General features: G+C 60.1%; 42 protein-coding genes and 2 pseudogenes (2 of these 44 cut by a window edge). 30 read left to right on the top strand and 14 right to left on the bottom strand.

What is annotated here, in order from left to right:
* The 3 genes from waaC to glnE form a co-directional block, all read right to left on the bottom strand.
* Positions 1–937: the 5' portion of a lipopolysaccharide heptosyltransferase I gene (gene waaC, locus CKW38_RS18185; protein WP_007915685.1), read on the bottom strand. It extends 125 nt beyond the left edge of the window; 937 of the gene's 1062 nt are visible here — the first part of the coding sequence; its start codon is at positions 935–937; its stop codon lies beyond the left edge, outside the window.
* Position 938: 1 nt separating this feature from the next.
* Complete coding sequence (gene waaF, locus CKW38_RS18180; protein WP_042704930.1) at positions 939–1973, bottom strand: lipopolysaccharide heptosyltransferase II; 1035 nt, start codon at positions 1971–1973, stop codon at positions 939–941.
* 310 nt (positions 1974–2283) lie between these two features.
* A complete protein-coding gene (gene glnE / locus CKW38_RS18175) occupies positions 2284–5223 on the bottom strand; it encodes a bifunctional [glutamate--ammonia ligase]-adenylyl-L-tyrosine phosphorylase/[glutamate--ammonia-ligase] adenylyltransferase (protein WP_095113468.1) in 2940 nt (979 codons plus the stop codon).
* Between the two features lie 384 nt (positions 5224–5607).
* On the opposite strand from glnE, the gene aceE reads away from it, so the two are divergent.
* The 5 genes from aceE (at position 5608) to msrA (ending at position 15696) form a co-directional block, all read left to right on the top strand.
* Entirely contained in the window at positions 5608–8253 is a 2646-nt protein-coding gene (gene aceE / locus CKW38_RS18170) for a pyruvate dehydrogenase (acetyl-transferring), homodimeric type (protein ID WP_007915682.1), read from the top strand.
* Positions 8254–8264: 11 nt separating this feature from the next.
* A complete protein-coding gene (aceF, locus tag CKW38_RS18165; protein WP_095113467.1) occupies positions 8265–10235 on the top strand; it encodes a dihydrolipoyllysine-residue acetyltransferase in 1971 nt (656 codons plus the stop codon).
* 276 nt (positions 10236–10511) lie between these two features.
* On the top strand, positions 10512–11909 hold the full coding sequence (locus CKW38_RS18160; RefSeq protein WP_095113466.1) for an alkaline phosphatase D family protein: 1398 nt from the start codon (positions 10512–10514) through the stop codon (positions 11907–11909).
* Positions 11910–12152: 243 nt separating this feature from the next.
* Positions 12153–14849, top strand: a complete 2697-nt coding sequence (locus CKW38_RS18155; protein WP_007915678.1) for a bifunctional diguanylate cyclase/phosphodiesterase — start codon at positions 12153–12155, stop codon at positions 14847–14849.
* Between the two features lie 181 nt (positions 14850–15030).
* On the top strand, positions 15031–15696 hold the full coding sequence (msrA, locus tag CKW38_RS18150) for a peptide-methionine (S)-S-oxide reductase MsrA (protein WP_007915676.1): 666 nt from the start codon (positions 15031–15033) through the stop codon (positions 15694–15696).
* Between the two features lie 163 nt (positions 15697–15859).
* Here the strand turns inward: msrA and CKW38_RS18145 are convergent, their stop codons facing one another.
* Positions 15860–16699, bottom strand: coding sequence for a 23S rRNA (adenine(2030)-N(6))-methyltransferase RlmJ (locus CKW38_RS18145; RefSeq protein WP_007915674.1), 840 nt, complete (start codon positions 16697–16699; stop codon positions 15860–15862).
* A 607-nt stretch (positions 16700–17306) separates the two neighbouring features.
* Here CKW38_RS18145 and CKW38_RS18140 point away from each other — a divergent pair.
* Positions 17307–17720 (top strand): hypothetical protein, encoded by a 414-nt coding sequence (locus CKW38_RS18140; RefSeq protein ID WP_095113465.1) that lies wholly within the window; start codon positions 17307–17309, stop codon positions 17718–17720.
* 108 nt (positions 17721–17828) lie between these two features.
* On the opposite strand, the gene CKW38_RS18135 is transcribed toward CKW38_RS18140, so the two are convergent.
* The 4 genes from CKW38_RS18135 to putP form a co-directional block, all read right to left on the bottom strand.
* Positions 17829–18149, bottom strand: a complete 321-nt coding sequence (locus tag CKW38_RS18135; RefSeq protein WP_095113464.1) for a hypothetical protein — start codon at positions 18147–18149, stop codon at positions 17829–17831.
* 329 nt (positions 18150–18478) lie between these two features.
* A complete protein-coding gene (locus tag CKW38_RS18130) occupies positions 18479–19192 on the bottom strand; it encodes a DUF4123 domain-containing protein (protein ID WP_095113463.1) in 714 nt (237 codons plus the stop codon).
* Positions 19182–21197 carry a type VI secretion system tip protein VgrG gene (locus CKW38_RS18125; protein ID WP_095113462.1) on the bottom strand — a complete coding sequence of 672 codons (2016 nt, stop codon included), beginning with the start codon at positions 21195–21197 and terminating at the stop codon, positions 19182–19184. The genes CKW38_RS18130 and CKW38_RS18125 overlap by 11 nt, the downstream gene beginning before the upstream one ends.
* 352 nt (positions 21198–21549) lie before the next feature.
* A complete protein-coding gene (putP, locus tag CKW38_RS18120) occupies positions 21550–23034 on the bottom strand; it encodes a sodium/proline symporter PutP (protein ID WP_095113461.1) in 1485 nt (494 codons plus the stop codon).
* 458 nt (positions 23035–23492) lie between these two features.
* Between putP and putA the strand changes: the two genes are divergently transcribed.
* Both putA and CKW38_RS18110 read left to right on the top strand, forming a co-directional pair.
* A complete protein-coding gene (gene putA, locus CKW38_RS18115) occupies positions 23493–27446 on the top strand; it encodes a trifunctional transcriptional regulator/proline dehydrogenase/L-glutamate gamma-semialdehyde dehydrogenase (protein WP_095113460.1) in 3954 nt (1317 codons plus the stop codon).
* A 299-nt stretch (positions 27447–27745) separates the two neighbouring features.
* Complete coding sequence (locus CKW38_RS18110) at positions 27746–29548, top strand: acyl-CoA dehydrogenase (protein WP_095113459.1); 1803 nt, start codon at positions 27746–27748, stop codon at positions 29546–29548.
* Between the two features lie 216 nt (positions 29549–29764).
* Here the strand turns inward: CKW38_RS18110 and CKW38_RS30700 are convergent, their stop codons facing one another.
* On the bottom strand, positions 29765–30496 hold the full coding sequence (locus tag CKW38_RS30700; protein ID WP_371857970.1) for a methyl-accepting chemotaxis protein: 732 nt from the start codon (positions 30494–30496) through the stop codon (positions 29765–29767).
* Between the two features lie 135 nt (positions 30497–30631).
* Positions 30632–31657 (bottom strand): annotated as a pseudogene (locus CKW38_RS30695) (cache domain-containing protein); the annotation flags it as partial.
* Between the two features lie 255 nt (positions 31658–31912).
* Between CKW38_RS30695 and CKW38_RS18100 the strand changes: the two are divergent.
* On the top strand, positions 31913–32302 hold the full coding sequence (locus CKW38_RS18100; RefSeq protein WP_095113457.1) for a hypothetical protein: 390 nt from the start codon (positions 31913–31915) through the stop codon (positions 32300–32302).
* Between the two features lie 75 nt (positions 32303–32377).
* Here the strand turns inward: CKW38_RS18100 and CKW38_RS18095 are convergent, their stop codons facing one another.
* Both CKW38_RS18095 and CKW38_RS18090 read right to left on the bottom strand, forming a co-directional pair.
* Positions 32378–32680: a cell division protein ZapA gene (locus CKW38_RS18095; RefSeq protein ID WP_016987569.1), complete on the bottom strand. Its 303-nt coding sequence runs from the start codon at positions 32678–32680 to the stop codon at positions 32378–32380.
* Positions 32677–32907, bottom strand: coding sequence for a hypothetical protein (locus CKW38_RS18090; protein WP_007909525.1), 231 nt, complete (start codon positions 32905–32907; stop codon positions 32677–32679). The genes CKW38_RS18095 and CKW38_RS18090 overlap by 4 nt, the downstream gene beginning before the upstream one ends.
* 210 nt (positions 32908–33117) lie before the next feature.
* On the opposite strand from CKW38_RS18090, the pseudogene CKW38_RS30690 reads away from it, so the two are divergent.
* The 5 genes and pseudogenes from CKW38_RS30690 to selO all read left to right on the top strand — a co-directional run.
* Positions 33118–33909: pseudogene (locus CKW38_RS30690) on the top strand (MCP four helix bundle domain-containing protein); the annotation flags it as partial.
* A 30-nt stretch (positions 33910–33939) separates the two neighbouring features.
* Entirely contained in the window at positions 33940–34812 is an 873-nt protein-coding gene (locus tag CKW38_RS30685; RefSeq protein ID WP_371042268.1) for a methyl-accepting chemotaxis protein, read from the top strand.
* A gap of 543 nt (positions 34813–35355) precedes the next feature.
* A complete protein-coding gene (locus CKW38_RS18080; protein ID WP_007909521.1) occupies positions 35356–37098 on the top strand; it encodes a potassium/proton antiporter in 1743 nt (580 codons plus the stop codon).
* Positions 37099–37132: 34 nt separating this feature from the next.
* Entirely contained in the window at positions 37133–40486 is a 3354-nt protein-coding gene (gene mscK, locus CKW38_RS18075) for a mechanosensitive channel MscK (protein WP_095113455.1), read from the top strand.
* 48 nt (positions 40487–40534) lie between these two features.
* A complete protein-coding gene (gene selO / locus CKW38_RS18070; RefSeq protein WP_095113454.1) occupies positions 40535–41995 on the top strand; it encodes a protein adenylyltransferase SelO in 1461 nt (486 codons plus the stop codon).
* 7 nt (positions 41996–42002) lie between these two features.
* Here the strand turns inward: selO and CKW38_RS18065 are convergent, their stop codons facing one another.
* Positions 42003–42395: a type II toxin-antitoxin system HigA family antitoxin gene (locus tag CKW38_RS18065; RefSeq protein WP_176472349.1), complete on the bottom strand. Its 393-nt coding sequence runs from the start codon at positions 42393–42395 to the stop codon at positions 42003–42005.
* 317 nt (positions 42396–42712) lie between these two features.
* Between CKW38_RS18065 and trxC the strand changes: the two genes are divergently transcribed.
* Positions 42713–43147 (top strand): thioredoxin TrxC, encoded by a 435-nt coding sequence (trxC, locus tag CKW38_RS18060; protein WP_095113452.1) that lies wholly within the window; start codon positions 42713–42715, stop codon positions 43145–43147.
* A 127-nt stretch (positions 43148–43274) separates the two neighbouring features.
* Here trxC and CKW38_RS18055 read toward each other — a convergent pair whose 3' ends face one another.
* Positions 43275–44045 carry a ParA family protein gene (locus CKW38_RS18055; protein ID WP_095113451.1) on the bottom strand — a complete coding sequence of 257 codons (771 nt, stop codon included), beginning with the start codon at positions 44043–44045 and terminating at the stop codon, positions 43275–43277.
* A gap of 356 nt (positions 44046–44401) precedes the next feature.
* Here CKW38_RS18055 and CKW38_RS18050 point away from each other — a divergent pair, with 356 nt between their 5' ends.
* The 15 genes in view from CKW38_RS18050 to CKW38_RS17980 are tightly spaced (at most 59 nt apart) and all read left to right on the top strand, a layout consistent with a single transcriptional unit that may run on beyond the window.
* Positions 44402–45127 carry a beta-ketoacyl synthase chain length factor gene (locus CKW38_RS18050; RefSeq protein ID WP_007909510.1) on the top strand — a complete coding sequence of 242 codons (726 nt, stop codon included), beginning with the start codon at positions 44402–44404 and terminating at the stop codon, positions 45125–45127.
* A complete protein-coding gene (locus CKW38_RS18045) occupies positions 45103–45912 on the top strand; it encodes a 1-acyl-sn-glycerol-3-phosphate acyltransferase (RefSeq protein WP_007909508.1) in 810 nt (269 codons plus the stop codon). Before CKW38_RS18050 ends, CKW38_RS18045 begins: the two co-directional genes overlap by 25 nt.
* The gene (locus tag CKW38_RS18040; protein WP_007909506.1) at positions 45893–46153 is read left to right on the top strand and encodes a phosphopantetheine-binding protein; all 261 of its coding nucleotides are present in this window, start codon (positions 45893–45895) and stop codon (positions 46151–46153) included. The genes CKW38_RS18045 and CKW38_RS18040 overlap by 20 nt, the downstream gene beginning before the upstream one ends.
* A 9-nt stretch (positions 46154–46162) precedes the next feature.
* Positions 46163–46417: an acyl carrier protein gene (locus CKW38_RS18035; RefSeq protein ID WP_007909503.1), complete on the top strand. Its 255-nt coding sequence runs from the start codon at positions 46163–46165 to the stop codon at positions 46415–46417.
* On the top strand, positions 46414–46959 hold the full coding sequence (locus CKW38_RS18030; RefSeq protein ID WP_007909501.1) for a hypothetical protein: 546 nt from the start codon (positions 46414–46416) through the stop codon (positions 46957–46959). The genes CKW38_RS18035 and CKW38_RS18030 overlap by 4 nt, the downstream gene beginning before the upstream one ends.
* Positions 46956–48635 carry an acyl-CoA synthetase family protein gene (locus tag CKW38_RS18025; RefSeq protein ID WP_095113450.1) on the top strand — a complete coding sequence of 560 codons (1680 nt, stop codon included), beginning with the start codon at positions 46956–46958 and terminating at the stop codon, positions 48633–48635. Before CKW38_RS18030 ends, CKW38_RS18025 begins: the two co-directional genes overlap by 4 nt.
* Positions 48636–48694: 59 nt before the next feature.
* Complete coding sequence (locus CKW38_RS18020) at positions 48695–49429, top strand: glycosyltransferase family 2 protein (protein ID WP_007909487.1); 735 nt, start codon at positions 48695–48697, stop codon at positions 49427–49429.
* Positions 49426–50373: a glycosyl transferase gene (locus tag CKW38_RS18015; protein WP_095113449.1), complete on the top strand. Its 948-nt coding sequence runs from the start codon at positions 49426–49428 to the stop codon at positions 50371–50373. Before CKW38_RS18020 ends, CKW38_RS18015 begins: the two co-directional genes overlap by 4 nt.
* Positions 50354–51898, top strand: a complete 1545-nt coding sequence (gene hutH, locus CKW38_RS18010) for a histidine ammonia-lyase (RefSeq protein WP_077570462.1) — start codon at positions 50354–50356, stop codon at positions 51896–51898. Before CKW38_RS18015 ends, hutH begins: the two co-directional genes overlap by 20 nt.
* Entirely contained in the window at positions 51891–52316 is a 426-nt protein-coding gene (locus CKW38_RS18005) for a thioesterase family protein (RefSeq protein ID WP_007909482.1), read from the top strand. Before hutH ends, CKW38_RS18005 begins: the two co-directional genes overlap by 8 nt.
* On the top strand, positions 52313–52915 hold the full coding sequence (locus CKW38_RS18000; RefSeq protein ID WP_095113448.1) for an outer membrane lipoprotein carrier protein LolA: 603 nt from the start codon (positions 52313–52315) through the stop codon (positions 52913–52915). The genes CKW38_RS18005 and CKW38_RS18000 overlap by 4 nt, the downstream gene beginning before the upstream one ends.
* Positions 52899–55238 carry an MMPL family transporter gene (locus CKW38_RS17995; RefSeq protein WP_007909478.1) on the top strand — a complete coding sequence of 780 codons (2340 nt, stop codon included), beginning with the start codon at positions 52899–52901 and terminating at the stop codon, positions 55236–55238. The genes CKW38_RS18000 and CKW38_RS17995 overlap by 17 nt, the downstream gene beginning before the upstream one ends.
* Positions 55235–56398, top strand: a complete 1164-nt coding sequence (locus CKW38_RS17990) for a sodium:proton antiporter (RefSeq protein ID WP_095113447.1) — start codon at positions 55235–55237, stop codon at positions 56396–56398. Before CKW38_RS17995 ends, CKW38_RS17990 begins: the two co-directional genes overlap by 4 nt.
* Entirely contained in the window at positions 56385–57632 is a 1248-nt protein-coding gene (locus tag CKW38_RS17985) for an NAD(P)/FAD-dependent oxidoreductase (protein WP_095113446.1), read from the top strand. The genes CKW38_RS17990 and CKW38_RS17985 overlap by 14 nt, the downstream gene beginning before the upstream one ends.
* A protein-coding gene (locus CKW38_RS17980; protein ID WP_095113445.1) for a class I SAM-dependent methyltransferase crosses the window boundary here: on the top strand, positions 57629–57671 show its 5' end (the start). 683 nt of this gene lie beyond the right edge of the window; only the first 43 of its 726 coding nucleotides appear in the window; its start codon is at positions 57629–57631; its stop codon lies beyond the right edge, outside the window. Before CKW38_RS17985 ends, CKW38_RS17980 begins: the two co-directional genes overlap by 4 nt.

Genomic DNA, 57671 nt, shown 5'->3' with positions numbered 1-57671 from the left:
GTTGATAGGTACATTTCTTTTGCAGGCAAGGTGCGCACGGGAAGTCGCTGGCCAGGTGAATCTGCAATTTTCCGTAGGCGCCGGTCAGGCCCGGGTTGGTCGGGCCGAACAGCGAAATGGTCGGCACGTCCAGTGCGGCGGCCAAATGGCCAAGACCGGTGTCCACCGCCACGCAAGCCTGCGCGCCGGCAAGGACTTTGCCGACGCCGGCCAGATTGAGTTTCGGCAGCACTTCAGCGTGTTTGAAGCCTGCGGCAATCCGCTCGGCGCGAGCCTTTTCCTGCGGGCTACCCCACGGCAGTTTGACGCCGACGCCGAGGTAACCGACGCGCTCAGTCAGTTCACGCCAATAACTTTCCGGCCAGTGCTTGGTGTCCCAAGTGGTGCCATGCAGGAACACCACGAAGGCGTTTTTTCGCGGCAACTCGACCAGACGTTCGACGTTGAGGCCGTAGTCGCCGAGGCCTTTTGGCAGGTCGTAACCGAGGGCGATGGCGAACAACTGCCGCACCCGCTCGACGGCGTGCTGACCACGGGCGACGGCCAATTTGCGATCATAGAAACGCGAGGCCATCGGTTCACGGGCCGAACCTTTATCGAGTCCGGCTACCGGGGCTTTGACGTAACGGGTCAGCCAGGCGCTTTTCAGCAGGCCTTGGGCGTCGATGACCAAATCGTATTTATTGGCGCGCACGCTTTGCTTGAAGCGTTTCCACTCGCCGCTGGTAATGGTTTTCCAGATGTTTTTGCGCCAGCGGCGGATCGCCACCGGAATCACTTTGTCGACGGCCGGGTGCCAGGTGGGTATCTCGGCAAAGCCTTCTTCCACAACCCAGTCGAATTTGATCCCGGGGATCGCCCTGGCGGCGTCGGTCAGCGCCGGCAACGCATGAATCACGTCGCCCAGCGATGAAGTCTTGATCAGCAGTACCCGCAACTTAATGAACCTCGACCACTGAGCCCTGCAATTTCTGCAAGGCATCGTTGACCGCGTCCGGCATCAGCTGGCGCAGGCAGTTGTAATGACCGAAGCGGCAGGTGCGGTCGAAGCACGGGCTGCAATCGAGGCCCAGACGCACCACTTCGACGTGTTCGGCCAGCGGCGGGGTAAAGCCCGGCGAAGTCGAGCCGTAGACCGCCACCAATGGGCGGTTCAGCGCAGCGGCAACGTGCATCAGGCCGGAATCGTTGGAGACCACCGCATCGGCGCAGGACAGCAGGTCGATGGCTTCGGCGAGCGAGGTTCCGCCACTGAGGTTGACTGATTCTTCACGCAGGCCCGGGATCAAGCGTGCGCGGATATCTTCACCGACGGCGTGATCGTTTTTCGAACCGAACAGCCACACCTGCCAGCCTTCGCGAATGCGCGCTTCGGCGACTTTGGCGTAATGCTCGGACGGCCAGCGCTTGGACTCGCCGAACTCGGCACCGGGGCACAGCGCCAACACCGGGCGATCAAGGGTCAGGCCAAACTTGGCCAGCGCCGCTTCACGGGTCACCGGATCGATTTGCAGACTTGGGCGCGGATACGGCTTCGGCAGCTCGGCGTTCGGCTCATAGGCCAACGCCATGAACCGCTCGATCATCAGCGGATAGCGTGCTTTATCAAGGGTGCGTACGTCGTTGAGCAGGCCGTAACGGAACTCGCCGCGCCAGCCCGTGCGTTTCGGGATGCCGGCGAAAAACGGCACCAGCGCCGATTTCAGCGAGTTGGGCAGCAGGATCGCCTGATCGTACTGGCCACGCAGAGACTTGCCGATGCGCCGACGCGTCGCCAATTCCAGCGCGCCGTGGCCGAGCGGGAAGCTCAAGGCCTTGCGCACTTCAGGCATGCGCTCAAGGATCGGCCGGCTCCACTCGGGGGCCAGCACGTCGATTTCGCATTGCGGGTGGCGCTGCTTGAGACACTGAAACAGTGTCTGCGCCATCACCATGTCACCGACCCAACTGGGCCCAACGATCAGAATATTCATGTGGTTTCCATAAACGAACCGGGGAGGCATTTACGCCTCCCCGCCTCGAGAATCACTGAGGGAGCGGCACTGCTTGCGATGGGTCATTACCTTCAACATGACTGTCGACTGTCACTCCGCTATCGCGAGCAGGCTCGCTCCCACATGGTTTTGCCTCTGTTCACACATCTGCGACTCACCGCAGATTCATTGTAGGAGTGAGCCTGCTCGCGATGGGGTCGTTACATTCAACATTGTTGTCGTCTGATACTCCGCTATCGCGAGCAGGCTCACTCCCACAGGGTTTTGCATTCATTCTTACATCTGCGTTTCAGCTTAGCCCCATCTCTTTCCATATCCGCAAAACCTGCCGCCGTTCTTCGACAAACTGGTCTCCGGCAATCACCCCCGGGTCCTTCTGCAAGGCCTGCCGGTGGGCGGCGGAGCGGTAGGCTTTATAGGCCTCGCGCAACAGGCTGGCATCTTCGGCAGGCATCAGCCCTTCGTGTTCCAGCTCTTCCAGAATGCGGATGTTATCGGTCCAGCGCAGCAGTGGCGGGTGGCTGTGCGACCACGCCAGGGCCGCGTATTGCACCATAAATTCAATATCGACGATACCACCGGCGTCCTGCTTGAGGTCGAACGGCGCCGTGGCGTCGAAGGCATTTGCTGCGGTACCGGCTGCGGTGCTCTTGGTGCCAAGGTTATCGCGCATCTTCGCGCGCATCTCGCTGACTTCCTGTTGCAGCTTGGCCAGATCACGCGCCTTGCCCAGCACCTGGGCGCGAACTTTCTCGAACGCCTGACCGACATCCTGACTACCGACCAACACCCGCGCCCGCACCAGGGCCTGATGTTCCCAGGTCCAGGCTTCATTTTCCTGATAGCGGGCAAACGCACCCAACGAACTGACCAACAGCCCCGAAGCACCGGATGGGCGCAGACGCATGTCCACTTCGTAGAGCTGACCGGAGTTGGTCTGCGCCGTCAGCAAGTGAATGATCCGCTGCCCCAGGCGCGTGAAAAACTGCGCGCCATCAATCGACTTCGGCCCGTCGGTTTCCGCCTGTGGATCGCCGTTGTGGATAAACACCAGGTCCAGGTCCGAACCATGGCCCAATTCCAGACCGCCGACTTTGCCGTAACCGACAATGATGAAACCTGGATCGCACAAGGTGCCGTCGGTGCGCAGCGGCGTGCCGTACTTGGCCACCGTCTGGCGCCAGGCCAGGGCCAGCACTTGTTCAAGAATCGCTTCGGCCAGCCAGGTCAGGTAATCGCTGACTTTCATCAGCGGCAGGCTGCCGGCAATTTCCGAGGCGGCGACGCGCAAGCGGTGCGCCAGTTTGAAATGGCGCAGGGCTTCCATTTGTTGTTCGAGGTCATCTTCGGGAATCCGCGTCAACCGCTCGCGCAACTCGGCGGCCAGTTCCGGCGCCAAGGGCGGCTTGAACAAACGACCTTCGTTAAGCAATTCATCCAGCAGCAGCGGGAAGCGGGTGATCTGCTCGGCGATCCACGGGCTCGCTGCACACAGTGTCAGCAAGCGTCGCAGGGCGCCGGGGTTTTCCGTCAGCAAGACCAGATAAGCCGAACGCCGGGCAACTGCTTCCACCAGCGGCAGCACGCGTTCAAGCACCAAATCCGGGTTGGCATGCTCGACAGCCTGCGCCAACAGACGCGGAATAAAGGCGTCGAGACGCTCACGCCCCAACCGCTGCATCGCCCGCAGTTGCGGACTGCTGCGCAATCCGGCCAGCGCCTTCAGAGCTTTGCTGGCATCGGCAAAACCGCCCTCCTCCAACTGCCGGCACGCGGCCTCTTCGTCCTGCGCCTCTTCCCACAGCGGCAGCCATTCACCACCGACCACCACTTCACTTGCGGCGCCTTCATCCTCGTCGGGATCGGCAATCACCTGAGCGAAGTGCCAAGCGACGCGACCGCGCCAGAACATCAGTTTTTCGTGGAAAGCATCCCAGTCGGCGAAACCGAGCATGAAGGCAATGCGTGCCTGATCCTGCGCGCCATCCGGCAGCATCTGGGTCTGGCGGTCGGCGATCGCTTGAATGGCGTGTTCGGTGTACCGGAGAAATTCGTAGCCTTCGCGCAACTCGCTGATCACTGCCGGCGGCAAATAACCCTGCCCTTCCAGCGTACTCAGCACCTTTAATAGAGGACGCTGTTGCAGGCTCAGGTCGCGGCCACCATGGATCAACTGAAAGGCCTGAGCGATAAACTCGACCTCACGAATCCCACCGGAGCCCAGCTTGATGTTGTCGGCCATGCCCTTGCGCCGCACTTCCTGCTGGATCAACTGCTTCATGGTGCGCAGCGCTTCGATCGCCGAAAAATCGAGGTAACGTCGATAAACGAACGGTCGCAACATGTCGAGCAACTGCGCGCCCGCGACCTGATCGCCGGCCACCACCCGCGCCTTGATCATCGCGTAGCGTTCCCAGTCGCGGCCCTGATCCTGGTAATACTGCTCAAGCGCATTGAAGCTCAGCACCAGCGCGCCGGACGAGCCGTACGGGCGCAGGCGCATGTCGACACGAAACACAAAGCCATCGACGGTCATCGGGTCCAGCGCCTTGATCAAGCGCTGGCCGAGACGAATAAAGAATTCCTGATTATCCAGCGAGCGCTTCACGCCCACCGTTTCGCCGCCCTCGGGGTAGGCGAAGATCAGATCGATATCTGAAGACAGGTTCAGCTCGACGGCGCCGAGCTTGCCCATGCCGAGAATGACCATTTGCTGCGGCTCACCGCTGCGGCGGCCGGTCGGCGTACCGAATTGTTCGCAATGGCGGCTGTACAACCATTGATAAGCCTGGTCGATAGTCGCGTCGGCCATATCCGAGAGATCGCGGCAGGTCTGCACCAGATCGGCCTGACGGGTGAGATCGCGCCAGATGATCCGCACTTGATGGCGAGCGCGCTGGCGGCGCAAGGCGCGGCCGAGTTCATCTTCGGTTTGCGCGGCGTTCACTGCCGCAGCAATCTGCGCACACAATTCACCCGGCGCGAAGGCCCGGTCGAGTTCGCCGGACTGCACCAGTGACAGCAACATCAAAGGGTCACGAACGCTCTGTTCAATGACAAATTCGCTGGCAGCGGTGACACGGGCGAACTGCGCCCAGCGCTCCGGCGTCCAGTTCGCCAAGCCATGATCGTCTTCCAGCGCGGCGACAGCCGTACGGAACGACTGCTCGGATCGAGTGACCAACGGCAGGAGAATGGCAGGCAGTTCGGCAAGCACGGGCAGGGTCATGGTCTATCCTTGATCGGCGTATAAATGGCCGCTTGTAGTGTTTGGTGAAAAGCCGCTACCCGGAGGACTGTCGAACAAAAGTTAGAAATAGCTGAAATTTCTTTCTCTTTGGCAGCGAACATCAAAGTTTCACCTTTTTCGGATGGCAAAAGACCAACCTTAACGATTATTCTCACAACGCAGCCGGAGGCCACAAGCCATTCTTCTGTAGTTTTACTACTCGTCTATACATTCGAAAGGCTGAAATGCCGGAAGATTTGTAGTAAAACTACACGCCGCCGGAACAACCTATCGGCAATCCAAGAATTTTAAATCGTCTGCCCACAAGGCCAGTCGCAAACTCAGGCAACCGATTCTGGAAGCCTTTCCGCCCTGGAGCAAGCCATGCAAGACCTCGATCCCGTCGAAACCCAGGAATGGCTGGACGCCCTGGAATCGGTTCTCGACAAAGAAGGCGAAGACCGTGCTCACTATCTGATGACCCGTATGGGCGAACTCGCGACCCGCAGCGGCTCGCAGCTCCCTTACGCCATCACCACGCCTTACCGCAACACCATCCCGGTAACCCACGAAGCACGCATGCCTGGCGACCTGTTCATGGAACGCCGCATTCGCTCGCTGGTGCGCTGGAACGCGATGGCCATGGTAATGCGTACGAACCTGAAAGATTCTGACCTGGGTGGTCACATCTCCAGCTTCGCTTCCAGTGCGACCCTGTATGACATCGGCTTCAACTACTTCTTCCAGGCCCCGACCGACGAACACGGCGGCGACCTGATCTACTTCCAGGGCCACACCTCGCCAGGCGTTTACGCCCGTGCGTTCATGGAAGGCCGCATCACTGAAGACCAGATGAACAACTTCCGCCAGGAAGTCGACGGTCAGGGCCTGTCGTCCTACCCGCACCCTTGGCTGATGCCTGACTTCTGGCAGTTCCCGACCGTATCCATGGGTCTGGGTCCGATTCAAGCGATCTACCAGGCACGCTTCATGAAGTACCTGGAACACCGCGGCTTCATCCAGCCGGGCAAACAGAAAGTCTGGTGCTTCCTGGGCGACGGCGAGTGCGACGAGCCGGAATCCCTGGGCGCCATCTCCCTGGCTGGCCGCGAGAAGCTGGACAACCTGATCTTCGTCATCAACTGCAACCTGCAGCGCCTCGACGGCCCGGTTCGCGGCAATGGCAAGATCATCCAGGAACTCGAAGGCGTGTTCCGCGGTGCTCAGTGGAACGTGACCAAAGTCATCTGGGGCCGTTTCTGGGACCCACTGCTGGCCAAAGACGTCGACGGTATCCTGCAACGTCGCATGGACGAAGTCATCGACGGCGAGTACCAGAACTACAAAGCCAAAGACGGCGCGTTCGTCCGTGAACACTTCTTCAACACGCCAGAACTCAAGGCGATGGTTGCTGATCTGTCCGACGACGAGATCTGGAAACTCAACCGTGGCGGCCACGACCCGTACAAGGTCTATGCGGCGTACCACGAAGCGGTCAACCACAAAGAACAACCTACCGTTATCCTCGCCAAGACCATCAAAGGTTATGGCACCGGTGCCGGCGAGGCGAAAAACACTGCGCACAACACCAAGAAAGTCGACGTCGACAGCTTGAAGTTGTTCCGCGACCGCTTCGACATCCCGGTCAAGGACGAAGAGCTGGAGAACCTGCCGTTCTTCAAGCCAGAGCCAAACAGCGCCGAAGCCCGCTACCTCAGCGAGCGCCGCACTGCACTGGGCGGTTTCGTGCCGCAGCGCCGCGCACAGAGCTTCAGCGTACCGACTCCGGACCTCGACACCCTCAAGGCTATCCTTGACGGCTCCGGCGACCGTGAAATTTCCACTACCATGGCGTTCGTGCGGATCCTCGCGCAACTGGTCAAGGACAAGGAAATCGGCCCGCGCATTGTTCCGATCATCCCGGACGAAGCCCGTACCTTCGGTATGGAAGGCATGTTCCGTCAGCTCGGCATCTACTCGTCCGTCGGCCAGCTCTACGAGCCAGTCGATAAAGACCAAGTGATGTTCTACAAGGAAGACCAGAAAGGTCAGATCCTTGAAGAAGGCATCAACGAAGCAGGCGCCATGAGCTCGTTCATCGCGGCCGGTACTTCGTACTCCAGCCACAACCAGCCGATGCTGCCGTTCTACATCTTCTACTCGATGTTCGGCTTCCAGCGTATTGGCGACCTGGCCTGGGCCGCTGGCGACAGCCGTACCCGTGGCTTCCTGATCGGCGGCACCGCCGGCCGGACTACCCTGAACGGTGAAGGTCTGCAACACGAAGACGGTCACAGCCACCTGCTGGCCGCGACCATCCCGAACTGCCGCACCTACGATCCAACCTACGGCTACGAGCTGGCGGTGATCATTCAGGACGGCATGAAGAAGATGACCGAAGAGCAACAGGACATCTTCTACTACATCACCGTGATGAACGAGTCGTACCAGCAGCCAGCCATGCCGGCCGGTGCCGAAGAAGGCATCAAGAAAGGCATGTACCTGCTCGAAGAAGACACCCGCGATGCGGCGCACCACGTACAGCTGATGGGCTCCGGCACCATCCTGCGTGAAGTCCGTGAAGCGGCGAAGATCCTGCGTGAAGAGTTCAACGTTGGCGCTGACGTCTGGAGCGTTACCAGCTTCAACGAACTGCGTCGCGACGGCCTCGCTGTCGAGCGCAGCAACCGTCTGAAGCCGGGCCAGAAGCCTAAGCTGAGCTACGTCGAAGAGTGCCTGAACGGCCGTAAAGGTCCGGTCATCGCCTCTACCGACTACATGAAACTGTTCGCCGAGCAAATCCGTCAGTGGGTACCGTCCAAGGAATTCAAAGTCCTCGGCACCGACGGTTTCGGCCGCAGCGACAGCCGCAAGAAACTGCGTCATTTCTTCGAAGTTGACCGTCATTTCGTGGTGTTGGCAGCCCTGGAAGCACTGGCTGACCGTGGTGATATCGAACCTAAGGTGGTGGCTGAGGCCATCGTCAAGTTCGGCATCGACCCGGAAAAACGCAACCCACTGGACTGCTGAGGAGACATTTTGTGAGCGAACTCATTCGCGTACCTGACATCGGCAGCGGTGAAGGTGAAGTAATTGAACTGTTTGTGAAGGTCGGCGACCGTATCGAAGCCGACCAGAGCATCCTGACCCTGGAATCGGACAAGGCCAGCATGGAAGTGCCGGCCCCGAAAGCCGGCGTCATCAAGAGCCTGAAAGTGAAGCTGGGCGACCGTCTGAAAGAAGGCGACGAACTGCTTGAACTGGAAGTCGAGGGCGCCGCTGAAGCGGCCCCTGCTCCGGCTGCTGCTCCGGCTAAAAAGGCCGAAGAGAAACCGGCCGCCGCTCCTGCCGCGGCTGCGCCTGCCGCTGCTCCTGCTGCCGCTTCGGTTCAGCAAGTGCACGTGCCGGACATCGGCTCGTCGGGCAAAGCCCAGATCATCGAGATCCAGGTCAAGGTCGGCGACACCGTCGAAGCTGATCAATCTTTGATCACTCTGGAATCCGACAAGGCGAGCATGGAAATCCCGTCGCCTGCCGCTGGCGTGGTCAAGGCCATCAGCGTCAAGCTCAACGACGAAGTCGGCACTGGCGACCTGATTCTGGATCTGGAAGTGGCGGGTGCTGCGGCCCCTGCTGCTGCCGCTCCGGCTCAGGCTGCTGCACCGGCCGCTGCCGCTGCGCCTGCTCCGGCAGCCGCGCCAGCAGCACCGGTTGCCGACAGTGTTCAGGACATCCACGTTCCGGACATCGGTTCGGCTGGCAAAGCCAAGATCATCGAAGTGTTGGTCAAGGCTGGCGACAGCGTTGAAGCCGACCAGTCGCTGATCACTCTGGAATCCGACAAGGCGAGCATGGAAATTCCATCGCCTGCCGCTGGTGTGGTGGAAAGCGTTTCCATCAAGCTGGATGACGAAGTCGGTACCGGCGACCTGATCCTCAAGCTGAAAGTCAAAGGCGCGGCCCCTGCTGCTGCCCCGGCTCCAGCTGCCGCTGCTGCTCCGAGCGCTCCGGCACCTGCCGCGGCTGCTCCGGCTGCCGCTGCCGCTGCACCTGCTGCTGCCGCTCCAGCCGCCGCACCGGCCAAGCCGGGCGCGAAAGTTCACGCCGGTCCAGCCGTGCGTCAACTGGCTCGCGAGTTCGGCGTCGAGCTGAACGCTGTCGGCGCTAGCGGCCCGCACGGTCGTATCTTGAAAGAAGACGTGCAGGTTTACGTCAAAGCGATGATGCAGAAGGCCAAGGAAGCACCGGCCGCTGCAGCGGGCGCAACCGGTGGCGCGGGCATCCCGCCGATTCCGGTCGTTGATTTCAGCCGTTTCGGCGAAATCGAAGAAGTGCCGATGACTCGCCTGATGCAGATCGGCGCGTCGAGCCTGCACCGCAGCTGGTTGAACATCCCGCACGTGACTCAGTTCGATTCGGCTGATATCACCGAGCTGGAAGCGTTCCGCGTCGCGCAGAAAGCCGTTGCAGAGAAGGCCGGCGTCAAGCTGACCATCCTGCCGCTGCTGCTCAAGTCGTGCGCGCACATGCTCAAGGAGCTGCCGGACTTCAACAGTTCGCTGGCGCCAAGCGGCAAGGCGATCATCCGCAAGAAATACGTGAACATCGGCTTCGCCGTCGACACCCCGGATGGCCTGCTGGTACCGGTCATCAAGAACGTCGACCAGAAGAGCCTGTTGCAACTGGCAGCCGAAGCCGCTGCGCTGGCCGCCAAAGCCCGCGACAAGAAGCTCACCGCTGACGACATGCAGGGCGCTTGCTTCACCATTTCCAGCCTCGGCCACATTGGCGGCACCGGCTTCACGCCGATCGTCAACGCGCCGGAAGTGGCGATCCTCGGTGTCTCCAAGGCAACCATCCAGCCAGTCTGGGACGGCAAAGCCTTCCAGCCGAAACTGATGCTGCCGCTGTCGCTGTCCTACGATCACCGTGTGATCAACGGCGCCGCTGCCGCACGCTTCACCCAGCGTCTGGGCAGCCTGCTGGCCGACATCCGCACGATCCTGCTGTAACTCGATCGGCCCTCCAGCAACGGAGGGCCGATTGCTGCACCCTTTCGAGCGCCACACGCTCGTACCTCAACCCCGTCAGTTTGGCGGGGCTTTTTTTTGCCTGAAGAAACATACCCTCTCGTCTTTTTCCCACACGTCGCGCTGACATCGGCCACAACCTCGGTCGACTTGGCCCCGATCTTTTTTATTCGATACGCAACTAACCTAGCCCCAGCCAATTCAACTAAGAAAAATTAGTAGAACCCTGTTAATCAAGTTAACTCGAATGGATTCGACATGTTAAAACCAACTATCGGCCCGATTGTCGGCCACGTCACAACTGATCACGCGCGCATCTTCATGCGGGGCGATCAGCAGAATAAATCACCGGTATTTGCCGCAGTGCGTTTTCGCAGTTCCGGTACACAACAATGGTCGAAAGGTAACTTCGCCCGCCTGAGCGAATTACGCGACATGTCTGAAGTATTCGCCCTCAACAATTTGAATAGCGACACCGAATATGAATATCAGGTCGGCTGGTTCAGCCCGATGAATCCGGTGCACACCCCGGACAGCGTCGCCGAACTGCCGCTGCAATGGCCACGAGAGATCTATCGTCTGCGCACCCGCTCCAGCAAAGCCCTGCAACCCAAAGCCTATATCGTCGGCTCCTGCCGCTACCTGCGCATGACCGCCGGCATCGCCTCCCTGCCGCAATTGGGCGATCGGATCTTCGCGTCCATCAACCAATTGATCGAGGGCATACAACCACCGATCAGCGCGGTATTGATGACCGGCGATCAAATCTACGTCGACGATTTGAATCTGCTTGCACCGGATCGCGAATATAAAGACATCCTGAGCAAGTACCGCGCGGCTTTTTCTCAACCGAATATAAAACGACTGATGGCCGGCACTTCGACTTACATGATTCTCGATGATCACGAAATCGAAGATAACTGGCCCGCCAATGCCAGCAAGTCCGACGGCGACTTATACCGTAATGCCATGGCCGCCTATGAGTTGTATCAGGCCAGTCACAGCCCGGCACATCCGCTGACAACTAACGGAGATATAGATCACGCAACACTCGAGCATTACTGGTATCAATTCAGCGATGGCGATATTGAATGGTTTGTGACTGACAGTCGCACCCGCCGCAACTTGTCAGCCGATGACCGACGCATCCTCGACGAGGCACAGGAACAGGCCTTGTTGAAATGGCTGAGCAACAGCGAGGCGCGGGTCAAGTTCGTGGTCACCAGCGTGATGTTCTATCCGGATCGCAAACTTCATGGCGATGACGCCTGGAAAGCCTTCCCCGAACAGCGCCTGCGCCTGCTGGAAACCATCCGCACCCAGCGTATCAAGAATGTCGTGTTCATTTCGGGTGACGTACATGGCTCGCTGACCGCTCGCCTGAGCCACAGCGAAGACCCGGACTTCGAAGTCCACACCGTGGTGTCCTCGCCGCTGTGCAACAGCAAACTGCTGCCGTACGCCAAAGCGTCCACGTTCATTCTGGATCAACCGCTGGTGCGCACGGCGGCGGGCGATTATCGGCATGAACTGACGAGCAGCGTGGTGAGTGAAGACAATTTCGCTCATCTGGTGGTCGAGGCGGGCCAGATTCAGGTCAATTACCACGACCGCGATGGCAAACGCCTGCAATCGATCACCCTCCCACTGCGTTGAATTGCCGGCCAAAAAGACGCCGTTGCGGGGCACAAACCGCTCTGCAACGGCAGTCTTTCAATGCAACAGGATTACTTTTTACCGCACGCTGGAGAAATCTTCAGCGCAGCCGACATATTCTTATAGCACTTGGCCTTCATGTCTCTTGTCAGTCGGTGCCGCAATGATGCAACCTTGCCGCAGGCAACAGTAAAGAGGGCGAGAGCCCGGCGCGTTCAGCATATTTCCAAGCGAGTTCCCTTCATGAAGAGCCAACCCGATGCCGCCAGCCGTATGGCGGCCGAGGTAGTGACGCAGTTGCCTGTGCCCTCGCGGCTCGGCATGCTGCGTTTCGAGCGCTTGAATGAAGCCAGTTGGGCCATGCTGTTTCTCGATCCCAACTGCGAACGCCAGTTCGGCCAGCCGGCCGTTGAGCTTTGCGCGCTGGTCGGCTCACCCTACGCCAGCCTGATGGAACCCGAAGCGCGCTATCAACTGCACGATGCGATTCAGCAACAGCTGACCGCCAGCCCGCATTATCTGGTGCGATACACCCTGCACACGGCTGCCGGTGCGCTGAACATCCTTGAGTTGGGCGAAGCCTACAAACAGCACAATCGTCACCTGCTGCGCGGCTATCTGCTGGCGGTCGATCACGTCTTCGACGAAGTGTCGCTGCTACCCTCCGTCGATCTCGAAACACAGAATTCGCGCCTGCAGATCGCCCTCGAACTCAACCAACGTGCGCAGCAGGAACAACTGCAGCACCTGGAACGCGTACGCGCCCAACAGGACCTGATTCTGCTGCTCGCCCGTCAGCGCTACAGCACGCATAACTCGCTGCAGGAAGCCGCCGAGCTGATCACCCGCTGCGCCTGCGATATCTATGAAATCGACTGCGCCAGCCTGTGGAACCTCGAAGGCCAGCAGTTGGTGCCGATCTCCGCGTACCACCGCGCGACCCAGGAATACATCCTCCCGGACGTGATCGACATCAGCAGTTTCCCCGACTACATGGAAGCTCTGCACAGCAGTCGCGCCATCGACGCACACAACGCGATGCGCGACCCGCGCACCCGAGAGATGGCCGAAGCGCTGCGCCCGCGCGACGTCAACGCCATGCTTGATGCGAGCATTCGCGTCGATGGCCAAGTAGTCGGCGTGCTGTGCCTGGAGCAGACCGGCGTCACCCGCGCCTGGCAGTCCGACGAAATCGCCTTTGCCGGCGAGCTGGCCGACCAGTTCGCGCAAGTCATCAACAACCACAACCGCCGCACCGCCACCAGCGCCCTGCACCTGTTCCAGCGTGCGGTCGAGCAAAGCGCCAACGCCTTTTTGCTGGTCAATTGCGACGGCGTGGTCGAGTACGTCAACCCGAGTTTCACCGCGATCACCCAGTACACCACCGAGGAAGTCCACGGCCAGCGCCTGTCCGAGCTGCCGGCACTGGAGAACCTCAGCGAACTGCTGTTCGACGCGCCCTCGGCGCTGGCCAAGAGCAACAGTTGGCAGGGCGAATTCAAGAGCCGCCGGAAAAACCTCGAACCGTACTGGGGCCAGCTGTCGATCTCCAAAGTCTATGGCGACAACCGCGAGCTGACGCACTACATCGGCATCTACGAAGACATCACCCAGACCAAACTGGCGCAGCAGCGCATCGAGCGTCTGGCCTACACCGACAACCTGACCAACCTCGGCAATCGCCCGGCATTTATCCGTAATCTGGACGAACGCTTCGCCCGCGATAGCGATACGCCGATCAGCCTGTTGCTGGTGGACATCGACAACTTCAAACGGATCAACGACAGCCTCGGTCACCAGACCGGCGACAAACTGCTGATCAGCCTGGCCCGACGCCTGCGCAACAGCCTGAGCCCAAGCGGCAGCCTCGCGCGGTTCGCCAGTAACGAATTTGCCGTGTTGCTGGACGACACCGATCTTGCCACCGGCCAGCAGATCGCCAACCAATTGTTGGCGACGCTGGATAAACCGATGTTCGTCGACAACCAGTTGATCAGCGTTACCGGCTCGGTCGGCCTGGCCTGCGCGCCGCTGCACGGTCGTGATCCGCAAACGCTGATGCGTAACGCTGGCCTGGCGCTGCACAAGGCCAAGGCCAACGGCAAACATCAGGTGCAAGTCTTTACCGAAGCGCTGAATGCCGAGGCCAGTTACAAACTGTTCGTCGAGAACAACCTGCGCCGCGCCCTGACCCAGAATGAGCTGGACGTGTTCTACCAGCCCAAGCTGTGCCTGCGCAGCGGGCGCCTGCTGGGCATGGAAGCGCTGCTGCGCTGGAACCACCCGGAACGCGGCATGATCCGCCCGGACCAGTTCATCAGCGTCGCCGAAGAGACCGGCCTGATCATTCCGATCGGCAAGTGGATCGCGCGCCAGGCCTGCCGCATGAGCAAGGCACTGACCGCCGCCGGCATGGGCAATCTGCAAGTGGCGATCAACCTGTCACCCAAGCAGTTCTCCGATCCGGATCTGGTCGCCTCGATCGCCAACATCCTCAAGGAAGAAGCGCTGCCGGCCTATCTGCTCGAACTGGAACTGACCGAAGGCCTGCTGCTGGAAGCCACCGAAGACACGCACTTGCAGCTCGATCAACTCAAGCGCCTCGGGCTGACGCTGGCCATGGACGACTTCGGCACCGGTTATTCGTCACTGAGCTATCTGAAGAAATTCCCGATCGACATCATCAAGATCGATCGCAGCTTCATCCATGAAATCCCCGACAATCAGGACGACATGGAAATCACCTCGGCGGTGATCGCCATGGCGCACAACCTGAAACTCAAGGTCGTGGCCGAAGGTATTGAGACCGCCGAACAACTGGCGTTCCTCCGTCGTCATCGTTGCGACGTCGGCCAGGGTTACCTGTTTGACCGGCCGATCCCCGGCGGCGAACTGATCCAGGCACTCAAGCGCTACCCGCGCGGCCCGCTCTGCCTCTAACTCCCGCCGCCCCTCATGTAGGAGCTACCGCAGGCTGCGATCTTTTGATCCTGTTTTTCAAAGACAAGATCAAAAGATCGCAGCCTTCGGCAGCTCCTACATTGGATAGTGCGAAGTCGGGCATCATTCGGCACACTGGCGGTCTGACTTTTTACATCCAACCTGACTGAGAGGAACGATCATGGTTCTGCGCTCGGAAATTCTGGTGAACAAAAACGTGCTCCCGACTAAAGAACAAGCTCTGCCCGGCCGCGAAACCGCGATGACCCTGCCTGAAAAGCACTTCGTCTTCGAACAAACCCCGCTGCTTGGCCCGTTTTTCCAGGACGTCGACTTTGCGATCTTCGGTCTGGGCTGCTTCTGGGGCGCCGAGCGCCGTTTCTGGCAGCGTGAAGGCGTGGTCAGCACGGTCGTCGGTTATGCCGGTGGTTTCACGCCGAACCCGACCTACGAAGAAGTCTGCTCGGGCCTGACCGGCCACGCGGAAGTGGTACTGGTGGTGTATGACAAGGCCAAAGTCAGCTATGAAGAGCTGCTGGCGATGTTCTGGGAACTGCACAACCCGACGCAGGGCATGCGCCAAGGTAACGACATCGGCACGCAGTACCGCTCGGTGATCTACGCGACTTCGCCTGAGCACCTGGATGCGGCGCTGAAGAGCAAGGCGACCTATCAGGCTGAACTGTCGAAGGCGGGTCTGGGCGAGATCAGCACCGAGATCGAACAGGCGCCGACCGTGTACTTCGCCGAGGCGTATCACCAGCAGTATCTGGCGAAGAATCCTGAGGGTTACTGTGGGATTGGCGGCACCGGCGTGTGCATGCCAGCGAGCCTGGCGGGCAATTAACCCGCCGACTGATCGTTCCCACGCTCTGCGTGGGAATGCAGCCCGGGACGCTCCGCGTCCCAACAGCGGACGCAGAGCGTCCATTGAGGCATTCCCACGCAGAGCGTGGGAACGATCGCTGTAGGAGCTGCCGCAGGCTGCGATCTTTTGATCTTGCCGTTGATCAGCTCTCGGCGATCAACCAATCCATCTGCCAGCCACCCTGGGTCTGCCCCAGCTTCTTCGACAACCACGGCAGCAGCTCACGCAATTCTTCCTCCAGCCCCCACGGCGGATTGGCAATCGCCATGCCCGAGCCGTTCAGGCTGTTCGGCGTATCCAGCGGATGCACCAGCAGCTCCACGCGCAGCAACTTCGGCGCACCGGTGCCAGCCAGATCCTGATAGAACCTGCGCAACGCACGCTGATCCTTCACCGGATACCAGATCGCCGCCACGGTTTGACGCATGCGGCCAATCGCTTCTTTCAACGACGCCGCGCAACGCTGCATTTCATCGAGCTGCTCGAACGGCGGATCAATCAGCATCACCGCACGCTTCTCCTGCACCGGCAACATCGCCCGCGCCACGTGCCAACCCTCACCCAGATGAACCTTGACCCGACGATCACCGGCCATGTTGTCCTTGAGCAGTACGCCGTCTTCCGGGTGCTTCTCGTTGAGCATCACCCGATCCTGCGGGCGGGTCAGGCGCCGCGCCAGCTCCGGCGAACCCGGGTAGTAGCGCAACTGGCCATCCGGGTTCATCTCGTGCAGCACCTTCATGTAGTCGGCGGTCAGCGCTGGTAAATCCGGCTGATCCCACAAGCGCGCGATGCCTTCCAGGTACTCACCGGTACGGTTGGCCTGATCACCCTGCAAGTCATACAGACCGATGCCGGCGTGCGTGTCGAGATAGGCAAACGGCTGCTCCTTGCGCGACATCAGGGCGATGAGGCGGGTCAAGGTCAGGTGTTTGAACACATCGGCGTGATTGCCGGCATGGAAGGCGTGACGATAATTCATGGCTGCTCCTGCGAAGGGCGCAAAGTTTACCTTTTACCGGGCGGCAAGTCAGGGGTTGGCGGCTGAGCGGACAAAAGCCTTTCCCTCACCCTAGCCCTCTCCCGGAGGGAGAGGGGACTGACGGTGGTGATCTTGCGAGTTACATCGACCTGAAAGATCTGCGTGATCTCAGGCTTGGCCAAGCGAAGATCAGCGCGGAAGTCGCAAGTCGGCGTTCATCGTCCAGACAACTCGGTCAGTCCCCGAAACAACACCACCATCCAGGCTTGGCCAAGCCAAGATCAGCGCGGAAGTCGCAAGTCGGCGTTCATCGTCCAGACAACTCGGTCAGTCCCCGAAACAACACCACCATCCAGGCTTGGCCAAGCCAAGTTCACCACTGAAGTCGCAAGTCGGCGTACACCGCCCAGACAACTCGGTCAGTCCCCGAAACAACACCACCATCCAGGCTTGGCCAAGCCAAGTTCACCACTGAAGTCGCAAGTCGGCGTACACCGCCCAGACAACTCGGCCAGTCCCCTCTCCCTCTGGGAGAGGGCTAGGGTGAGGGGCTTTGCTTTTATGGCGTTAAACTGGCTAACCATGAACGACAGGACGTCAAAAACTCATGCGATATCTGATCATCTGCTTATTCAGCCTGCTTAGCCCATACCTCGCCCTTGCCGACGAAACCCACATTGAGCAGGCACGCCAGACACTTAAGAACTACGGCCTGAGCCACTGCATTCTGAAGCCATTCAACGAGCGCTCCGCGCTGGAAAAAGACATTGCCCTGTCCGCCAATGCCTATTCCTTCATGGGCAAAGGCATGCATTCCATCCTGCAAAATGAAGACACGCTGCAAGTGCTGCACGATCCCTACAAAGAAACCCGAAACTACGTGTTGGCGGCTTACGAGCAGACACCTTCAAACAGCAAATACTCGAATGAAAAAGTAGTGTTTTTTGGGTGCATGAAGGTCTACAACTCCGATGCGTTCAACAGCTTTATCAACTCTCAGGATGCGTACATCCCTGACTGACTAACTGATTTCCTTCAACGTCAAAAGATCGCAGCCTTCGGCAGCTCCTACAGGGCGAACGCCAGTCCCGTGTAGGAGCTGCCGCAGGCTGCGATCTTTTGATCTTTTTCAGGCAGGCATGCTGCGCAGGCGCCTGCCGATGACATCAAGCACATCACAGCCGTCGCGCAAGGGGATCACGCAGAGCTGGGCGAAGTCGCTGAGGATGACGGAGTCGCATTCGACCGAGCCGCGCATGCACATGTTTTCCAGCACCTGGATCACGGCGCGCAGGCGATGGTTGGCGGCGTCCATGAGGATGTCGAGGGGCACGTGGGTGTCGATGAACAGCGTAGGCATGTCGCTGCAATTGCCGGTCAGGGCCATGAAGCGGTTATCGGGATGGGGGATGATTTTTTCGTAGGGTGGAGCCGTTCGTATTGTCGTCATTTCTATCTTCCATAGAGTGTAAAAATGAACTGCCGCATTCCTTCCTACGGGATTGGGTGGCAGCCGTGCACGGGAGTAGGAAACCGACCCATGGAATTCGGCCACGCCGAAGCGTGTCCCGCACACAGCCGCCGCTGACGACATTGCTCACACAAGTTACGTGCCGCAATTCAAACAACAGCGCTGATGCACCATAGGTAGAGGGCTCCTACACCCTGTCACCGCTCTCGCAGTGACAACGAAAAGACTATCCCTGCAACCCACCGTCCACCAGTTCATGAAAACCGCCGCAACTCGAAGGAATCGTCCGAGACCTTCGCCCCGAAAACTCACTCCGACTCTGCCAGCAAAAACGCCAGCAACGCCGATTGCGACGATTCTTCCGACATAGAAACCTGAAAAAACCGCCTCACTTTGCAGCGCAAAATCGCCTCGGGGAAGGCATCGAAAACTGCCGGATGTTCCTCGCTCAACCACTGCAACGCATTGGCGGTTCGAACGTCATGGCCTTGCTGCGCCAGCACCGAATCCGGCACCTGCCACCACGGGAATACCCGCCCCGATACCAGCGCCCTGCCACCGATATCCAGCACCTGCCCATTGATCAGACAACGCCCGATCAGCGGAAACAGTTGTGCCGCATCCACCTCATCGGCCTGAAGAATCGGCAACAGAAACCGCCCGTCCCAAAAACGAAAAAACACCGTTTTCCCGCCAGGCATCAGCACTTGGGTAAGGCTGCGAAAGTGCGCCACCACCTCTTCAAGGCTCGCCGAAGACACCGCCAGCCAACCCCAATCCCGCGACTCGGTGGTGGTGACCCAATGCAGAAACTCACTGTCGGCGGCGACAATTCCCACGTAAGGCATCACCGCATCCCACTCGGCATAAATCGTCTCGGCCCAGATCGGGCTCGCCGTTTCTCGCCAAGCGGCAGGCGGTTTTGCCTCATTGGCATTACTGAAAACCGCAAACAACTGCTCGGAAGTTTTCAACGGTTCACGCGCCAACCATTCGGCAGGCAATAGAAAATCAGGCGGCACAGAGACCATCCTTGCAACGTTCACACTCTTCGCAGAATGGCGCGTCACCCTTGAAGCTCATGATTTGTGCAGCCGTCAGCATGGCAGCCGGCGCGGCGGCGAGTTTCTCCGGCAATCCCGGTACAACCGGCGCGGCACTCATCGCCGCCATCGGCGCACCACCCACTACAATCGGCACGCTGCTGAAAATGCCGCCGGGACCGATGTTGATCCACTGCCCACCGGCCTGAATCGTCGCACTCGCGCCACCGTCGATGACCACTTGCTGACCGGCGCTGACGTGGAATTGCCCACTGGCGCTGATCGCCTGATTGCTCACGCGAATATGCCGGTCGCCGATCACGCTCAGATGGTCGTCCTGCTTCACTTCGGTCTGCCGCTGACCGTGAGTAATGCGCTGCTCATCAGCCTTCAACTCGTGCCGAGCGGTCCCGGTGACAACAATGCTGCGCTGGTTATCAACCTGCACCTGTTGATCATTCAACACATGCTGCGTCCAGTTACGCTGGGCGCGCAGGTAGATTTCCTCGGCACCTTTGCGATCCTCGATGCGCAGTTCGTTGTAGCCGCCACCGCCGGGGCTGCTCTGGCTACGGAAAATGCTGCGGGTCTTGTCCGCCGGCAGATCCAGCGGGATCGGCGTCGCGGCGTTGGGCAGGCAGCCCACAACCAATGGTTTGTCGGCGTCGGCATCGATGAAGCCGACCAGTACTTCCATGCCGACTCGCGGAATCAGCACGCTGCCGTAACGGTCATGGGCCCAACCGCTGGCAACGCGCAACCAACAACTGGAATGCTCGTTCAATTCACCGTCGCGGTCCCAAGCCAGTTGCACCTTGACCCGGCCATACTCGTCGCAGTGGATTTCCGTATCTTTCGGCCCGGTCACAACCGCCGGTTGATAGCCGAGCATGCGCGGTTTTTCAGGCCCCAGCGCCGGGCGGAAAAACACGTCCCACGGCGTGGCGAGAAAGCTATTACGGTAACCCTGAAATCCCTCGCCATCGCTGGTCACCGATTCCTCCAGCACCTGCGGCTGGCGGCCATGATGCTCGATGGCGGTCAGCAGCCACAGGTCATTCCAGTCGTGGCGCGGATGCTCAGTCAGTTGCAGGAAATGTCCGCAAACCAGTGCAGATTCGTCGCTGATGCCTTCGGCCTGACGGTAATCGGCGACATGTCGCTCAAGTGCCCGCTGGGCGAGATGCTTGCCGGTTTCCCGATCGTTGAATTGGCCGGGGAAGTGATAGTCCTCGAGCACAGGGCGCTGCTCGCCGTCGACTCGGCTTTGCAATTGCAGCCGCGGTTTTTCGAAGTTGTAGTCGCGCCGGGTGACCACGCTGGTGCGGGTTTCCACGCGAACGTTGAAACGCTTGACCGCCGGGGCTCCGGCAGACATGCCACTGCCCGGCAGGTAAAAGGTCGGCGTGGCCAGTTTTGGAAACACCGTCTGGTCATCACCGAACACCAGTACGTGCGCGTCGGGGCTGTGTTGAAAGTGGTAATGAATACCCACTTCGGCACACAGGCGTTGAATGAACGCCAAGTCGCTTTCAGCGTACTGCACGCAATACTCGCGAACCGGGTATTCGCTGCCCAACCGAAACTCGAAAGCATCACGAAGGATCGCGTGATCCTTAAGCACCTGCGCAACAATTTGCGGCACGCTCTGATGCTGGAAAATCCGCTGATTGATGCGGTGTTCCAGATACGTCAAACGTGGGACAAGGCTTAAGTGATAACGCGTCAGACGTTTCCCGGAGTCGCCCTGCCCAACCTGATAAATCTGACCGTGAATACCGGAACCTTGAGCATCAAAGCTCAGAAACGCCTGACAGTGCAGCAGGCTCTCGAGGTCCAGATCCGGTCGCTCACTGACCAGTTCCAGCTCGAAACGAAAGGGTTGGCTGATGGCTTCCTTGCCCGTGAGTTCAAGGACCTTGAGGTCATGTTGGGCGCCTTCGAGGGTCACCGTGAAACGCGGTTGATTGGCAGGCGCGAACATCCGATGTCTCTCTGCAGAATGAAGGGCGGGCGATTCTGCATGAGGGGCAAGGGGTGGTGAATGGGTGACGGGAAAATCAGATTTGCCCTACTTTTTTTGCCGAAAAAACCTGCAAAAAACGGCGCTTTCAACTACAGACAAATCCCTCAAGTCATCCATAGAACCCTGTGGGAGCTGGCTTGCCAGCGATAGCGATGCGTCAGTTACTGAATGTTCTGAATGTGCCGCCCTCATCGCTGGCAAGCCAGCTCCCACAGGTTTCTTCAGCGTCGGCAAGAAATCACAGGCACAAAAAAACGGCCCGTCTCCTGTGGAAACGGGCCGTTTTTGGATGAGCCTCAGCTCAGAACAATTACTTGTTCAGGTGGAAATCTTTTTCCGCCGCTTCGAAGCGCTGCACCATGCCTCTGGTCGGCTCGCCCATCTTGCTGACGATGTAGATGGCCAGGCTGGCGAAGATGAAGCCCGGGATGATTTCGTACAGACCCAGCAGTTCGAAATGCTTCCACACCACCACGGTGATCGCGCCGACCAGAATACCGGCCAGTGCGCCGTCACGGGTCATGCCTTTCCAGACCACCGAGATCAGCACAACCGGACCGAACGCAGCACCGAAACCGGCCCAGGCGTAGGACACCAGGCCCAGTACGCGGTTTTCCGGGTTGGCCGCCAAGGCGATCGCGATCAGTGCAACCAACAGCACCATGGCGCGGCCGACCCAGACCAGCTCCAGTTGCGAAGCGGATTTACGCAGGAAGGTTTTGTAGAAGTCTTCGGTCAGGGCGCTCGAGCACACCAGCAACTGGCAGCTCAGGGTGCTCATCACAGCAGCCAGAATGGCCGACAACAGCACACCGGCGATCCATGGGTTGAACAGCAGTTTGGCCAGTTCGATGAACACGCGTTCGTGGTTCTCGGTCACGGGACCGGCAACTTCCGGGTGCGCCGAGAAGTACGCGATACCGAAGAAGCCCACCGCCACAGTGCCGCCCAGGCACAGGATCATCCAGGTCATGGAAATGCGACGCGCCTTGGCGATCGACTTAACCGAATCTGCCGCCATGAAACGCGCGAGGATGTGCGGCTGACCGAAGTAGCCCAGACCCCAGCCCATCAGCGAGATAATGCCGATGAAGGTGGTGCCTTTGAGCATGTCGAAGTTGCTCGGATCTTGCGCCTCGATCGCCAGGAACGTGGTATCGACGCCACCAGTAGCCAGCAGGACGATGATCGGCGTGAGGATCAGCGCGAAAATCATCAGCGTGGCTTGTACGGTGTCGGTCCAGCTCACCGCGAGGAAACCACCAATAAAGGTGTAAGCAATCGTCGCCGCAGCACCGGCCCACAGCGCCGTCTCGTAGGACATGCCGAAGGTGCTTTCGAACAGACGGGCACCGGCCACGATGCCGGAAGCGCAGTAGATGGTGAAGAACACCAGAATCACGATCGCCGAAATGATCCGCAGCAGACCGCTTTTATCTTCAAAACGGCTGGCGAAGTAATCCGGCAGGGTCAGGGCGTCGCCGTTGTGCTCGGTCTGCACGCGCAGACGGCCGGCAACGAACAGCCAGTTCAGGTAGGCACCGATGACCAGACCGATGGCGATCCAGCTTTCGGACAGACCGGACATATAGATGGCGCCCGGCAGGCCCATCAACAACCAGCCACTCATGTCGGACGCACCGGCGGACAGCGCGGTGACGACGCTGCCGAGGCTGCGACCGCCGAGAATATAGTCAGAAAGGTTGTTGGTGGAGCGATAGGCCATCAAGCCGATCAGCACCATTGCTGCGATGTAGATCACGAACGTGATCAGGGTTGGATTGCTTACGCTCATTGAGTTACGCCCTGGCTTTGTTTTTATGTAGCGGCGGTGGTGAACCGCACGCAAACGACGACGTTTGGCAGACGATCCGGGATCCCGCGCATTTAGGACTGATGTTTCCCCAGGAAAGCCATCAGCCGGTACACCGGGTTAATCCCGGTTGCACCTTGGGCGCGAATGCTATGCAACAAATCAAATAAGGTGCAACCAGTTTCGTGAGAATTAGTTGCACCTAGTCGGATTTATCGACGATCACCCCGTTTTTGCTCCCTTTTGTGGCAGTCATGGCCCTTTGCTAGAAGCAAAAGCACCAAGCAGGAGCAGCACTTTCGTACCAGAAAATAATTCCTGACGAGCTGCCTATTATTCCGACAAAAAAAGGGTTGCACCCGGTTGCACCTCTTTCAGCGCACGGCTAATCTTGCGGCCAGCTGATGCCACGCAACTGTGGCAACCATGAGGATAAAAATATGGCTACCACCACCCTTGGGGTCAAACTCGATGACCCGACCCGCGAGCGCCTGAAGGCGGCCGCGACCTCGATTGATCGCACACCGCACTGGCTGATCAAGCAGGCAATTTTCAATTACCTGGAAAAACTCGAGGGTGGTGCAACCCTGACCGAGCTGAACGGTTTGACCGCCAAGGACGCCGACGAGGCGGGCGAAGTCCACACTGATCACGCGCACCAATGCTTCCTCGAATTCGCCGAAAGCATCCTGCCGCAGTCCGTACTGCGCGCATCGATCACCGCCGCTTACCGCCGCCCTGAGCCGGAAGTGGTGCCGATGCTGATCGAGCAGGCTCGCCTGCCGGCACCAATGGCCGAAGCCACCAACAAACTCGCCGCCTCCATCGCGGAAAAACTGCGTAACCAGAAAAGTGCCGGCGGTCGTGCGGGCATCGTTCAAGGTCTGCTGCAGGAATTTTCCCTGTCGTCCCAGGAAGGCGTGGCGCTGATGTGCCTGGCCGAAGCGCTGCTGCGTATCCCGGACAAAGGCACCCGCGATGCACTGATCCGCGACAAGATCAGCACCGGCAACTGGCATCCGCACTTGGGCAACAGCCCTTCGCTGTTCGTCAACGCGGCCACTTGGGGCCTGCTGCTGACCGGCAAACTGGTCTCGACGCACAACGAAGCCGGCCTGACGTCGTCGCTGAGCCGCATCATCGGCAAGAGCGGCGAGCCGATGATCCGCAAGGGCGTCGACATGGCCATGCGCCTGATGGGCGAGCAGTTCGTCACCGGCGAAACCATCGCCGAAGCGCTGGCCAACGCGAGCAAGTTCGAAGCCAAGGGCTTCCGCTACTCCTACGACATGCTCGGTGAAGCGGCACTGACCGAGCACGACGCGCAGAAGTACCTGGCGTCGTACGAACAAGCCATTCACTCGATCGGCAAAGCCTCCCACGGCCGTGGGATTTATGAAGGCCCGGGCATTTCCATCAAGCTGTCGGCACTGCACCCGCGTTACAGCCGTGCGCAGTATGAGCGCGTGATGGACGAGCTGTACCCGCGCCTGCTGTCGCTGACCCTGCTGGCCAAGCAATACGACATCGGCCTGAACATCGACGCCGAAGAAGCCGACCGTCTCGAACTGTCGCTGGATCTGCTCGAGCGTCTGTGCTTCGAGCCGCAGCTGACTGGCTGGAACGGCATCGGTTTCGTTATCCAGGCGTACCAGAAGCGTTGCCCGTACGTGATCGACTACGTGATCGACCTGGCTCGCCGCAGCCGTCATCGCCTGATGATCCGCTTGGTGAAAGGCGCGTACTGGGACAGCGAAATCAAGCGCGCCCAGGTCGAAGGCCTGGAAGGCTATCCGGTCTATACCCGCAAGGTGTACACCGACGTTTCCTACATCGCTTGCGCACGCAAACTGCTGTCGGTGCCGGAAGTCATCTACCCGCAGTTCGCCACGCACAACGCCCACACCCTGTCGGCCATTTACCACATTGCCGGTCAGAACTATTACCCCGGCCAGTACGAATTCCAGTGCCTGCACGGCATGGGCGAACCGCTCTACGAGCAGGTTGTAGGCAAAGTTTCCGAAGGCAAGCTGAACCGTCCGTGCCGCGTGTATGCACCAGTCGGCACTCACGAAACCCTGTTGGCGTATCTGGTACGTCGACTGCTGGAAAACGGCGCGAACACTTCGTTCGTCAACCGCATCGCCGACCAGTCGATTTCGATTCAGGAATTGGTGGCCGATCCGGTGGCGCAGATCGAGCAGATGGCAACCGTGGAAGGTGGTTTCGGCCTGCCGCACCCGCGCATTCCGCTGCCGCGTGATCTGTACGGTGCCGAACGCGCCAACTCCAGCGGCATCGACATGGCCAACGAACATCGTCTGGCTTCGCTGTCCTGCGCCTTGCTCGCCACCGCACACAACGACTGGAAAGCCGCGCCGATGCTCGGTTGCGCCTCCAGCAACGAAACGCCGGCAGCCGTTCTGAACCCGGCCGATCACCGTGATGTGGTCGGTCATGTTCAAGAAGCCACCGTCGAAGACGTCGACAACGCCATTCAATGCGCACTGAACGCCGCACCGATCTGGCAGGCCACCCCGCCGGCCGAACGCGCGGCGATTCTGGAACGTGCCGCTGACTTGATGGAAGGCGAGATTCAGCCGCTGATGGGCCTGCTGGCTCGCGAAGCCGGCAAGACCTTCGCCAACGCCATCGCCGAAGTCCGCGAAGCCGTCGACTTCCTGCGTTATTACGCAGTGCAGGCGCGCAACGATTTCAGTAATGACGCCCATCGCCCACTGGGTCCGGTGGTGTGCATCAGCCCGTGGAACTTCCCGCTGGCGATTTTCAGTGGTCAGGTTGCTGCGGCACTGGCTGCCGGTAACCCGGTACTGGCCAAGCCTGCCGAACAAACTCCGCTGGTCGCGGCTCAAGCCGTACGCTTGCTGCTCGAAGCCGGGATCCCGGAAGGCGTGCTGCAACTGCTGCCGGGTCGCGGTGAAACCGTCGGCGCCGGTCTGGTTGGCGATGAACGCGTCAAAGGCGTGATGTTCACCGGTTCCACCGAAGTCGCGCGCCTGCTGCAACGCAACATTGCTGGCCGTCTCGACAGCCAGGGCCGTCCGATTCCGCTGATCGCCGAAACCGGCGGCCAGAACGCAATGATCGTCGACTCTTCGGCGCTGACCGAACAAGTCGTGATCGACGTGGTGTCGTCGGCGTTCGACAGCGCCGGTCAGCGTTGCTCGGCACTGCGGGTCCTGTGCCTGCAGGAAGATTCCGCCGATCGCGTCATCGAAATGCTCAAAGGGGCCATGGCGGAAAGCCGTCTCGGCAACCCGGAGCGCCTGTCCGTGGACATCGGCCCGGTGATCGACGCCGAAGCCAAGGCTGGCATCGACAAGCACATCCAGGGCATGCGCGACAAAGGTCGCAATGTGTACCAGGTGGCGATTGCCGATACCGAAGAAGTCAAACGCGGCACCTTCGTCATGCCGACGCTGATCGAGCTGGAAAGCTTCGACGAGCTGCAACGCGAGATCTTCGGCCCGGTGCTGCATGTGGTGCGCTACAAGCGCAAAGAAATCGATCAACTGATCGGCCAGATCAACGCTTCCGGTTATGGTCTGACGCTGGGCGTGCACACGCGCATCGACGAGACCATCGCCAAGGTGATCGACAACGTCAACGCCGGTAACGTCTACGTAAACCGTAACATCGTCGGTGCCGTGGTCGGCGTGCAGCCATTCGGCGGCGAAGGCCTGTCGGGTACCGGTCCGAAAGCCGGTGGCCCGTTGTACCTGTACCGCTTGCTGGCGACACGCCCTACCGACGCTATCGAACAATCCTTCGCTCGCGGTGATGCCGTTATCGCCCCGGACGTTCGTTTGCGCGATGCCATGAGCAAACCGCTGAACGCTCTGAAAGCCTGGGCTGAAAGCAACAAATACGCCGACCTGAGCACCCTGTGCGTGCAGTACGCTGCGCAATCGCAGAGCGGCATCACCCGCGTACTGGCCGGCCCGACCGGTGAGAAAAACAGCTACGCGATCCTGCCGCGTGAGCACGTGTTGTGCCTGGCGGAAGTTGAAGGTGATCTGCTGACGCAACTGGCTGCGGTATTGGCCGTGGGCGGTTCGGCAGTGTGGCCGGAGTCCGACATCAGCAAGGCCTTGTTCGCACGCCTGCCGAAGGAGATTCAGGCACGGATCAAACTGGTTGCCGACTGGAACAAGGACGAGGTGGTATTTGATGCGGTTCTGCATCACGGCCATTCCGACCAGTTGCGCGGCGTTTGCCAGCAGATCGCCAAGCGTGCCGGCGCGATTGTTGGGGTTCAAGGCTTGTCCCAGGGTGAGACCAACATTGCGCTGGAGCGTCTGGTGATCGAGCGGGCGTTGAGTGTTAACACTGCGGCGGCGGGTGGTAATGCCAGCCTGATGACGATCGGCTAAACCGCTGTAACTCCAGGCGACCGCAACGGTCGCCTGGAATGAAATCCCCTGTAGGAGTGAGCCTGCTCGCGATAGCGATCTATCAGACACATTTGTTTGACTGACAGACCGCTATCGCGAGCAGGCTCACTCCTACAAAAGATCAAAAGATCGCAGCCTTCGGCAGCTCCTACAGGAATTGGTGTAGGAGCTGCCGAAGGCTGCGATCTTTTGCTTCTGTATCACGCCCATCAATCATCCTGTTCAGCCTTTATCAGCACGCCTAGACTCGGCCCAACCCCAATTTCAGGTAGGCCGCCATGTCCGAGACGCTGCTCAGTTCCCGCAATCTGGCTTTCGAGCTGTATGAAGTCCTTGATGCCGAGGGCCTGACCCGGCGTGAGCGCTTTGCCGAGCACAACCGCGAGACCTTCGACGCCGCCATCGGCACCGCACGCAGCATCGCCGAGAAGTACTTCGCCCCGCACAACCGCAAGGGCGACGAGAACGAACCGCGCTACGAGGACGGTCAGGCGATTCTGATTCCTGAAGTGAAACCGGCGGTGGATGCCTTCCTCGAGGCCGGATTCCTCAACGCCGCGAGAAGTTTCGACGCGGGCGGCATGCAGCTTCCTACACTGCTGTCGCAAGCCTGCTTCGCGCATTTCCAGTCAGCCAACGCGGCGTCGACGTCCTACCCGTTCCTGACCATGGGCGCGGCGAACCTGATTGAGAGCTTTGGCACGGACGAACAGAAACAACGCTTTCTGCAACCGATGATCGACGGCCGCTTCTTCGGCACCATGGCCCTGACCGAGCCCCACGCAGGATCATCGCTGTCGGATATTCGTACGCGCGCCGAGCCGGCGTCCGACGGCACCTATCGCCTCAAGGGCAACAAGATCTTCATTTCCGGCGGCGATCACCCGCTGTCGGAAAACATCGTGCACATGGTCCTGGCCAAGCTGCCCGACGCACCTGCGGGCGTTAAAGGTATCTCGCTGTTCATCGTGCCGAAGTTTCTGGTCAACGATGACGGCAGCCTCGGCCAGCGTAACGATGTTCTGCTGGCCGGGCTGTTTCACAAGATGGGCTGGCGCGGCACCACCTCCACAGCGTTGAACTTCGGCGATAACGGTGAGTGTGTTGGTTATCTGGTGGGAAAACCGCACCACGGCTTGAGCTACATGTTCCAGATGATGAACGAGGCGCGGATCGGCGTAGGCATGGGCGCGGTGATGCTCGGTTATGCCGGTTACCTGTACTCGCTGGAATACGCCCGCGAGCGCCCGCAAGGTCGCGTGCCGGACAGCAAGGATCCGACTACCGCGCCGGTGGCGATCATTCAGCACGCCGATGTCAGACGTATGCTGTTGACGCAAAAGTCCTACGTCGAAGGTGCATTTGACCTCGGCCTCTATGCAGCGCGGCTATTCGATGACACCACGACGCTTGAATCCGAAGCCGAGCGCAAGCAGGCGCATGAGTTGCTGGATCTGCTGACACCGATCGTCAAATCCTGGCCGTCGGAGTTCTGCCTCAAGGCCAACGAACTGGCGATCCAGATTCTTGGCGGTCACGGTTACACCCGCGAATACCCGGTGGAGCAGTATTACCGCGATAACCGCTTGAACCCGATTCATGAAGGCACCCATGGCATTCAATCGCTGGACTTGCTCGGGCGTAAATTGGCGCAGAACGGTGGCGCGGGACTGAAGCAATTGATTCGTCTGATCGCCACCACGGCAGAGCGCGCAACTGCTTACGAATCGCTGACCGCGTTGCGTGAGCCGTTAGAGAAACTGGTCGCGCGCCTGCAAACGGTGACCATCGGTTTGTTGACCGATCTGGCACAGGGCAAGGTCAATAGCAGCCTGGCGAATTCGGCGTTGTACCTGAAGGTCTTCGGCCACACGGTTATTGGCTGGCGCTGGCTGGAGCAGGCGATTCGTGCCGAGGAAGGGTTGGCCAAGGGTAATGCGGCGGATGCTGACTTCTATAAGGGCAAGTTACAGGCGGCGCGGTATTTCCTGACGTGGGAAGTGCCGGGATGCCGCCATGAACTGACGTTGCTGGAGGCGCGGGATGATACGTGTCTGGCGATGCAGGATGCGTGGTTCTAAAAGCCAACCCTCACCCCAGCCCTCCCGAAACGTCGGACCGCCCAAAGGGAGAGGGGGCCGACCGAGGTGTCTGACGCTATACATCGACCTGAAAAACCGCATCGACTATGGATTCAGTACAGTACTTTCAGGTCGGCGTACCTCCTGAATTTTCCACGCTCAGTCCCCTCTCCCTCTGGGAGAGGGCTAGGGTGAGGGGCTTTTCTGGCTCAACACTCAACTCAACTTGAACCCACCCATCTGCCGCGCCAGATCATCCGCCAGCCTCTGCAACATCTGACAATCCTCGCGACAGGCCCGAACTTCCCCCGCCGTCGCCCGCGCCAGATCGGAAATCCCCTGCACATTGCGGTTGATCTCCTCAGTCACCGCCGACTGCTCCTCCGTCGCCGTCGCCACCTGATGGTTCATGTCACTGATGCGCTCGACCTGCCCGGTAATCGCTGTCAGCGATGCCCCGGTGCGCTGGCTCGATTCAACCCCGGTGCCAGTTGCCGCCTGCCCCGTGCGCATCGACGACACGGCGTTTTCCGCGCCTTGCTTGAGGCTGCCGATCATCTGCTGGATTTCGTCGGTGGAGGCCTGCGTCCTGCGCGCCAAAGTGCGCACTTCGTCAGCAACAACCGCGAAGCCGCGCCCCATATCACCGGCGCGCGCCGCTTCGATGGCGGCATTGAGCGCCAACAGATTGGTCTGCTCGGACACCCCGCGAATTACCGCCAATACAGAATCGATCGACGCCACTTGGTGCGCCAATTCACCCACCGCGCCAGCCGCGACGCCAATCTCATCGGACATGCTTTCAATATGCCGAATCGAGCCGCCGACCACTTCCCGCGCCTGCATCGCTTCATCCCGTGCGGTTTGCGAGGCGAGCGCCGCGTTGCCGGCGTTCTGCGCAATCTCCTGCACGGTCAGGCCCATCTCGTGAACGGCGGTCGCGACCATGTCGGTCATTTCCTGCTGGCGGCCCGAGCGCTCGGCGGTATTTTCCACCACTTTCGCTACCTGCCCCACAGCCGTGCGCAGGCGCCCACTGGTGGTCAGCACCTCGCCGATCATCCCGCGCTGGCTGTCAAGGAAACGGTTGAAGCCCCGGGCGAGATCGCCCAGCTCGTCGGCGCGGCTGGAATCTAACCGGTGGGTCAAATCTCCACCGCCGCTACCGATTGCTACCAGCGCCGCTGTTACCTGACGAATCGGCCGCACCAGCCCTTGCGCCAGCCACACCACCAAAGCAAGGCACACCAGCGCTACGGCCAGACCGATACCGCCGCTCATCCACATCGCTTTTCGGGCTTCGGCATAGATCTGCGAATGCGGCACTTCGGCCACGAGAGTCCAGCCCAAATCGCGCAAGGGCAGGCTGAAGGCGAGGAAGTCTTCGCCATCCCTCTGGAAGCTGCTGCTGATCGCCGTTTTCTGGCCCATGACGGCCTGCGCCGCATTGGCGCCGATCTGCTCGCTCAAGGTGCGTTTGCCGCTGAACTGCGCTTCGGGATGCACTTGGATCAAACCGTCGGAACGCACGAGATAGACCTTGCCGCGCTCACCAAAGCTGAAGTTGTGAATCAGCTCCGACAGCTCTTTCATACTCAAGCCTAGCCCGGCAACGCCGACCACTTTGCCGGCCTGCTCGACCTTCAGATCGATGAACAGCGCCAATTCCCCGGTGGCGCCGTCGTTGTCGATATTGAGGGTGCGCGGCTGATTGCTGTCGAGGAAGGAATAGAACCACGCGTCAGCCGGTTTGGAGCGACTGAGGGTGCGATCCAGGCCTTTTTCGGTGATGTAATGATTGGATTCGGTGCCGATGATCAAAGCGGTGAAAGCTTTATGTTCGGCGCGGATGCCTTCCAGATACTGCGCGAAGCCAGCCGTTTTGCTGCTGTCTTCGCCTGAGGCGAGCCAGTCACGGACCATCGTATTACTAGCAATATCCTTGGCCACTGTCAGCGGTTGCACAAGGATCCGTTCGATATCGTTGCGCGTCGCTTCGATGCTCGACGGCAGAGCTTGTTCGACCAGATAACTCTGGGCGAGGCGGTTGACCACCAGGGTATAAATGCCAACCACGATCAGGATACTGACCAGCAGGGCGGTGCCCATGCTGAGAATCAGCTGCCATTGAATACTGCGTCGCCACAACTGCATGGAGCACCCCCAAAGAATAAGAGGCAGAAACACTGCAACTGTCGCGCCAGATGTATACAAAAAATCTAAATATTGTTCATTGATTCATGCGCGATATTCATAACACCCACTTAAATACGACCCTGTCTACTGTCAAGGTTGTCAGGTGTCAGGGATTTATCAAAGCCGTACTCTCCGTTGGCGAACCCCCCAAAACGAGGAGTCAAGGAAATGAGCAAACAACGCACAATTGAAAGTATTCAGGGCACTCAAAGTCTTGAGGGTATTACTCGGGATGAAATGCTGAAGTCCGTCAGGGTAGGTCAGACGATTAAAAAGACAGTCAACGACAGGAAAGCCACCATCCTTAAAAAATCGTTCGACGAATCAGGCGACGGGTGGTTTATCGAGGTAGAGGTAGAGGCAGAGGACGACGCAACTCCGACCACGTGGCGGAGCGAAAAGGTACTCAACCAGGGCGAAATGGTTCGGTACATTGAAAAGGGGGATTTTCTTACCCATCCCGGCTACCCCGATGAACCTTTCAAGGTGGAAGAAAAGGATGTAGTGACTCAGGATGGCCGTTATTACTTCAGGATTAAGTCAATCAGCGCACCATGATCGCTCATTCCTCTCCAGAGCGCTCCTCGCAAATGGAGCGCTCCTGAGAAGAGGCTAGGGTCTACCCCCGAGACTTCAACCCTGGTTAATGGTCTTGGCGATAGTGTCGACCGTGGCGCTGACTTGCTCTTGGTAACGGTCGAGTTCTTCCTGGTGTTGCTTCTTCATTTCGATCTGCTGCGAGCACAGATTCATCGCCGCCAGCACCAGCAAGCGGTCACCGATCAGTGTCGGGTATTTGCGCTTGGTGTCGTCCAGCGCTGCCTTGAGCATCATGGCCGCGTCCAGCAGGGTCTGTTCTTCCCCGGCCGGTGCCTTGATCGAATAGTCCTCCCCGAGAATCGAGACGACTTTTACCCCTGCTGTGTGGTGGTTCATGCGCTGACCGGACCTGCGTTGACGCGATCAACCAGGGCTTGAATGCGGGCGGCGGTGGCGCCGTGCTTTTCTTCCTGCTCCATCAGGTTCAGTTGCAGGCTTTCGTTTTCATCCTTGGCCTGGGCCAGTTCCGTGGACAGGGTCTGGTTGGTTTGCGCGAGGGTCTGGTTCTGTTGCACCAGGTCGCTGACGAGCTGTTCCAATTGGCTGAGGGATGCTTCCAACATTTTGATCTTCCAAGCGTTTTTCAAAGGGCGCGTACGATAAAGAAAAGTCATCACGGATGCCAGGGTTAAACCGGCGCAAAGCCTTGATTTTCCTGGCGGCCGACCGTTCTCGCGAGTTTTAAAGACTGTGATCTGCCGATCTGGTTCCTGCACTTCGTCGCCCAAGCCCTTCTGCGACAAATACGCACAGCACCTCAAGACTTTAGTCGCATGACCGATAAGTCATCCATACAGCAGTCTCAGCCCGCACGGACGCGGCCCTCTCTTGGTATCCGCCCCATGTCCCTTCGCAATATGAATATCGCCCCACGGGCGTTTACCGGCTTCGCCCTGATCGGCGGCCTGATGCTGGTTCTCGGCGTGTTTGCGCTTAATCAGATGAGCAAAATCCGCGCAGCAGGCGAAGACATCGCCACGGCCAGTGTGCCTTCGATCAAGGCCCTCGACGAGTTCACCCAACTGACCCTGCGCCTGCGTGTTTTGTCGTATCGGTTGCTGATCAACCGTGAACCGGACGTTCAACAAAAGACTGTCGAACTGTTCGAGTTGCGCAACAAGCAGATCGCCGACGCCCAGCGCGCCTACGAGCCGTTGATCGACGGCCCGCAAGAACGCGCGGCTTATGATCAATACATACAGTTGCTCGCGCAGTACCGCCAGCTCGAAGACCGGATGAAAAACCTGTCGCGCAACAATCAGATCGATGAACTGCGGCAGATGCTCAACTCGGACTTGCTGAGCAACTCGGAAGCGGTGAACACCGCCCTGGCACGCTTGCTGGAGATCAACACTCAGCAAATCGCCGAGACGGATAAAGGCGCGAGCGATCAGTTTTCGATGTCTTTCAACCTTGTGGTCACGCTGTTGGTGATCGCCACTGGCCTGACATTTCTCTTCGCCTGGCTGCTGACCGTCAGCATCACCAAGCCGATCTCCAACGCATTGGAAGCTGCGGAAACCATCGCCGAAGGCAACCTGACCCAGCCGATCCACGTTGACGGTGAAGACGAAGCTGGCCGCCTGCTGGCAGCCATGGCGAAGATGCAATCGAAGCTACGTGACACCCTGCAGCGTATTTCCGGCTCGGCGACTCAGTTGGCTTCGGCAGCGGAAGAACTGAACAGCGTCACCGACGAAAGCGCGCGTGGCCTGACTCAGCAGAACAACGAAATTGAACAGGCGGCCACTGCGGTCAATGAAATGACCAGCGCTGTGGAAGAAGTCGCGCGCAACGCCGTGAGCACTTCGGAAGCCTCTAAGAATGCCACCACCTCGGCCGGTGATGGTCGTGATCTGGTCCAGGAAACGGTCAGCGCCATCGAACGCATGAGCGCCGATGTGCAAAGCACTGCGTCGTTGATCGGCGATCTGGCCAATGAGTCCCGCGACATCGGCAAAGTGCTGGATGTGATTCGTGGTCTGGCCGATCAGACCAACCTGCTGGCACTGAACGCAGCGATTGAAGCGGCACGCGCCGGTGAAGCCGGCCGTGGTTTTGCGGTGGTGGCGGATGAAGTACGTGCCTTGGCGCATCGCACTCAGCAGTCGACCAGCGAAATCGAGCGGATGATCGGCAGCATTCAGAGCGGCACCGAACACGCCGTGGATTCGATGCGCAACAGCACCGAGCGTGCCGAGTCGACCCTGAACATCGCCCGTGGTGCCGGCATGTCGCTGGACACCATCAACACCGCCATCGTCGAGATCAACGAGCGCAACCTGGTGATCGCCAGCGCCGCTGAAGAGCAGGCACAAGTGGCGCGGGAAGTGGATCGCAATCTGGTGAATATTCGTGATTTGTCGGTGCAATCGGCGACTGGCGCGAATCAGACCAGTGCGGCGAGCAATGAGCTGTCGCGGTTGGCGCTGGATTTGAACAACATGGTTGGGCGGTTCAGCCTGTAAATTTTGAGATCAAGGTCAAAAGCCCCTCACCCCAGCCCTCTCCCAGAGGGAGAGGGGGAAAGGGAGCAGATCTTCATACATTTCAAAGTCTGAGTTCGACTCGAAATTTCAGGTCGATGTAGCTCGCACAAACATCTCGATCAGTTCCCTCTCCCAGGGGGAGAGGGGGAAAGGGAGCAGATCTTCATACATTTCAAAGTCTGAGTTCGACTCGAAATTTCAGGTCGATGTAGCTCGCACAAACACCTCGATCAGTTCCCTCTCCCTCCGGGAGAGGGGGAAAGGGAGCAGATCCTCATGCTTTTCAAAGTCTGAGTTCGACTCGGAAGTTCAGGTCGGCGTACCTCGCAAAAACACCTCGATCAGTTCCCTCTCCCTCCGGGAGAGGGTTAGGGTGAGGGCAGCAATCGCCCGCCGAACACAAAACCTGATGCCACACTGAAAAACCTTTTTGACAGCATCACATTTCAACAGGTTAGAATCGCTGGCACGCAGACTGCATGGTCAGTTTGTGCCCGTCTTTACGCTTCTGGAGTACTGCCTTTGAATGCGACGACCATCAACAGCCTGTTCTTGATCGGCGCGTTGCTGGTAGGCGCAAGCATTCTCGTCAGCTCCCTCTCCTCCCGTCTCGGCATCCCGATTCTGGTCATTATTCTTGCAGTCGGCATGGCCGCCGGGGTCGATGGCGGCGGGATCATTTTCGATAACTACCCGACGGCCTATCTGGTCGGCAACCTCGCACTGGCGGTGATCCTCCTCGACGGCGGTTTGCGCACGAGGGTGTCGAGTTTCCGCGTGGCGCTATGGCCGGCGTTATCGCTGGCCACGGTCGGGGTGTTGATTACCACTGGCCTGACCGGCATGGCAGCGGCATGGCTGTTCGACCTCAATCTGATTCAAGGCCTGCTGATCGGCGCCATCGTTGGCTCAACCGACGCCGCAGCGGTGTTCTCGTTGCTTGGTGGCAAAGGCCTGAACGAACGGGTGACGGCCAGCCTGGAAATCGAATCCGGCAGCAACGACCCGATGGCGGTGTTTCTCACCGTGACCTTGATCGACATGCTCGCCAGCGGCCAGACCGGCCTGCACTGGAGCCTGTTGACCCATCTGATCCGCGAGTTCGGCATCGGCGGCGTGATCGGTCTCGGTGGCGGCTGGCTGATGCTGCAACTGGTCAACCGGATCAATCTGGCCGCCGGCCTGTATCCGATTCTGGTGATCGCTGGCGGTCTGGTGGTGTTCGCCCTGACCAACGCCCTGCACGGCAGCGGCTTCCTCGCCGTTTATCTGTGCGGTCTGGTCATCGGCAACCGCCCGGTGCGCAGCCGCCACGGCATTCTGCATATGCTCGACGGCATGGCCTGGCTGGCGCAAATCGGCATGTTCCTGGTGCTCGGCCTGCTGGTGACGCCGCACGATTTGCTGCCGATCGCCCTGCCCGCTCTCGGTCTGGCGCTGTGGATGATTCTGTTTGCGCGGCCGCTGTCGGTGATGGTCGGCCTGCTACCGTTCAAGGCCTTCCACGGTCGCGAAAAAGCCTTTATTTCCTGGGTTGGCCTGCGCGGCGCGGTACCGATCATTCTCGCGGTGTTCCCGCTGATGGCCGGGCTGCCGAATGCGCAGCTGTACTTCAACCTCGCGTTCTTTATCGTGCTGGTGTCGCTGCTGGTGCAGGGCACGAGCCTGCCGTGGGTCGCCAAGCTGCTGAAAGTCACGGTACCGCCGGAGCCTGCGCCGATTTCCCGGGCGGCGCTGGAAGTCCACGTCACCAGCGAATGGGAGCTGTTCGTTTACAAGCTCGGTGCGGAGAAATGGTGCATCGGTTCGCCCCTGCGCGAACTGAAAATGCCCGAAGGCACACGTATCGCCGCCCTGTTTCGTGGCCAGCAACTGCTCCATCCGTCGGGTAGTACGGTGTTGGAAGTCGATGATTTACTGTGTGTTATCGGCCATGAACACAACCTCGGCGCGCTCGGAAAACTGTTCAGCCAAGCGCCGCAGCGCGGTCTCGATCTGCGCTTCTTCGGTGATTTCGTACTTGAAGGAGACGCCCAGCTTAAAGCGGTTGCCGCACTCTATGGCCTGCCGGCCGAGGGTATTGATCCGGACATGACCCTGGGCGCCTTCATCGCCCACAAAGTCGGTGGCGCACCCATCGTCGGCGACCAGGTGGAGTGGAACAACACCCACTGGACGGTTGCGGTCATGGACGGGAACAAGATCGGCAAAGTGGGCGTCAGATTCCCCGAAGGAAGTCGCCCGGGCCCCGGGCTCTTCCTCTAAACTGCGTCCACTCTCACTTGCTTGACCGGTCTCTATGCCTACCCTGCGCTCCTTTTTCGCCGCGGCCCTGCTGGGCCTGAGTCTCACTGTCGGCCCGCTGTACGCCGCCGAACCACCGTCCAGCGACGCCGTGCAGGCCAGTCTCGACAAGCTGGCCGACAGCAAACTGCCAGATGCCGATAAAAAGGCCCTGCAAACCACCTTGCAGAGCACGCTGACTCAACTGAACAATCAGCGTGATTACGCACAAAAGCTGATCGACCTCAAACAGCAGCTAGCCACGGCGCCGAAGCAGACGATCGAAAACACTCGCGAACTGACGCGCCTAAAGGCCACGGCGGTCGTGCCGGTGGCACAGCGTTTTCCCAAGGAGTCGATCCAACAGCTGGAGCAGATCCTGACGGATCGCTCGACCCAGCAAAGCGATCTGCAAAAAGCGCTGGCCGACGCCAACAGTCTGATCATCACTGCCCAGACCCGTCCCGAGCGCGCCCAGGCGGAAATTTCCGCCAGCCAGACGCGCATCCAGCAGATCAACAACATCCTCAAGTCCGGCAAGGACGCCGGCAAGACCGTCAGCAGCGAGCAACGTGATCAGTTGAACGCGGAACTCGCAGCGCTGAACGCGCTGATCCCTTTACGCCGCCAGGAGCTGGCCGGCAACAGCCAGTTGCAGGATCTGGGCAACGCCCAGCATGACCTGCTCTCGGAGAAATCCGACCGCCTCGACCGCGAGATCCAGGAACTGCAGACGCTGATCAATCAGAAACGTCTGGCGCAGTCGCAGGAAACCGTGACCCAGCAGTCGATCGAAGCGCAAAAGGCCGGCAGCAGCAGCTTGCTCGCCACTGAGAGCTCAGCCAACCTCAAGCTCTCCGACTATCTGCTCAAAAGCACCGACCGCCTCAACGAAGTCACCCAGCAGAACCTGCAGACCAAGCAGCAACTCGACTCCCTGACCCAGAGCGATGCGGCCCTCGATGAGCAGATCAACGTGCTCAAGGGCAGCCTGTTGCTGTCGAAGATTCTCTACAAACAGAAACAAGCCCTGCCACGACTCAAGGTCGATCGTGATCTGGCGGATCAGATCGCCGACATTCGCCTGTATCAGTTCGACGTCAGCCAGCAGCGTGAACTGTTGAGCAATCCGGCGTCCTATGTCGACAGCCTGCTGGCCACTCAGCCGCCGGAACAAGTCACCCCGCAGTTGCGTAAAAGCCTGCTGGATCTGGCCAACACCCGCGTCGATCTGCTGGAGCGCCTGAACCGCGAATTGAGCTCGATGCTCAACGAATCGATCACCCTGCAACTCAACCAGAAACAACTGCTGAGCACCGCGCAGAGCCTGCGTGCGACCCTCGATGAGCAAATGTTCTGGATTCCCAGCAACAAGCCGCTGGATCTGGAGTGGATGCGGGGTGTACCGGAGCGGTTGAAACGTCAGGTTGACACACTGCCGTGGGCCTCCAGCCTGAGCGAGCTGACCGACGGCCTGACCCAGCGACCACTGCTGTTTCTGCCTCTGGCATTGCTGATCGGCGCACTGCTGTGGCGCCGCAAAAGTCTCTACGGTCGCCTGAACAAGGTTCACCAGGACATCGGCCATTTCAAACGCGACAGCCAGTGGCACACACCGCAGGCCATTCTGATCAATATTCTGCTGGCGATGCCGGTGGCGCTGGGCCTCGCCTTGTGCGGACTGGCCTTGCAGATCGACGCGCGCGGCCAGAACGCCAACATGGGCGCAGCGCTCCTGCAGATGGGTCAGGCGTGGCTGGTGTTCTACACCGCCTATCGAATCCTTGCGCCCGGCGGTGTGGCCGAATTGCACTTTCGCTGGGAAAAACCCCAGGTCGAATTCCTTCAGGGCTGGGTACGCCGGCTCGGGCTGGTGGTCATGGCGCTGGTGGCCGTAGTGGCGGTCGCCGAATTGCAACCGGCGGCGCTCGCCGACGATGTACTCGGCATGCCAGTGGTGCTGACCTGCTACGCGTTGATGGCATGGCTGCTCAGTCGCTTGCTGATCAGCAGCCCGGCCCACGAAAACGCCTCGCTGTTCCGCAAAGCCGTCGGCGTGATGTTCACCCTGCTGCCGATCGCGCTTTTTGTCGCTGTATGTTTCGGCTACTACTACACCGCCCTGAAACTCAGTGACCGACTGATCAACACCCTGTACCTGCTGATGTTCTGGCTGGTGATCGAAGCCACCTTCGTCCGTGGCCTGAGCGTTGCAGCGCGGCGCCTGGCCTACCAGCGCGCCCTGGCTAAACGTCAGGCGGCGAAAGAAGCCGGCGACGGCGAAGCGGTGATCGAAGAGCCAACGCTGGATATCGAAAAGGTCAACGAACAGTCCTTGCGCCTGATCCGCCTGGCCCTGCTCGGCGGCTTCATCGCCGCGCTGTACTGGGTCTGGTCGGACCTGATCTCGGTGTTCTCGTACCTCGACAACATCACCCTCTACGAATACACCAGCGGCACCGGCGCCAACATGAGCATGGTGCCGATCAGCATCGGCGACATGCTTGGTGCGCTGATCATCATCGGCATCACCTTTGCTCTGGCGCGCAACTTGCCGGGCCTGCTCGAAGTGTTCGTGCTGTCCAAGCTCAATCTCGCGCAGGGCAGTGCCTATGCGACCACGACGCTGCTGTCGTATGTGATTGCCGGCGTTGGCTTCGTCTCGACCCTGTCGACGCTGGGCGTGAGTTGGGACAAGTTGCAATGGCTGGTGGCGGCGCTGTCGGTCGGCCTCGGTTTCGGCATGCAGGAGATTTTTGCAAACTTCATCTCCGGCATCATGATCCTCTTCGAACGCCCGGTGCGGATCGGTGACACCATCACCATCGGCAACCTCTCAGGCACGGTAAGCAAGATCCGCATCCGCGCCACGACCATCACCGACTTCGACCGCAAGGACATCATTGTCCCGAACAAGACGTTCATCACCGGGCAACTGATCAACTGGTCGCTGACCGACACCATCACCCGCGTCACGCTGAAACTCGGCGTCGACTACGGCTCCGATCTCGATCTGGTCAAGGAACTGCTGCTCAAGGCTGCCCGCGAGAACCCGCGCGTGCTCAAGGAACCCGAGCCGCATGTGTACTTCCTCAACTTCGGTGAAAGCACCCTCGACCACGAGTTGCGCATGCACGTGCGCGACCTCGGTGACCGCAACCCGGTGCTCGATGAGGTCAACCGCTTTATCAACCGCGAGTTCAAGAAGCAGCACATCAACATCTCATTCCGCCAGATGGAGGTTTATCTGAAGAACCTGCACGGACAGGAATACAAGATGGTGCCGATCGAGCCGGAAACGAAAACCATCGTGCCGATTGCCGACGATCAGAAACCGTTGCAAGAGCCGCCGCCGGCCAAACTCGACTAACCGGTCTAATCCCAGCAGAATGCTCGGACATTCTGCTGGAGCCGGCCCTTGAAAGCCCTCGACGAACTGACCTTCGACAATCGCTTCGCCCGCCTGGGCGATGCGTTCTCCGCCCACGTGCTGCCCGAGCCGATCGACAATCCGCGTCTGGTCGTGGCGAGCCCGGCGGCCCTGGCATTGCTCGATCTCGATCCGACGACCGCCGAAACCAACGAATTTGCCGAACTGTTTGGCGGCCACAAGCTATGGGCCGATGCCGAGCCGCGGGCGATGATCTATTCCGGGCATCAGTTCGGCGGTTACACGCCACAACTCGGCGATGGTCGCGGGCTGCTGCTCGGGGAGGTCTACAACACTGCCGGCGAGCATTGGGATTTGCACCTGAAGGGTGCCGGGCAGACGCCGTTTTCGCGCATGGGCGATGGCCGTGCGGTGCTGCGTTCGTCGATCCGCGAGTTCCTTGCCTCCGAAGCCTTGTTCGCGTTGAACATTCCTTCGTCGCGCGCGGCGTGCGTGATCGGTTCCGACACCCCGGTCTGGCGCGAAAAGCAGGAACGCGCAGCGATGGTCCTGCGTCTGGCGCCGAGCCACATCCGCTTCGGCCACTTCGAATACTTCTATTACACCAAGCGCCCCGAGCAGCAGAAGCAGCTCGGCGAACATGTGTTGGCGATGCACTTCCCCGAATGCCGGGAACAACCTGAACCGTATCTGGCGATGTTCCGCGAAATCGTCGAACGCAACGCCGAACTGATTGCCAAATGGCAGGCCTACGGTTTCTGCCACGGCGTGATGAACACCGACAACATGTCGATCCTCGGCATCACTTTCGACTTCGGGCCGTTCGCCTTCCTCGACGATTTCGACGCCAACTTCATCTGCAACCATTCCGATGATCAGGGCCGCTACTCGTTCAGCAATCAGGTGCCGGTAGGCCAGTGGAACCTAAGTGCATTGGCTCAAGCGTTGACGCCGTTCATCAGCGTCGAAGCCCTGCGTGAAACCCTCGGCTTGTACCTGCCATTGTTCCAGGCGCACTACCTCGACCTGATGCGCCGCCGCTTCGGTTTCACCACGGCCGAAGACGATGACCAGAAGCTGCTGGAAGACCTGCTGCAACTGATGCAGAACAGCGGCGTCGACTACACGCTGTTCTTCCGCCGTCTCGGTGAAGAATCCGAACAGGCCGTTTCCCGCCTACGTGATGACTTCGTCGACATCAAGGGTTTCGACGCCTGGGGCGAACGCTACGTCGCCCGGGTTGCCCGCGATGGCGACGCCGATCAAGAGCAGCGCCGAGCGCGGATGCATGCAGTCAATCCGCTGTACATTCTGCGCAATTATCTGGCGCAAAAGGCTATCGATGCGGCTGAGCAAGGGGATTACTCAGAAGTACGCCGGCTGCATGGGGTGCTGAGCAAGCCGTTTGAAGAGCAGCCGGGGATGGAGGGTTATGCCGAGCGACCGCCGGAGTGGGGCAAGCATTTGGAGATCAGTTGTTCTTCCTGAACCAACATCAGGTAAACACATCGATTGGCACATTGAAGCGCTCTGCCAACCAACGAATCTGGCGCAAGTTAAGCTTGCGCTTGCCGTTCAAAATCTCCGACACAACCGACTGAGTACCAACACCCGGCAAGTCGCTCTGAGTCAGGCCGTGTTCACGCATCATGTAACCGAGAACCTCTTCGCCACTTGCCTGGGCCATGGGGTGATGGGTGTGATCCAATTCTTCGATCCAGTCACCGATGATGTCGACCAGGCTCATCAACGGGTGCGACTCATCATCGCCGGTAATTTCCAGCAGTTCGTCGACTGCCAATACCAAAGCATCGTAGTCGTCTTCGTTTTCTGGCCGATGCAGCGAGCGAGGAAACAAAACCGGGTTTTGGTCCGCGCCGGAATCAATCCAAACATTCTCAAATCCAACAGAGCTCCCGGCGAGAGAAAAAACCGTTTGGGCATTTAAGAATTTTAGATATTCAGAGCCCTTCAAAAGCTCCGAGAGTGGAAGGCGTTTAACTGTCTTGGCGGTCATAGGAATGGTATTTCGCTCAGGTCTGCACAAGATGACCGATTAGATAAAATACAGATAGTCAGCCTCCGCGCAGACGTGCGTAGGCCCTTTCCTCAACTGAGGAAGGTAATGACCTACAGATCAATTCCTTGATAATCGCGACTTTGCCTCCAGATCAGTCTCATAGACTTCCTGCCTGAGAGCCCATCATGTCCGAACCACTCCTCATCCCCTGCCCCTCCTGCAACGGCCTCAACCGCATCCCCGCCGAGCGCCTTGCGGACCAGCCCAAGTGCGGACGCTGCAAATCCGCTGTGCTGCTGAACAAACCCTTCGATCTCAAGCAAGGCGATTACGCCAGTCAGATCAAGGGTGATCTGCCGTTGCTGGTAGATGTCTGGGCGGAATGGTGTGGGCCGTGCAAGTCGTTTGCGCCGGTGTTCGAGCAGGCGGCAGCGCAGTTGGCGGGCAAGTGCCGCTTGGCCAAGCTTGATAGCGAGGCCCATCAGCAGTTGTCGGCGCAGTTGGGGATTCGCTCGATTCCGAGTTTGATTCTGTTCAAGAACGGCAAGGAAGTGGCGCGGCAGAGTGGCGCATTTCCGTTGCCGCAGTTGATGGCGTGGCTGCGTAGCCAAGGGATCTGACACACCGTCAAACAATGTAGGAGTGAGCCTGCTCGCGATAGCGTCCTGTCAGCCAACACTTGAGTGACTGAAAGGAAGCTATCGCGAGCAGGCTCACTCCTACAGGGGATCTGCGTAGCTCAAGAGATCAGTGATCTTCGAGCAGATTGTGCAGTTCGACGAATTGCTGGGTCAGCTTGTGCCGGGGATCGAGGTGGATCAGCGGCATGCTGGCCTGGTGTGATTCGCGCATGCGCACCGAACTGGTCAGATACACCGGCAGTACCGGCAAACCTTCGGCAATCAGCTCATCGAGAATCTGCTGCGGCAGGCTGGCCCGGGCCTGGAACTGGTTGACCACGATGCCTTCGACTTCCAGACCTTCGTTGTGGTCTTCCTTCAACTCTTCGATTTCCGCGATCAGGCCGTACAGAGCCTGACGGGAGAAGCTGTCGCAATCAAAAGGAATCAACACGCGATCAGCGGCAATCAGCGCCGATACCGCGTAGAAATTCAGCGCTGGCGGCGTATCGAGGTAAATCCGGTCGTAATCCTCGGACAACTCGTCGAGCAACTTACGCAGCTTGTTGATCTTGTGCTTGGCCTCAAGCTTGGGCTGCAGGTCGGCCAATTCGGCAGTCGCAGTGATGATGTGCAGGTTGTCGAACGGGGTTTCGTAGATGTCCGCCTGATTCTTCTTCGAGAACGGGCCGGAAGACAGGGTCTGTTTGAAGAAGTCGGCAATACCCATCGGGATGTCGTCGCCGGTGAGCCCGGTCAGATACTGAGTGGAGTTGGCCTGGGCATCGAGATCGACCAACAGCGTGCGATAACCCTCGCTGGCGCTGACCGCCGCCAGATTGCAGGCAATGCTCGACTTGCCTACGCCACCTTTCTGATTGAACACCACGCGCCGCATGACCAAACCTCCGTGTATCAAAGAATGACCGAGTGTAGATGTGCGCGACGTTGCTTCGCTACCTTCATGGACGCGGACTACAGAGTCAGGAGCAAAAATCCACGGACAGCTAAGGTAAAAACCGCCATTGATCGCCGAGATACCCGACAGACAAGCCGCCGACAACCTGGATAATGGCCAAGTGACAGTTTTCTTGCGAACCATTCGGTACATTTCATTGCGCAAAATGTAACCAGCATTTGCTACACACTCCTCTCACCGGGATAATGCGCGCCACTCGGCGCCCTGCGCCACGTCAAGCCTGCCGCGGCTTGGGCGACTCAATGCGTCAACAAAAGCCCGCAGGGGCGGGATGAATGTCCGTGATCAACTTCAACATCGCCCAATGGCGCGCGTGGGCCCCAGGCCTCGACGGCGTGGACGCCTGGCAGGCCTGGAGCCGACAACCGGTCGTGCTCCAGCGCAGTGATGCCGCGCCCGATGTGTCGTTTTTGCCGGCCATGCAGCGCCGTCGCCTCAGCCGACTGGCACGCATGGCGTTCAGCGTTGGCTGGCCCCTCGCCGACGGACGGGAGAATCTGCCGCTGGTGTTTGTTTCGCGTCACGGCGAAACCCCGCGTACCTACGAGATCCTCAGCGATCTGGCCAACGAACAGCCGCTGTCACCGACGCAGTTCAGCCTGTCGGTGCACAACGCGATCATCGGCCTGTGGTCGATCATGCGCGGTGAAACCAGCGAAATGACCGCCCTCGCTGCTGCTGGCGACGGCCTTGAGCACGGCATGCTGGAAGCCGCTGCCCTGCTCAACGAAGGCGCTCCGGCAGTGCTGCTGGTGATCACCGAAGAACAACCGCCCGAAGCCTATTCGGCGTGGATCGATGATGTGCCGTTTCCCTACGCACTCGGTCTTTTGCTCACCCCCGGTACCGACTGGCGGCTGACCCTGAACAGCGCCACAGAAACACGGTCAAAAGCGCACTGGCCTCACGCGCTTAATCTGTTGCGCACCCTGCTCGGCCAGCAACCCCTTTGCCAACATGCCTGGAAAAATCGTGTATGGACCTGGCAACGCAACCCGTGACCGAAAAAAACCGCGATGCCTATTACTGGCGCCTGCTGGCCACCGCCGCAAGCTTTGCCCTGTTCGGGCTAGGCGGGCTGTGCCTGCGTGTGCTGGTGTTTCCGTTGTTGGGTTGCCTGCCCGGTGACGCCGTCTCGCATCGCCAACGTGCGAGGGAGACCGTCAGTCGGCTGTTCTGGTTCTTCGTGCGGTTCATGGCCCGCACCGGCGTGCTGACCTATGACATTCAGGGCGCCGAACGTCTCGGCCGCCCCGGGCAGATGATCATTGCCAACCATCCTTCGCTGATCGACGTGGTGTTCCTGATCGGTCTGGTGCGCCAGGCCAATTGCGTGGTGAAGAAAAGCCTGTGGGAAAACCCTTTCACCCGTGGCCCGTTGCGCAGCACTGAATACATCAGCAACGACGGCAGCATGGACATGCTCGATGCGGCCGCCCAATCCTTGCAAAACGGCCAGACCCTGATCATTTTCCCGGAAGGCACGCGCACCCAGCCGGGGCAGGCGCCAGCCTTCCATCGGGGCGCTGCGGCAATTGCCCTGCGCGGTGCGAAAATCCTCACGCCGGTGGTCATCAAGGTCAGCCCGACCACACTGACCAAAGCCGAACCCTGGTATCGGATCCCCCGCCGCCGCGTGCACTTCAGTTTTCGCGTCGGGGCCGATATAGACCCACAGACTTTCGCCGCGCAGGGACCCGCACCGCAAGCCTCGCGCAAGCTCAACGATTATTTGCACACCTATTTCATTAAGGAGCTCGCCGAAGATGAGCGATCTGCACCGTGACATCAAACTGCTGATCATCGATGCCCTCGGCCTCGAAGACATCAGCGTCGACGACATTGGCGACGAGCAGACGCTGTTCGGCGAAGGCCTCGGCCTGGATTCCGTCGACGCGCTGGAACTGGGCCTGGCCATCCAGAAGAAATACGGCATCAAGATCGACGCCGACGCCAAAGACACCCGTAACCATTTCACCAACGTGGCCAGCCTTGCGGCGTTCGTCACGGCAAAACAGGCAGCTTGAGACCGGACCATGCAAACTCGTGACGATATTTTCAACACCCTGCGCGATGCCTTGGTCGAGCTGTTCGAACTGGATCCTGCCCGTGTGAGCCTGGAGTCCAATCTGTATCAGGATCTGGAAATCGACAGCATCGACGCGGTCGATCTGATCGATCACATCAAGCGCCAGACCGGCAAGAAAATTGCCGCCGAAGAATTCAAATCGGTACGCACGGTCGGTGACGTGGTCGAGGCGGTCTACCGTCTGGTTCAACCGGCCGCATGAGCCGACTGATCGGCCTCGGCCTGCTGCTGGCCGGTCTGCTGTATCCCTTTGCGGTGTATTTCGGCATGGAGCATTTTGCTCCGTGGCAGTTCGGCCTGCTGTTGGGCAGTCTCTGGCTGGCACGGGCGCTGACCGGCGAGCGCAAGCCCGGCAGCCTGTGGATGGCTGGCGTGGCCATTGTGTTCTGCCTGCTGCTGGCGCTGTTCGACAGCCCGCTGTTGCTGCGCTGGTATCCGGTGCTGATCAGCGGTTTCATGCTGGTGCTGTTCAGCCTGAGCCTGAAATTCGGTCCGCCGATGGTCGAGCGCCTGGCGCGCTTGCGTGAGCCAGAGTTGCCGGACATTGCGATTCGCTATACGAGAAAGGTCACGGTGGCCTGGAGCGTGTTTTTCTTCTGCAACGGTTTGTGCGCCGCCCTCCTGACCCTGTGGGCGCCGCTGAATTGGTGGATGTTGTACACCGGCCTGATCTCCTATGGATTGATCGGCCTGATGTTTGCCATTGAATGGCTGATACGACAACGGGTAAGAGGCCGCACATGAATTGGATAAAACTTGAGCAGCTGTTGCTCAAGCCTGTGCCGGCGCGGGCCATCAGCCACGCACCGGCCCTCGATCACGCGCACCTGTGCGAACAGGCGCTGAGCATTGCCGCCGGTCTGCAAGCGCAGGGCGTGAAGCGCCTGGCTGTGCATCTTGAGGACGCCGCCGAACTGGCCATCGCTTTGCTGGGCGCATGGCGTGCCGGCGTCAGTGTGCTGCTGCCCTCGGACCTGCAAGCGCAAACCCGCCAGCGTTGGTCCGCTGACGTCGATCTGTGGCTGACGGATCATGCCGATGACGCGCAACTGAGCGACTTTAATCAGCCGCCATTGCCCGGCGCCGAACTGGATCTCGACCAGTGCCGTCTGAGCCTTTGCACGTCCGGCTCCAGCGGCGAGCCCAAGCGCATCGACAAGACCCTGTGCCAACTGGCCAACGAAGTTGAGGCGTTGGAGCAACTGTGGGGCACGGACCTCGGTGAGGCCTGCATCATCGGCAGCGTCGCCACCCAACACATCTACGGTTTGCTGTTTCGCGTGCTGTGGCCGCTGTGCGCCGGGCGCGCTTTTGTGCGACAGCAACTGGCCTTCCCGGAAGATATGCAGCGCGCCAGCCGCGAATACCCGGCCTTCGCCTGGGTCGCCAGCCCGGCGCTGCTCAAACGCATGGGCGACAACCTCGACTGGCCAGCCCTCAGCGCCGTGCGTCGGGTGTTTTCCTCCGGTGGGGCGTTGCCGCTTGAGGCCGCGCAGAGTCTGCAACAGCGCTTGCAGCAGTGGCCGACGGAAATTCTCGGCAGCTCGGAAACCGGCGGCATTGCCTGGCGTCAGGGTGAACAACTGTGGCAACCGTTCGCCGGTGTCGAACTGAGCCAGGATAACGACGGCGCTCTACTGATCGCTTCACCTTACCTGCCTGCCGGACACGTCGAGCACACCGCTGATGCAGCGCGCATCGCCGCCGATGGTCGTTTCGAACTGTTGGGGCGGTTGGACCGGATCGTCAAACTCGAAGAAAAACGCATTTCTCTGCCCATGCTCGAACAAGCGCTGGTGACCCATGACTGGGTCGCAGAAGCACGTCTCGGCGTGGTGCAGGAAAATCGCGCCTCCCTCGGTGCACTGCTGGTGCTTAGCGAGGCCGGCCTGTTTGCCTTGCGGGAACACGGCCGCCGCAACCTGACCGAAACCCTGCGCCAGCATTTGCGCCAACACTGCGAAGCGCTGGCTTTGCCGCGACGCTGGCGGCTGGTGCGGCAATTGCCGTTGAACAGCCAAGGCAAGCTGCCGCAGGTCGATATCGAAGCGCTGTTGATGGCGCCGCGACCGAAAGCGCCCGAGGTGCTGGAACAAGTCGAAAGCGCTGGCGAGTGGAGCCTGCAACTGAGCGTGCCACCGGACCTTGCCTACTTCAGCGGCCACTTCCCCAAGGCGCCGGTATTGCCCGGCGTGGTGCAGGTGGAATGGGCGTTGAACCTGGGTCGCCAATTGCTCAACCTGACCGGCCCGTTTGCCGGTATGGAAGTGCTGAAATTCCAGCAATTGGTGCGGCCCGGAGATGAAATTCAGCTGCATCTGCGGTTTGATCTGGAGCGCGGCAAGTTGTATTTCGCTTATCGCAATGACACGGCGACCTGCTCCAGTGGGCGGATCCTTTTGGGTGCAGAGCATGGTTGACCTTCGTGAGTGCTGCGCACTCAATCGCGAGCAGGCTCGCTCCCACAGGAATCACCGGCATGCATAATCCTTGTGCAGTGATCCCGGTTTATAACCACGAAACCGCGATCGGCACCGTGGTCGACGCCCTGCTCGCGCAAGGCTTGCCGTGCATTCTGGTGGATGACGCCAGCACCCAGTCCTGTGCCAAGGTGCTCGACGGTTTGGCGGAACGCGACAACGTGCACCTGGTGCGCCTGACCGCCAATCAGGGCAAGGGTGGCGCGGTCATGACCGGTTTGCGCGAAGCCTCGCTATTGGGTTTCAGCCATGCGCTGCAGGTCGATGCCGACGGTCAGCACGACTTGCACGATGTTGCCCGTTTCGTCGACGAGTCCCGCGCACATCCCGAGGCGATGATCTGCGGTTATCCGCTGTTCGACGAGAGTGTGCCGAAAGGCCGTTTGTATGCGCGCTATCTGACCCACGTCATGGTCTGGATCAACACGCTGTCGCTGCAGATCCGCGATTCGATGTGCGGTTTTCGCGTCTATCCGCTGGCCCCGACGCTGGCGGTGATCGACTCGGCAAAAGTCGGTAAGCGCATGGATTTCGACTCAGACATTCTCGTGCGCCTGTCGTGGCGCAATCAGCCGATGCGCTGGCTGCAAACCAGCGTGCACTACCCGCTGGACGGTGTGTCGCACTTCCGCTTGTTCCACGACAACGCGCTGATTTCCAGCATGCACACACGGCTGTTTCTCGGCATGTTGCTGCGCTTCCCGGTGATCCTCTGGCGGCGGTGGCGAACATGACCGGCGAAGCCGACAAAAAGCACTGGGCTGACCGCGAAGAGCGCGGCAGCTTCCTGCTGATGAAATTCACCGCGTTCGCCGCCAAGGTCTTGGGGCGACGCCTGCTCAGCCCGTTGCTGTACGGCATCGTCCTGTACTTTTTCCTGTTTGGCCGCACCGCGCGACACAGCGCCTGGCAATACCAGCGGCGCCTGGCCGCATGGAGTCAGCGCGACGCGTTGCGCCCTACTCATTGGCGGGTGTTCGGTCAGTTCATGGCGTTCGCCGATTCGATGCTCGACAAGCTCGACGTATGGAACGGCAAACTGCGTATCGAACAAATCGAAATCATCGACCCGGCGCTACTGCGCAATCAGTTGCGCGGCAGTCGCGGGCAACTGCTGGTCGGCGCGCACCTGGGCAATCTGGAAGTGTGCCGCGCACTGGCGGAGATCGGCGAAAAGGTCACCATGAACGTGCTGGTGCACACCAAGCACGCCGAGCAATTCAACCGCCTGCTCGGTGAAGCCGGGGCGACCAATCTGCGCCTGATTCAGGTCAGCGAACTCGACCCGGTAATCATGCTGCAACTGCACGAACGGCTGGAGCGCGGCGAGTGGCTGGCGATTGCCGGCGACCGCGTGCCGCTGCATGGCGGGCGCAGCGTCACCGTGGACTTTCTCGGCCATCCGGCGCCGTTCCCGCAAGGGCCGTGGCTGCTCGCCGGTCTGCTGAAATGCCCGGTCAACCTGCTGATGTGCCTCAAGCAACCGGACGGTCACTATCGCCTGACCCTCGAGCCCTTCGCCGACGCCGTGGTATGGAAGCGCAGCGAGCGCGAGCAGGTCATTCATCAGTGGGCCACCCGCTATGCGCAGCGCCTGAGTCACTATTGCCTCGAAGCGCCGCAACAATGGTTCAACTTTTACCCTTTCTGGAAGACCGATGACCACGCCAACCCATGAGCCGGTAACCTTCGGCGAACGCCCTTTGCGCATCGAAGACGTGCTGGCCTTGGCCAACCGTCAGGCACCCGTGCAGTTGCAGAGCGACGCCGACTATCGCGAACGCATCGCCAAGGGCGCGCGGTTCCTCGATTCGCTGCTGGACAAGGAAGGCGTGATCTACGGCGTCACCACCGGTTACGGCGATTCCTGCGTGGTCGCGGTGCCGTTGCATCACGTCGAAGCGTTGCCGCGTCACCTCTACACCTTCCACGGCTGCGGGTTAGGCAAACTGCTCGATGCCCAAGCCACACGCGCGGTGCTCGCGGCACGGTTGCAGTCGCTGTGTCACGGCGTCTCCGGGGTGCGTGTGGAACTGCTGGAGCGTCTGCACGCGTTTCTCGAATACGACATCCTCCCACTGATTCCCGAAGAAGGTTCGGTCGGCGCCAGCGGCGATCTGACGCCGCTGTCCTACGTTGCCGCAACACTGTCCGGCGAGCGTGAAGTGATGTTCCGTGGCGAGCGCCGTCAGGCGGCCGATGTGCATCGCGAACTGGGCTGGACACCTTTGGTGCTGCGCCCGAAAGAAGCGCTGGCATTGATGAACGGCACTGCGGTGATGACCGGTCTTGCCTGCCTCGCTTTCGCCCGCGCCGACTATCTGCTGCAACTGGCCACGCGCATCACCGCGCTCAACGTGGTCGCGCTGCAAGGCAACCCGGAGCACTTTGACGAGCGCCTGTTCGCCGCCAAACCGCATCCGGGGCAAATGCAGGTCGCCGCATGGCTGCGCAAGGATCTGGCGATCGACGCGCCGACCGCGCCGCTGCATCGATTGCAGGATCGCTATTCGCTGCGTTGCGCCCCGCATGTGCTCGGGGTGTTGGCCGACAGCCTGAACTGGCTGCGTTCGTTCATCGAAACAGAACTGAACAGCGCCAACGATAACCCGATCATCGACGCCGAAGCCGAGCGCGTGTTGCACGGTGGGCACTTCTACGGCGGGCATATCGCGTTCGCCATGGACAGCCTGAAAAACCTCGTGGCCAACGTTGCTGACCTGCTGGACCGGCAACTCGCCTTGCTGGTCGACGAGCGCTACAACCACGGTCTGCCGAGCAACCTCTCCGGCGCCCCAGCGGATCGGGCGATGATCAACCACGGCTTCAAAGCCGTGCAGATCGGCACCAGCGCCTGGACCGCCGAAGCGCTGAAAAACACCATGCCCGCCAGCGTCTTCTCGCGCTCCACCGAGTGTCACAACCAAGACAAAGTGAGCATGGGAACCATCGCCGCCCGCGATGCGATCCGCGTGCTGGAGCTGACCGAACAGGTCGCCGCCGCCACCCTGCTCGCCGCCAATCAAGGCGTGTGGCTGCGCGCTCAGGCCGAAGACGCGCGACCGTTGCCGCCGTCGCTGGCGGCGATGCACGAGGAACTGGCCAAGGACTTCCCGCCAGTCATCGAAGACCGCGCACTGGAAGGCGAATTGCGCCTGTGCCTGCAACGCATTGCCGCGCAACACTGGAGGCTGCATGCGTAGCGCCGGAGTGCTTCACGCCGATACTGAAATCCTCGTGCCGTTTTTCGACGTCGACACCATGCACGTGGTTTGGCATGGCCATTACGTCAAATACCTCGAAGTGGCGCGTTGCGCGCTGCTGGACAAGATCGGCCACAACTACACGCAGATGGTCGAGTCGGGTTACGCCTGGCCAATCATCGACCTGCAACTGCGCTATGTGCGCGGCGCGGTGTTTGGTCAGCGCCTGAATGTACGCGCCAGCCTGGTTGAGTGGGAGAACCGTCTGAAGATCAATTATCTGATCACTGACCTGCACAGCGGCGAACGCCTGACCCGCGCCAGCTCGGTGCAAGTCGCCGTCGAAGTCAGCAGTCGCGAGATGCAGCTGGCCTCACCGAAGGTCTTCACCGACGCCGTAGAAAGGATGCTGCGATGAATGTTTGGGTTAAAAGCCTGAGCGTATTGGCGCTGCTGACGCTGTCAGCGCTGGCCAATGCTTTCGACCTGCAACAACTGAGCGAACAACTGGCGAAGCCGGACGTGATCCACGGCCAGTTCATTCAGGAAAAACACCTGCGCGCCCTGCCCCAGCCGCTGATCAGCAAGGGCAGCTTCGTTCTGGCAAAAAACCACGGCCTGCTCTGGTTGCTGAAAACCCCGCTGCAGCAGGACTACCGCATCAGCGCCAAAGGCATCGCCCGGCGTGATGGCAATGGCTGGCAGTTGCTGCCGAACAAGAGCGCCGGTGCCGAGCAGAACCGCTTGTTTCTCGCCGTGCTGCAAGGCGACAGCAGTGGCCTGCAACGCGACTTCGAACTGGCGCTGAGCGGCGATGCACAGCAGTGGAAACTCACGCTGACCCCGCGCTCGCTGCTGCTCAAGCAGGTGTTCAACCAGATCAACATCGACGGCGGCGCGCTGGTGCAGACCATCGAATTGCTGGAAACCCAAGGCGACAGCACCGTGCTGCGCATGCAGGACAGCAACGCCAGCCAACCGTTGAGCGACGCGGAGCAACATGACTTTGCCGAGTGAACGCAGGCTGCCCTGGCTGTTTCTGATCCTGCTGCTGGCCGTTGTCGCGCTGGCCGGTTGGCAATGGCGCGACGGCGCGCCGCTGTCGGCCAATCTGATGGAGCTGGTGCCCGGCACCCACCCCGACGCCCTCGAACAGCGCGCCGAGCAGCGCATGCAGGAACCGCTAAACCGAGAAATGCTGGTGCTGGTCGGCCATGCCGATCGTCAACAAGCCGTGACTATGGCGCAGACGTTGGGCGAGCAATGGCAGGCCAGCGGGTTGTTCGAAAAGGTGCAGTGGAACCTGCAAGCAGACCTGCCAGCGCTGCGCACACAACTGCTGCAAGGGCGACTGGCGATGCTCTCGGCGGATGACCGGCAATTGCTGATCGAACACCCCGACGCCTTCATTCAGCAACGCGTACAAGCCCTGTTCGACCCGTTCAGCGGTTTCAGTCTGGTGCCGAGTCAGGATGACTGGCTTGGCCTGACCGGGCGCATTCAGAACAGCCAGCCGCAGCACGGTGCAGTGCAACTGGACATCGGCAGCGGCGCGCTGATCGCCGATGCCGACGGCAAGAGCTGGGTGCTGCTGCGGGCACGCACCACCGGCAACGCGTTCGACATGAACCTGCCGCTGCAAGTAGCCGCGCTGCTGCAACATAGCCGTGAACAGGCGGCGAAATCCGACGTGCAACTGCTCGCCGCCAGCGGTTTGCTGTACGCGGCCAACGGTCAGCAGCAAGCCACTCGCGAAATGACCTGGGTCGGCGGCGGTGCCACGATCGGTATTCTGTTGCTGCTGTTGCTCGCTTTCCGTCGCTGGCGCGTGCTGCTGGCGTTCGTGCCGGTGCTGGTCGGCATGTTGTTCGGGGCGGTGGCTTGTGTCGCGCTGTTCGGCCATATGCATGTGATGACATTGGTGCTCGGCTCCAGCCTGATCGGCGTGGCCGTGGATTATCCGCTGCACTATCTGTCGAAGAGCTGGAGCCTGAAGCCGTGGCGCAGTTGGCCGGCGTTGCGCCTGACGCTGTCCGGGCTGACCCTGAGCCTGATCACCAGCGCCATCGGCTATCTCGCGCTGGCGTGGACGCCGTTCCCGGCGCTGACGCAAATCGCGGTGTTCTCCGCCGCCGGCTTGCTCGGTGCCTATCTGTCGGCGGTGTGCCTGTTGCCGGCGTTGCTGAAAAACGTCGAACTGCGCCCCGCGCAATGGCCGCTGCATCTGGCCGAGCGCATGGTTGCGCTGCGCGAAAAACTCCTCGAACGCGTACGCACGCCGGTGTTGCTGGCGTTGCTGCTCGCCTTCTGTGTGGGCGGTCTGGTGCAGTTGCAAAGCAAGAATGACATTCGCCAGTGGGTCGGCGCGCCGCAACGCCTGACCGACGAAGCGCAGACCATCGCGCGCATCACCGGCTATCAGCCGACCAGCCAGTTTTTCCTCGTACGCGCCGACAATCAGCAGCAATTGCTCGAACGTCAGGCCGCGTTGAGCGAACGTCTGGAGCAACTGGTCAACCTCGACAAGCTGCAAGGCTATCTGGCCCTCGATCAACTGGTGAGCCCGCCGAACCAGCAAGAGCAAGTGCGCCAGGCGCTGAACAAACTGCCGCAATACTGGCAGCCACTGCTCGACCTCGGCGTGCCGCTCGCCGCGTTGCAAACCGAACTACAGCAATTGCAGACCGTGCCTGCCGAGGACATCGACGCGGCATTGGCCGGCCCGCTCGGCGAGCCTTATCGCACGCTCTGGCTCGGTCCGACGGAAGACGGCGTAGCGGCAATGACCAGCCTGCAAGGCTTGAATAACCCGGCGCTGCTGCGGGTACAGGCACTCGATTTGCCAGGGGTGGTGTTGGTCGATCGCCTCGGGGAATTGAACGAAGTTTTTGCCGCGACGCAAATCAGCGCTGCCGAACTGAAACTCGCCTCCTGCGCGCTGATCGTGCTGGTGCTGATGCTGCCGTTCGGTCTCGGCGGCGCGCTGCGCATCGTCGCTCTGCCGTTGCTCGCCGCTTTATGCAGTCTGGCCAGCCTTGGCTGGCTCGGTCAGCCGCTGACCCTGTTCAGCCTGTTCGGCCTGTTGCTGGTGACGGCCATCAGCGTCGACTACGCGATTCTTATGCGCGAGCAAGTCGGTGGTGCGGCGGTGAGTTTGCTCGGCACCTTGCTGGCGGCTGTGACGACGTGGCTGTCGTTTGGTTTGCTGGCGGTTTCCAGCACGCCGGCGGTGAGCAACTTCGGTCTGTCGGTGAGCCTCGGTCTGGCGTTCAGCTTCATGCTGGCACCGTGGGCCGGGCGCCACGAACACACGGCAGCCGTCGCGGAGCCAGCGGCATGATGGTCGTCGTTTTCTGGCTGCTGGCCATGGCGCTGTTCGCCGTGGCCACTCGTATTGGCCGCCATTTCGGCCTGATCCCGATTGTCAGCCAGTTGCTGCTGGCGAGCTTCGGCTTGCCGCTGCTGATGTACTTCTGGATCGAACCGGGCTGGCAGCTCAGTGGCGCCGAACTGATCGCGCCAGACTGGCTGAAAAACCTCTACAGCCTGAGTTTTGCCCTGCTGCTCGGACACATTCTCAGTGATGTGATCGATCTGAAACTGGATCGGCAGAGCGTGAAAATCGCCGTGCCGAGTTTCCTCGTGCCGTTCGCCTGTGGTCTTGCCGCTGCGTATTGGCTGCTGCCGACGCAACCGTGGCTCAACTCGCTGGCCATCGGTCTGGTGTTCGCGATTACCGCGATCCCGGTGCTGTACCTGTATCTGCGCCACATCGAATATCCGCCGGCCGCCACTCGCCGATTGGTGCAGACCGCGATCCTCATTGATCTGACCTGCTGGACATTGTTCGGGCTCGCCCAAGGCAGTCTGCACCTGAGCAGTCTGTTGTTGCCGCTGGGCCTGGCCTGTGTGCCGTTGTTGTTGCGCGTCATCGGCGTACGCCGACCACTGACCTACAGCATCGGTTTCTTCGCGTTGCTGGTGATGGCCGAGCATTACAAACTCAACGCGCTGATCTTCGGCATTGGCTATTTGCTGTGCATGGCCGCGCTGAAAGTGCCGCTGGTGCTGCCGTTGCCGGCGCGCTGGATGAACCGTTTGCAGACGTGGCTGGCGATCCCGCTGATTCTGACGTTCGGCATCGTCCAGATCGACGTGCACAGTGCCCTCGCCAGCCTTGGTCCGCTGCAATGGGCGGCGCTGCTGCTGTTGCCGATTGCCAGTAAACTGCTTGGCAACTGGCTCGGCCTCGGCTGGGCCGGCGCTTCGTTCGAAGGCGCCAGCCGTTGGCGCGAAAGCGTGCTGCTGAACATTCGCGGCCTGAGCGAAATCGTCTTTCTCAATTTGCTCTTGCAACAACAACTCATCACCCCGGCGCTGTACTTCGCGCTGATGCTGATGGGCCTGATCGCGACGCTGCTACCGGCCCTTATCGGCCTGCATCGCGCGCCGCTGGATATCAAATCCCACCTGCCCCGGAGTTCACGTGCCAATCGTTGAAATGGAATCCCGTCAGGTCGTGATCATCGGTGCCGGCCCGTCCGGCGCCATCGCCGCTGCGCTGCTCAAGCGCAAGGGCCACGATGTACTGGTGATCGAGCGCCAGCATTTTCCGCGCTTTTCGATCGGCGAAAGCCTGCTCAGCCATTGCCTGGATTTCGTCGAAGAGGCGGGCATGCTCGACGCCGTCAACGCCGCCGGTTTCCAGCGCAAGACCGGCGCCGCATTCGCCTGGGGCGAGCGTTACAGCGCCTTCGATTTCGGTGACACCTTTACCGGCGGCAAACCGACCACGTTTCAGGTGCAACGCGCCGATTTCGACAAACTGCTGGCCGATCAAGCGGCGCTGCAAGGCGCGGAAATCCGCTACGGCGATGCCATCGTCAGCGTCGATTTCGAACGGGCGAAACCGCAACTGCATGTGCGCCGCGAAGACAGCAGTGAATACCGCCTCGAAGCGGATTTCGTCCTCGATGCCAGTGGTTACGGCCGCGTGCTGTCACGTCTGCTGGACCTGGAAGCACCGTCTAATTTCCCGGTGCGTCAGGCGGTGTTCACCCACGTTGAAGATCACATCGACAACCCGGCATTCGACCGCGAGAAAATCCTCGTCACCACGCATCCGGAACATCGCGATGTCTGGTTCTGGACGATCCCGTTCAGCAACGGACGCTGCTCGGTGGGTGTGGTCGCGGCGCAAGAGCATTTCAAGGGCCGCGACAGCGATCTGGATGCCTGCCTGCGCAGCTTCATCGCCGAAACCCCAAGCCTTGCCGGCGTACTCGACAAGGCCGTGTGGGACACCCCGGCGCGCACCCTCGGCGGCTACGCGGCCAATGTGAAAACCCTGCACGGTCCGGGTTTCGCGCTGCTCGGCAACGCGGCGGAATTTCTCGACCCGGTGTTCTCCTCCGGCGTGACCATCGCCATGCGTTCGGCGAGCATGGCGGCAGCGGTTTTGCACCGTCAGTTGCAGGGCGAAACCGTCGACTGGCAAAGCGAATTCGCCGCGCCGCTCAAGCGCGGCGTCGACACCTTCCGCTGCTACGTCGAGGGCTGGTATGCCGGCACGTTTCAAGACGTGATTTTTTATGAAGACAGTCAGGCGGAAATCCGTCGGATGATTTGCTCGATCCTCGCCGGCTACGCCTGGGATGAGCGCAACCCGTTCGTCAGCGAAGCGCGCCGTCGCTTGAAGATGATTTCCGAACTTTGTGCAAAGGACGCCACATGAACTACTTGAGCGATAGCTACGTTGAGGAGACCCGCTTCG

The sequence above is a fragment of the Pseudomonas sp. Irchel 3H7 genome, from assembly GCF_900187605.1.
Classification (GTDB): Bacteria; Pseudomonadota; Gammaproteobacteria; order Pseudomonadales; family Pseudomonadaceae; genus Aquipseudomonas.
This window is presented reverse-complemented; position numbering and strand designations above follow the sequence as displayed.

Excerpts from the sequence above, each read along its gene's own strand:
- CKW38_RS18040 (WP_007909506.1), top strand. The coding sequence starts at position 45,893 with ATGAGCGATCTGCACCGTGACATCAAACTGCTGATCATCGATGCCCTC.
- CKW38_RS18095 (WP_016987569.1), bottom strand. The coding sequence starts at position 32,680 with ATGAACCACCACACAGCAGGGGTAAAAGTCGTCTCGATTCTCGGGGAG.
- glnE (WP_095113468.1), bottom strand. The coding sequence starts at position 5,223 with ATGACCCTGCCCGTGCTTGCCGAACTGCCTGCCATTCTCCTGCCGTTG.
- trxC (WP_095113452.1), top strand. The coding sequence starts at position 42,713 with ATGTCCGAACCACTCCTCATCCCCTGCCCCTCCTGCAACGGCCTCAAC.
- CKW38_RS18140 (WP_095113465.1), top strand. The coding sequence starts at position 17,307 with ATGCGATATCTGATCATCTGCTTATTCAGCCTGCTTAGCCCATACCTC.
- CKW38_RS18100 (WP_095113457.1), top strand. The coding sequence starts at position 31,913 with ATGAGCAAACAACGCACAATTGAAAGTATTCAGGGCACTCAAAGTCTT.
- CKW38_RS17995 (WP_007909478.1), top strand. The coding sequence starts at position 52,899 with ATGACTTTGCCGAGTGAACGCAGGCTGCCCTGGCTGTTTCTGATCCTG.
- waaF (WP_042704930.1), bottom strand. The coding sequence starts at position 1,973 with ATGAATATTCTGATCGTTGGGCCCAGTTGGGTCGGTGACATGGTGATG.
- aceE (WP_007915682.1), top strand. The coding sequence starts at position 5,608 with ATGCAAGACCTCGATCCCGTCGAAACCCAGGAATGGCTGGACGCCCTG.
- CKW38_RS18135 (WP_095113464.1), bottom strand. The coding sequence starts at position 18,149 with ATGACGACAATACGAACGGCTCCACCCTACGAAAAAATCATCCCCCAT.
- CKW38_RS18160 (WP_095113466.1), top strand. The coding sequence starts at position 10,512 with ATGTTAAAACCAACTATCGGCCCGATTGTCGGCCACGTCACAACTGAT.
- CKW38_RS18155 (WP_007915678.1), top strand. The coding sequence starts at position 12,153 with ATGAAGAGCCAACCCGATGCCGCCAGCCGTATGGCGGCCGAGGTAGTG.
- CKW38_RS18025 (WP_095113450.1), top strand. The coding sequence starts at position 46,956 with ATGAATTGGATAAAACTTGAGCAGCTGTTGCTCAAGCCTGTGCCGGCG.
- hutH (WP_077570462.1), top strand. The coding sequence starts at position 50,354 with ATGACCACGCCAACCCATGAGCCGGTAACCTTCGGCGAACGCCCTTTG.
- CKW38_RS18110 (WP_095113459.1), top strand. The coding sequence starts at position 27,746 with ATGTCCGAGACGCTGCTCAGTTCCCGCAATCTGGCTTTCGAGCTGTAT.
- CKW38_RS18020 (WP_007909487.1), top strand. The coding sequence starts at position 48,695 with ATGCATAATCCTTGTGCAGTGATCCCGGTTTATAACCACGAAACCGCG.
- CKW38_RS18090 (WP_007909525.1), bottom strand. The coding sequence starts at position 32,907 with ATGTTGGAAGCATCCCTCAGCCAATTGGAACAGCTCGTCAGCGACCTG.
- CKW38_RS30700 (WP_371857970.1), bottom strand. The coding sequence starts at position 30,496 with ATGGTCGCGACCGCCGTTCACGAGATGGGCCTGACCGTGCAGGAGATT.
- CKW38_RS18000 (WP_095113448.1), top strand. The coding sequence starts at position 52,313 with ATGAATGTTTGGGTTAAAAGCCTGAGCGTATTGGCGCTGCTGACGCTG.
- CKW38_RS18035 (WP_007909503.1), top strand. The coding sequence starts at position 46,163 with ATGCAAACTCGTGACGATATTTTCAACACCCTGCGCGATGCCTTGGTC.
- CKW38_RS18145 (WP_007915674.1), bottom strand. The coding sequence starts at position 16,699 with ATGAATTATCGTCACGCCTTCCATGCCGGCAATCACGCCGATGTGTTC.
- CKW38_RS18015 (WP_095113449.1), top strand. The coding sequence starts at position 49,426 with ATGACCGGCGAAGCCGACAAAAAGCACTGGGCTGACCGCGAAGAGCGC.
- CKW38_RS18055 (WP_095113451.1), bottom strand. The coding sequence starts at position 44,045 with ATGCGGCGCGTGGTGTTCAATCAGAAAGGTGGCGTAGGCAAGTCGAGC.
- CKW38_RS18005 (WP_007909482.1), top strand. The coding sequence starts at position 51,891 with ATGCGTAGCGCCGGAGTGCTTCACGCCGATACTGAAATCCTCGTGCCG.
- mscK (WP_095113455.1), top strand. The coding sequence starts at position 37,133 with ATGCCTACCCTGCGCTCCTTTTTCGCCGCGGCCCTGCTGGGCCTGAGT.
- putA (WP_095113460.1), top strand. The coding sequence starts at position 23,493 with ATGGCTACCACCACCCTTGGGGTCAAACTCGATGACCCGACCCGCGAG.
- CKW38_RS17990 (WP_095113447.1), top strand. The coding sequence starts at position 55,235 with ATGATGGTCGTCGTTTTCTGGCTGCTGGCCATGGCGCTGTTCGCCGTG.
- CKW38_RS18125 (WP_095113462.1), bottom strand. The coding sequence starts at position 21,197 with ATGTTCGCGCCTGCCAATCAACCGCGTTTCACGGTGACCCTCGAAGGC.
- putP (WP_095113461.1), bottom strand. The coding sequence starts at position 23,034 with ATGAGCGTAAGCAATCCAACCCTGATCACGTTCGTGATCTACATCGCA.
- CKW38_RS18045 (WP_007909508.1), top strand. The coding sequence starts at position 45,103 with ATGGACCTGGCAACGCAACCCGTGACCGAAAAAAACCGCGATGCCTAT.
- CKW38_RS30685 (WP_371042268.1), top strand. The coding sequence starts at position 33,940 with ATGGCGAAGATGCAATCGAAGCTACGTGACACCCTGCAGCGTATTTCC.
- msrA (WP_007915676.1), top strand. The coding sequence starts at position 15,031 with ATGGTTCTGCGCTCGGAAATTCTGGTGAACAAAAACGTGCTCCCGACT.
- CKW38_RS18050 (WP_007909510.1), top strand. The coding sequence starts at position 44,402 with ATGTCCGTGATCAACTTCAACATCGCCCAATGGCGCGCGTGGGCCCCA.
- CKW38_RS18030 (WP_007909501.1), top strand. The coding sequence starts at position 46,414 with ATGAGCCGACTGATCGGCCTCGGCCTGCTGCTGGCCGGTCTGCTGTAT.